Origin of the sequence: Adonisia turfae CCMR0081 (assembly GCF_011009555.1) — a bacterium.
GTDB classification, from domain to species: domain Bacteria; phylum Cyanobacteriota; class Cyanobacteriia; order Phormidesmidales; family Phormidesmidaceae; genus Leptothoe; species Leptothoe turfae.
Map to the genome: position 1 here is coordinate 2,585,661 of NZ_QXHD01000004.1, position 57,671 is coordinate 2,643,331.

General features: G+C 47.3%; 50 protein-coding genes and 3 pseudogenes (1 of these 53 only partly in view). 31 read left to right on the forward strand and 22 right to left on the reverse strand.

Annotated features, from left to right (window positions below; translation table 11 throughout):
* Window positions 1-75 precede the first annotated feature (75 nt).
* The 3 genes and pseudogenes from DXZ20_RS37490 to DXZ20_RS15435 all read left to right on the forward strand — a co-directional run bounded on the left by DXZ20_RS37490 (window position 76) and on the right by DXZ20_RS15435 (window position 4,495).
* Window positions 76-669: a winged helix-turn-helix domain-containing protein gene (locus DXZ20_RS37490; RefSeq protein WP_250565773.1), complete on the forward strand. Its 594-nt coding sequence runs from the start codon at window positions 76-78 to the stop codon at window positions 667-669.
* Window positions 660-1,111 (forward strand): annotated as a pseudogene (locus DXZ20_RS37495) (IS630 family transposase); the annotation flags it as partial. The gene DXZ20_RS37490 and the pseudogene DXZ20_RS37495, both read left to right, overlap by 10 nt.
* 279 nt (window positions 1,112-1,390) lie before the next feature.
* Entirely contained in the window at window positions 1,391-4,495 is a 3,105-nt protein-coding gene (locus tag DXZ20_RS15435; protein WP_163699081.1) for an NACHT domain-containing protein, read from the forward strand.
* 409 nt (window positions 4,496-4,904) lie between these two features.
* On the opposite strand, the pseudogene DXZ20_RS15440 reads toward DXZ20_RS15435, so the two are convergent.
* Window positions 4,905-5,294: pseudogene (locus DXZ20_RS15440) on the reverse strand (M23 family metallopeptidase); the annotation flags it as partial.
* 204 nt (window positions 5,295-5,498) lie between these two features.
* Here DXZ20_RS15440 and DXZ20_RS15445 point away from each other — a divergent pair.
* Together DXZ20_RS15445 and vapC are read left to right on the forward strand one after the other, a co-directional pair.
* Window positions 5,499-5,690 (forward strand): type II toxin-antitoxin system VapB family antitoxin, encoded by a 192-nt coding sequence (locus DXZ20_RS15445; RefSeq protein ID WP_163699083.1) that lies wholly within the window; start codon window positions 5,499-5,501, stop codon window positions 5,688-5,690.
* A pseudogene (gene vapC / locus DXZ20_RS15450) lies at window positions 5,686-5,940 on the forward strand (type II toxin-antitoxin system VapC family toxin); the annotation flags it as partial. The gene DXZ20_RS15445 and the pseudogene vapC, both read left to right, overlap by 5 nt.
* Window positions 5,941-5,952: 12 nt before the next feature.
* On the opposite strand, the gene DXZ20_RS15455 reads toward vapC, so the two are convergent.
* The 3 genes from DXZ20_RS15455 to hisI form a co-directional block, all read right to left on the reverse strand.
* Window positions 5,953-6,861, reverse strand: coding sequence for a M23 family metallopeptidase (locus tag DXZ20_RS15455; RefSeq protein ID WP_163699085.1), 909 nt, complete (start codon window positions 6,859-6,861; stop codon window positions 5,953-5,955).
* A gap of 351 nt (window positions 6,862-7,212) precedes the next feature.
* On the reverse strand, window positions 7,213-8,145 hold the full coding sequence (locus DXZ20_RS15460; protein ID WP_163699087.1) for a RuBisCO small subunit-like domain-containing protein: 933 nt from the start codon (window positions 8,143-8,145) through the stop codon (window positions 7,213-7,215).
* Between the two features lie 30 nt (window positions 8,146-8,175).
* Window positions 8,176-8,655: a phosphoribosyl-AMP cyclohydrolase gene (gene hisI, locus DXZ20_RS15465; protein WP_163659557.1), complete on the reverse strand. Its 480-nt coding sequence runs from the start codon at window positions 8,653-8,655 to the stop codon at window positions 8,176-8,178.
* Between the two features lie 210 nt (window positions 8,656-8,865).
* Between hisI and DXZ20_RS15470 the strand changes: the two genes are divergently transcribed.
* The gene (locus DXZ20_RS15470) at window positions 8,866-9,573 is read left to right on the forward strand and encodes a PEP-CTERM sorting domain-containing protein (protein ID WP_250565774.1); all 708 of its coding nucleotides are present in this window, start codon (window positions 8,866-8,868) and stop codon (window positions 9,571-9,573) included.
* A 203-nt stretch (window positions 9,574-9,776) separates the two neighbouring features.
* On the opposite strand, the gene DXZ20_RS15475 is transcribed toward DXZ20_RS15470, so the two are convergent.
* The 5 genes from DXZ20_RS15475 to DXZ20_RS15495 form a co-directional block, all read right to left on the reverse strand.
* Window positions 9,777-10,340 (reverse strand): Uma2 family endonuclease, encoded by a 564-nt coding sequence (locus tag DXZ20_RS15475; RefSeq protein ID WP_163699090.1) that lies wholly within the window; start codon window positions 10,338-10,340, stop codon window positions 9,777-9,779.
* Window positions 10,341-10,449: 109 nt separating this feature from the next.
* Window positions 10,450-12,087 carry a nucleoside recognition domain-containing protein gene (locus DXZ20_RS15480; protein ID WP_163699092.1) on the reverse strand — a complete coding sequence of 546 codons (1,638 nt, stop codon included), beginning with the start codon at window positions 12,085-12,087 and terminating at the stop codon, window positions 10,450-10,452.
* A gap of 194 nt (window positions 12,088-12,281) precedes the next feature.
* A complete protein-coding gene (locus DXZ20_RS15485) occupies window positions 12,282-13,406 on the reverse strand; it encodes an NAD(P)-binding domain-containing protein (RefSeq protein WP_163699093.1) in 1,125 nt (374 codons plus the stop codon).
* A 150-nt stretch (window positions 13,407-13,556) separates the two neighbouring features.
* Complete coding sequence (locus DXZ20_RS15490) at window positions 13,557-15,170, reverse strand: FAD/NAD(P)-binding protein (protein ID WP_163699094.1); 1,614 nt, start codon at window positions 15,168-15,170, stop codon at window positions 13,557-13,559.
* A gap of 277 nt (window positions 15,171-15,447) precedes the next feature.
* Complete coding sequence (locus tag DXZ20_RS15495) at window positions 15,448-16,239, reverse strand: hypothetical protein (RefSeq protein ID WP_163699097.1); 792 nt, start codon at window positions 16,237-16,239, stop codon at window positions 15,448-15,450.
* Window positions 16,240-16,603: 364 nt separating this feature from the next.
* On the opposite strand from DXZ20_RS15495, the gene DXZ20_RS15500 reads away from it, so the two are divergent.
* Window positions 16,604-16,996 (forward strand): GFA family protein, encoded by a 393-nt coding sequence (locus DXZ20_RS15500; protein WP_163699099.1) that lies wholly within the window; start codon window positions 16,604-16,606, stop codon window positions 16,994-16,996.
* A gap of 54 nt (window positions 16,997-17,050) precedes the next feature.
* Here the strand turns inward: DXZ20_RS15500 and DXZ20_RS15505 are convergent, their stop codons facing one another.
* The 3 genes from DXZ20_RS15505 to thrS all read right to left on the reverse strand — a co-directional run bounded on the left by DXZ20_RS15505 (window position 17,051) and on the right by thrS (window position 19,441).
* Window positions 17,051-17,308: a hypothetical protein gene (locus DXZ20_RS15505; protein WP_163699101.1), complete on the reverse strand. Its 258-nt coding sequence runs from the start codon at window positions 17,306-17,308 to the stop codon at window positions 17,051-17,053.
* Window positions 17,305-17,496: a hypothetical protein gene (locus DXZ20_RS15510; protein ID WP_163699103.1), complete on the reverse strand. Its 192-nt coding sequence runs from the start codon at window positions 17,494-17,496 to the stop codon at window positions 17,305-17,307. The genes DXZ20_RS15505 and DXZ20_RS15510 overlap by 4 nt, the downstream gene beginning before the upstream one ends.
* Window positions 17,497-17,575: 79 nt before the next feature.
* Window positions 17,576-19,441, reverse strand: a complete 1,866-nt coding sequence (gene thrS / locus DXZ20_RS15515) for a threonine--tRNA ligase (RefSeq protein ID WP_163699106.1) — start codon at window positions 19,439-19,441, stop codon at window positions 17,576-17,578.
* 929 nt (window positions 19,442-20,370) lie between these two features.
* Between thrS and DXZ20_RS15520 the strand changes: the two genes are divergently transcribed.
* Window positions 20,371-21,033, forward strand: coding sequence for a hypothetical protein (locus DXZ20_RS15520; protein WP_163699107.1), 663 nt, complete (start codon window positions 20,371-20,373; stop codon window positions 21,031-21,033).
* Window positions 21,034-21,220: 187 nt separating this feature from the next.
* Here DXZ20_RS15520 and DXZ20_RS15525 read toward each other — a convergent pair whose 3' ends face one another.
* On the reverse strand, window positions 21,221-21,814 hold the full coding sequence (locus DXZ20_RS15525; protein ID WP_163699109.1) for a TetR/AcrR family transcriptional regulator: 594 nt from the start codon (window positions 21,812-21,814) through the stop codon (window positions 21,221-21,223).
* A 99-nt stretch (window positions 21,815-21,913) separates the two neighbouring features.
* On the opposite strand from DXZ20_RS15525, the gene DXZ20_RS15530 reads away from it, so the two are divergent.
* The 4 genes from DXZ20_RS15530 to DXZ20_RS15545 all read left to right on the forward strand — a co-directional run bounded on the left by DXZ20_RS15530 (window position 21,914) and on the right by DXZ20_RS15545 (window position 24,279).
* On the forward strand, window positions 21,914-22,600 hold the full coding sequence (locus DXZ20_RS15530; protein WP_163659531.1) for a DJ-1/PfpI family protein: 687 nt from the start codon (window positions 21,914-21,916) through the stop codon (window positions 22,598-22,600).
* Window positions 22,597-22,983, forward strand: coding sequence for a YybH family protein (locus DXZ20_RS15535; protein ID WP_163699112.1), 387 nt, complete (start codon window positions 22,597-22,599; stop codon window positions 22,981-22,983). Before DXZ20_RS15530 ends, DXZ20_RS15535 begins: the two co-directional genes overlap by 4 nt.
* A 320-nt stretch (window positions 22,984-23,303) precedes the next feature.
* Window positions 23,304-23,714 (forward strand): hypothetical protein, encoded by a 411-nt coding sequence (locus DXZ20_RS15540; RefSeq protein WP_163699114.1) that lies wholly within the window; start codon window positions 23,304-23,306, stop codon window positions 23,712-23,714.
* A gap of 109 nt (window positions 23,715-23,823) precedes the next feature.
* Window positions 23,824-24,279 carry a hypothetical protein gene (locus tag DXZ20_RS15545; protein ID WP_163699116.1) on the forward strand — a complete coding sequence of 152 codons (456 nt, stop codon included), beginning with the start codon at window positions 23,824-23,826 and terminating at the stop codon, window positions 24,277-24,279.
* A 465-nt stretch (window positions 24,280-24,744) separates the two neighbouring features.
* Here DXZ20_RS15545 and DXZ20_RS15550 read toward each other — a convergent pair whose 3' ends face one another.
* Together DXZ20_RS15550 and DXZ20_RS15555 are read right to left on the reverse strand one after the other, a co-directional pair.
* Entirely contained in the window at window positions 24,745-25,386 is a 642-nt protein-coding gene (locus DXZ20_RS15550) for a Uma2 family endonuclease (protein WP_163699118.1), read from the reverse strand.
* 159 nt (window positions 25,387-25,545) lie between these two features.
* Window positions 25,546-25,935: a Fur family transcriptional regulator gene (locus DXZ20_RS15555; RefSeq protein WP_163699120.1), complete on the reverse strand. Its 390-nt coding sequence runs from the start codon at window positions 25,933-25,935 to the stop codon at window positions 25,546-25,548.
* A 107-nt stretch (window positions 25,936-26,042) separates the two neighbouring features.
* Here DXZ20_RS15555 and hemB point away from each other — a divergent pair, with 107 nt between their 5' ends.
* From hemB to DXZ20_RS15590, 7 genes are all read left to right on the forward strand, one after another.
* Entirely contained in the window at window positions 26,043-27,110 is a 1,068-nt protein-coding gene (hemB, locus tag DXZ20_RS15560; protein WP_250565776.1) for a porphobilinogen synthase, read from the forward strand.
* 48 nt (window positions 27,111-27,158) lie between these two features.
* A complete protein-coding gene (locus tag DXZ20_RS15565; RefSeq protein ID WP_163699122.1) occupies window positions 27,159-28,343 on the forward strand; it encodes a metal ABC transporter solute-binding protein, Zn/Mn family in 1,185 nt (394 codons plus the stop codon).
* A 36-nt stretch (window positions 28,344-28,379) separates the two neighbouring features.
* The gene (locus DXZ20_RS15570; RefSeq protein WP_163659521.1) at window positions 28,380-29,144 is read left to right on the forward strand and encodes a metal ABC transporter ATP-binding protein; all 765 of its coding nucleotides are present in this window, start codon (window positions 28,380-28,382) and stop codon (window positions 29,142-29,144) included.
* 19 nt (window positions 29,145-29,163) lie between these two features.
* The gene (locus DXZ20_RS15575) at window positions 29,164-30,003 is read left to right on the forward strand and encodes a metal ABC transporter permease (protein WP_163661633.1); all 840 of its coding nucleotides are present in this window, start codon (window positions 29,164-29,166) and stop codon (window positions 30,001-30,003) included.
* Window positions 30,004-30,082: 79 nt separating this feature from the next.
* Window positions 30,083-31,165: a CobW family GTP-binding protein gene (locus DXZ20_RS15580; RefSeq protein ID WP_163699124.1), complete on the forward strand. Its 1,083-nt coding sequence runs from the start codon at window positions 30,083-30,085 to the stop codon at window positions 31,163-31,165.
* 161 nt (window positions 31,166-31,326) lie between these two features.
* Window positions 31,327-31,965: a GTP cyclohydrolase I FolE gene (gene folE, locus DXZ20_RS15585; protein ID WP_163699126.1), complete on the forward strand. Its 639-nt coding sequence runs from the start codon at window positions 31,327-31,329 to the stop codon at window positions 31,963-31,965.
* Between the two features lie 287 nt (window positions 31,966-32,252).
* Window positions 32,253-33,185 (forward strand): hypothetical protein, encoded by a 933-nt coding sequence (locus DXZ20_RS15590; RefSeq protein ID WP_163699129.1) that lies wholly within the window; start codon window positions 32,253-32,255, stop codon window positions 33,183-33,185.
* A gap of 129 nt (window positions 33,186-33,314) precedes the next feature.
* On the opposite strand, the gene DXZ20_RS15595 is transcribed toward DXZ20_RS15590, so the two are convergent.
* Window positions 33,315-34,700, reverse strand: a complete 1,386-nt coding sequence (locus tag DXZ20_RS15595) for a glycoside hydrolase family 6 protein (RefSeq protein ID WP_163699131.1) — start codon at window positions 34,698-34,700, stop codon at window positions 33,315-33,317.
* A gap of 429 nt (window positions 34,701-35,129) precedes the next feature.
* On the reverse strand, window positions 35,130-35,822 hold the full coding sequence (locus DXZ20_RS15600) for a hypothetical protein (protein WP_163699133.1): 693 nt from the start codon (window positions 35,820-35,822) through the stop codon (window positions 35,130-35,132).
* A gap of 279 nt (window positions 35,823-36,101) precedes the next feature.
* Between DXZ20_RS15600 and DXZ20_RS15605 the strand changes: the two genes are divergently transcribed.
* Window positions 36,102-36,419: a hypothetical protein gene (locus tag DXZ20_RS15605; protein ID WP_348918668.1), complete on the forward strand. Its 318-nt coding sequence runs from the start codon at window positions 36,102-36,104 to the stop codon at window positions 36,417-36,419.
* Window positions 36,420-37,533: 1,114 nt separating this feature from the next.
* Window positions 37,534-38,040: a hypothetical protein gene (locus DXZ20_RS15610; RefSeq protein WP_163659509.1), complete on the forward strand. Its 507-nt coding sequence runs from the start codon at window positions 37,534-37,536 to the stop codon at window positions 38,038-38,040.
* A gap of 181 nt (window positions 38,041-38,221) precedes the next feature.
* Here DXZ20_RS15610 and DXZ20_RS15615 read toward each other — a convergent pair whose 3' ends face one another.
* On the reverse strand, window positions 38,222-39,004 hold the full coding sequence (locus DXZ20_RS15615; RefSeq protein ID WP_163659507.1) for a 6-phosphogluconolactonase: 783 nt from the start codon (window positions 39,002-39,004) through the stop codon (window positions 38,222-38,224).
* Window positions 39,005-39,226: 222 nt separating this feature from the next.
* Here DXZ20_RS15615 and DXZ20_RS15620 point away from each other — a divergent pair, with 222 nt between their 5' ends.
* From DXZ20_RS15620 to DXZ20_RS15635, 4 genes are all read left to right on the forward strand, one after another.
* A complete protein-coding gene (locus DXZ20_RS15620) occupies window positions 39,227-42,016 on the forward strand; it encodes a UPF0182 family membrane protein (RefSeq protein ID WP_163699135.1) in 2,790 nt (929 codons plus the stop codon).
* 311 nt (window positions 42,017-42,327) lie between these two features.
* The gene (locus tag DXZ20_RS15625; RefSeq protein ID WP_348918670.1) at window positions 42,328-44,220 is read left to right on the forward strand and encodes a sensor histidine kinase; all 1,893 of its coding nucleotides are present in this window, start codon (window positions 42,328-42,330) and stop codon (window positions 44,218-44,220) included.
* Window positions 44,221-45,133: 913 nt separating this feature from the next.
* Window positions 45,134-46,510 (forward strand): ABC transporter substrate-binding protein, encoded by a 1,377-nt coding sequence (locus DXZ20_RS15630; RefSeq protein WP_163659503.1) that lies wholly within the window; start codon window positions 45,134-45,136, stop codon window positions 46,508-46,510.
* 57 nt (window positions 46,511-46,567) lie between these two features.
* Window positions 46,568-48,496, forward strand: coding sequence for an ATP-binding protein (locus DXZ20_RS15635; protein ID WP_163699139.1), 1,929 nt, complete (start codon window positions 46,568-46,570; stop codon window positions 48,494-48,496).
* Here the strand turns inward: DXZ20_RS15635 and DXZ20_RS15640 are convergent.
* The 3 genes from DXZ20_RS15640 to dusB form a co-directional block, all read right to left on the reverse strand.
* Complete coding sequence (locus tag DXZ20_RS15640; protein WP_163659501.1) at window positions 48,486-49,775, reverse strand: glycosyltransferase family 4 protein; 1,290 nt, start codon at window positions 49,773-49,775, stop codon at window positions 48,486-48,488. The genes DXZ20_RS15635 and DXZ20_RS15640 overlap by 11 nt on opposite strands.
* A 900-nt stretch (window positions 49,776-50,675) precedes the next feature.
* On the reverse strand, window positions 50,676-51,323 hold the full coding sequence (locus DXZ20_RS15645; protein WP_006518962.1) for a DUF3318 domain-containing protein: 648 nt from the start codon (window positions 51,321-51,323) through the stop codon (window positions 50,676-50,678).
* 34 nt (window positions 51,324-51,357) lie between these two features.
* Entirely contained in the window at window positions 51,358-52,458 is a 1,101-nt protein-coding gene (dusB, locus tag DXZ20_RS15650) for a tRNA dihydrouridine synthase DusB (RefSeq protein WP_163699140.1), read from the reverse strand.
* A gap of 155 nt (window positions 52,459-52,613) precedes the next feature.
* Between dusB and DXZ20_RS15655 the strand changes: the two genes are divergently transcribed.
* From DXZ20_RS15655 to DXZ20_RS15680, 6 genes are all read left to right on the forward strand, one after another.
* Window positions 52,614-53,498 carry a DMT family transporter gene (locus DXZ20_RS15655; RefSeq protein ID WP_163659499.1) on the forward strand — a complete coding sequence of 295 codons (885 nt, stop codon included), beginning with the start codon at window positions 52,614-52,616 and terminating at the stop codon, window positions 53,496-53,498.
* 161 nt (window positions 53,499-53,659) lie between these two features.
* Window positions 53,660-53,941 (forward strand): ArsR/SmtB family transcription factor, encoded by a 282-nt coding sequence (locus DXZ20_RS15660; protein WP_163659498.1) that lies wholly within the window; start codon window positions 53,660-53,662, stop codon window positions 53,939-53,941.
* A 78-nt stretch (window positions 53,942-54,019) separates the two neighbouring features.
* Window positions 54,020-54,871 carry a phosphate ABC transporter substrate-binding protein gene (locus DXZ20_RS15665; RefSeq protein ID WP_163699142.1) on the forward strand — a complete coding sequence of 284 codons (852 nt, stop codon included), beginning with the start codon at window positions 54,020-54,022 and terminating at the stop codon, window positions 54,869-54,871.
* Window positions 54,846-55,778: a phosphate ABC transporter permease subunit PstC gene (gene pstC / locus DXZ20_RS15670; protein ID WP_250565777.1), complete on the forward strand. Its 933-nt coding sequence runs from the start codon at window positions 54,846-54,848 to the stop codon at window positions 55,776-55,778. Before DXZ20_RS15665 ends, pstC begins: the two co-directional genes overlap by 26 nt.
* Window positions 55,768-56,625 (forward strand): phosphate ABC transporter permease PstA, encoded by an 858-nt coding sequence (gene pstA, locus DXZ20_RS15675; RefSeq protein WP_163699144.1) that lies wholly within the window; start codon window positions 55,768-55,770, stop codon window positions 56,623-56,625. The genes pstC and pstA overlap by 11 nt, the downstream gene beginning before the upstream one ends.
* Window positions 56,626-56,805: 180 nt before the next feature.
* Window positions 56,806-57,615 (forward strand): phosphate ABC transporter ATP-binding protein, encoded by an 810-nt coding sequence (locus DXZ20_RS15680; RefSeq protein ID WP_163699146.1) that lies wholly within the window; start codon window positions 56,806-56,808, stop codon window positions 57,613-57,615.
* A gap of 2 nt (window positions 57,616-57,617) precedes the next feature.
* On the opposite strand, the gene DXZ20_RS15685 is transcribed toward DXZ20_RS15680, so the two are convergent.
* Window positions 57,618-57,671: the final stretch of an aldo/keto reductase gene (locus DXZ20_RS15685; RefSeq protein WP_163659491.1), read on the reverse strand. It continues 1,056 nt past the right edge of the window; 54 of the gene's 1,110 nt are visible here — the last part of the coding sequence; its start codon lies beyond the right edge, outside the window — the gene reads right to left on this strand; its stop codon occupies window positions 57,618-57,620.

The following is a 57,671-nucleotide window of genomic DNA, read 5'->3' on the forward strand; positions in this document are numbered from 1 at the left end:
TGTGGTTATGCTTCTATTAACTCGGCGGCCAAAGAGAAGCGGTAAGATAGATGTAATCATCTACCATCCTATTGCATGAGTAAACAAGACGGCAGACATCTGAGTATCGAAACCCAGAACTATCTTCGCCAGCAGGCCATTCGCCTACGCCAGCAAGGTAGGCCTGTTGGTGACATTGCCGACTATCTTGGTGTGAATAAGAGTGTAATCGGCAAGTGGTGGCGTCAATACAACGCCCAGGGAGAGGCTGCGTTGGTGCAGCAAAAGCGAGGCCGTCAACCCGGATCGGGGCAGCATCTAAGTGACGTGCAGCAGGTACACCTCCGTACCTTGATCGAGACGGGATATCCGGAGGATTATGGGATTGAGAGTGCATTGTGGACCCGTCGAGCGGTTCAATCCTTGATTGCTGAGCAGTGCGAGCTTCACATGCCAGTACGCACAGTCGGTGACTATCTGAAGCGGTGGGGCTACAGTCCACAGCGGCCTCTCAAACGGGCTTACGAACAAGACCAGATGCGGTTGCCCAATGGCTTGATGAGGACTATCCAGCTATCAAAGCTAGAGCGAACGCAGAAGAGGCCGAGATCCACTGAGAGGATGAGGCGGGGGTACGCTCAACTGACCAACGTGGTCGAAGTTACAGTCCCAAAGGCAAGACGCCGGTAGCGCCGCATAGTGGTCGACAACGCAGCCGAGTGAACTACATCGCTAGCATCAGCAACGGTGGGATAGTCCGTTTCATGCTCTACACCCAAACCTTCGATGGTCCCCTTTACTTGCGGTTTCTACAGCAGCTTGTACGAACCAGGCAGGGCAAGTTATTTTTAATCGTAGACTGTCTCCCGTTCACACCAGACGGATAGTGCAGGCTTGGCTAGAGGCCCATAACGACGAGATAGAAGTCTTCTATCTACCGGCGTATTCGCCTGATTTGAATCCAGCAGAATACCTCAACAACGATGTCAAGCAGCAGGTGCATGACAAACCACCTACGATGAGTGTAAAACAACTGAAAAAGAGAACAGCTTCGGTGCTCATGCGATTGCAGAAACTACCCGCAAGAGTCAGTCGCTATTTTCGTCATCCAAAGATTGCTTATGCGGCGTAGCTACCACTCCTATTTTCATGCCAGGGTAATATAGGTGGTAGGCACAGAATAAATGTATTTATCTTGACCTGCAATTAGAAAAACTTACTGAGAAAACTCGACAGCTACACTGAAACTTGCAATGGATTCACCCAATATAAGCGTATTATATGAGAAAATTGCAATATATCGTCAGTTTTAGCAGATATACTGGGAAAATTAACATATCCACCCTATTTCAGGTAGATAGACTGACAGTGTCGATCTAATGAGATCTAGCTGCCGTTCACACAAGCTACATTGCTGGCCCAAGCGGACCAAAACGCAAACAATAGTGACAGGGCATTTGGCTTTTTGGAGATTAGAATATTAAAGTCTGAGATGAGAGTCTTGAGACCATTAGGCCTAGACAACATTAAAGTTTGCCTAACAGCAAGAATAGTTAAAAATCATAAACTCACTGAATCAAAGAATGATGGAAAAAAAATATTTTTTGACGAGATCCTAGAATTTGCAAAAAAAAATGGAAACGAAGGAGAAAAAATCGACTTTAAGGCTTATTGGTATAAAGACGATGTGAAACATAAGAATGAGCTGGTTAAGGATCTAATTTCTCTGGCTAATGGAAGTATCAATTCAATTGGCGAGATTGGGTTGCTGGTAGTTGGCTTGGATGAGAGCAAAAACGAAATCCGTCATATTCACATTACTGATTCGAAAGGCAATTCTAAGCCCCAAGGTAAGGTAAAAGATGAAATCACACAAAGACTGAAAAATTACACTAGCCAGCCTTTGAATTTTGACGTTGACTATCATACTGCCGACGGAAAAACAGTCGTTTTTATTACAATTCAGGCTCATAGTTACTTGATTTATCTTGAAAAGGACTTGGAAACCCCTTCGAGAACATACAGCAGAGGAACATTGTTGTATAGGGAAAATGCAATCATAGAGACTGCCTCGCACTCAATTTCTGAAGAGTTTCAAGAAACAATTTCTAGGCTTGATCTTAAAGATAAAAAGAAAAAAGTACTAAAGATACCATCCGTAAAGCCTGAAATAAAGATTGAAGCACGAGATATTCTTAGCTTAATTGTTTCACCTAGAGATATAAAATTTCTTTCTGAAAACAAAGGTATCAAACTTTCGCAAGCCCCCAAAATATATTATGAATACTATACTCTTGCGAGAAAAGGTTCCACAGAAGGGTTTCTCTTTCTAGGAAAATATACTCCAAACAAACATACCTTCCCTCACTTTTTTGAGAAATTTGAGAATAGTTTGCCAGAAAGCCTAGAAATTTTTCTTGTCAAAAAAAGGCAAGGGAATAGGGTTGTGGATAGGAAAAGTGACATATATAAATATTTTAACGAATACAATCTCAATGGAATTCTAGGACAGAATGTTCATTATCTTGATGATATAGTGTGGGACTACACGATAGATGATGAAGATATTGGGGAATCTAGCCAGAGAAGCGATTTTATAGACCAGAAAATCTACCAGCTAACTGATGACACTCTTAATCTTTTACATAAAAAAAGTATTGATTTCTTCTTGGAAATTCTAGATGATTATCGATATTCATCTATCTCGGTAGTTTATGGATCAGGTGGAGTTGGCAAAACAACTTTTTGCAATACGTTAGTCCATAAGATATCTCAAATTGAGAGTATAAGAAAGAAGGCGTTTTATGTAAAAGGTGAAAGAGTTGTTAAATACTTCTTGTCTGAAAAAACAGAAATTAGTTCCCTAAAGGATTTGTACAAGCTCTGCCAAGAAGATAGTCTAGAGTTTAGCCAAATATCGGAAGAGCACTTCAGGTTAAATTTCATTGCAGGTAATATTGTTGTCATTATTGATGCCATTGAAGAGCTTGAATCTGCTCTTAATGAAAAATTTGACTTAGAGCAGTTCTTTAAATCACTAAAAATCTTACATGAACGCTTTCAAAGTACTAAGATCATTGTGACTACTAGAGAACATTTTTTGCCTAAAATAAAAGAGTTAGAGTCTATTTCAAACATTGACTATTATCAGCTCCAAGGGTTTGAGGAATCTGATCTCTTAGAATTCTTAAATAAGCGGTATAGAAGCGAAGCTGTCGAGATTAAGAAGAGAAGAATTAAAGAAGTAAACGGCTTTATTGAGAACAATTCCCTAGTTCAGGATCAGTATATAATCCCATTATTTGTGGATTGGGTTTGTGAAATTGTAGATCGACCAGATCAATCAGCACCAGGTAGAACAGAGTATCTATTTAAGGATAATAAGCTTGACAAGCTTTTAATTAACTTATTGCAAAGAGAAATTGACAAGCAATCTTTAAATATTGACATTGACGGAATGTTTCTATTGCTAGAAGAAATTGTGATTGAGTATTCTGGAAAACTATCTAAGAAAGATTTTGATGAATATATCAAGCTTTCTACTGGGCAGGATAGTAAGAACTACATCAAAAATCCTTTACTGAAACTTTCTAACAATGATATTGAACTGAAATATGACGTTCTTCCTAATCTCATTAAGTCTCGTTTTGTGCATCATGCCCTAGTTCGTAAACAGGCTATGCGCAAAATAGCATTGATATTGAAAGAGTGCTATCAAGGCGAAGGCGATATTTTCCTAAAACTTGTTGAGACACTGTCTGAGGAGAATGTAAATCTAAAGGAGATTATAAAAGATTGTATAAAAGAATTTAAGAATATACTCTTCAATGAGCAACAGAAGGAGGCTGAGAGGGAAAGAATTCGGAAAAGTATTTCAGCACTGCTGTATATCCTTGTAGAGATTGAAAAAGCTGGCGATAAAGAGATTAGAACTCAGTTGATTAAGGATGTATATGAAACAAAAGATTTGATAATTGGGTTGTTTATATATGGAGATTTTGGTGCATTAGACTTTAGTCAAATCAACGTGCAAGATAGTCGCTTTGATGGATATTATTCATTTTTTAAATGTAATTTTCCCGATAAGGATGGAATAGTCTTCTATACGACAAAATTTAGCAATATACATATTCCAAAAACTAAGGGAATAAGAAAAACGTATTTTGACTCAACTTGCGAATATTTTAACTGCAATCTTGATGATGTTTTTACATTAAATGTTTCCAAGAAGACAAAAAAACTTGAAAATTTGAGGAGAGATATCTCGTCTATAATTGGTTATATTGATACCAGTCAAAGATCGCTCAATAAAATAAAGCAAAATTGTAAGGTGACATATCCTAAAGGTATTGAGAAACTACTAGATCTTTTATATAAGGGTGGTTTTCTTAAGACTGTTGAAAAGTCTGGTAGCAAGATGTATAAGCTTAAAAATGAGCTTCATGATGCAATACCCTCCATAAATTTAGGTATTTTCCCAGAAGATCTAGAATCGCTCATTGAAAGTATTTTATAGTTCAGTCCAGGTTAATAGTTTCCTCTAAGTTTGCTTTGAAGCTCTCTTCTATTCTTGTGTTTGAATAGGGCTAGCTAACATAAATAACGCAGGAGCAGACTGAATGAGTAATCTACGGATTGATCAAAAATATTGGCCGCCGCTCACGTGAAGCTGAGCGACAGCTGACTGCAGAAAATGTTAACAGAATTCGAAAATTTTACGAAGCACACCATAGCACAGAATTCTCTTTTTAAGACTCACTCCGGCTTCTGAATTATGCATTCTGGCTGACGCTGTTTTGCCCTAGGGTCGATGCTCAACAATCACACATAGTCGTCAGAGTAAGTTGATGCAAACGTTAAATAACTGTATGACTCGATGACTGTCATCAATCAAGATTTTCTTTTTAGTTTAAGACAACAAAAGACTATTCAACACCCTCAAATCGCCAGGGAACCGGATCAACGGCCACACCATGCACGTAAAGCCTCCAGTGCAAATGCGGGCCAGTTGATGCCCCTGTTGATCCGACTCCGCCAATCACCTGTCTGGCAGTGACAAAGTCTCCTTCAGCAACGTCTATACGACTCAGGTGAATCATAATGCTCAATACGCCCTGACCATGGTCGATACCGATGGTATTCCCGTGGAGTTCGAAGCCATCAACCACTCTCCCTACCAGCCGAATGTAACCCGCCGCTGGAGAGACAACCGGCGACCCGGTGGCGGCCGCGTAGTCCACACCTCGGTGGTAATAGTTTCCAGCAAACTCGCCGTTGTAATATCGCTGAACGCCAAATACGGTACTGACGTAGCCCATTCACTCAGTTGATGTGTCTAACCTGACGTTTCATAGGTTTTAATCCAGATTAAGAAATCACTAGAGAATAGTATGCTAAGGCACTCAGAATAGTTACTTGGGTATAATGCAGATGAACTATCACTGTAGTTGATAGCTATTTGTAGCCATGATTTACAGCCTAATACTCAAATAACCTGAAGCTAATCTATTAAGAAAATCATGAAAACCAGCGTTGAAATAGATGATGCCTTAATCGCCGATGCCTTACAAACTACTGGTCTAACCGCTACCGATCAAGTCATCGAATTAGCCCTAAAAATGCTAATACAACTCAAACGACAAGAAAAAATCAAAGCTTTTCGAGGCAAGCTACTTTGGGAAGGTGACCTCAATCAGATGAGAACAGGATAAAGACTATGCAACAGCTAAAGACCTCCTCTTATCATTGACCGTATTTCAACTCACGAATACCCATTTAGCAATAAGAAGTGCCGATAATTTTCGCACCCTAAGAAAGCAAGGCATCACCATTCGAAAAACAATCGACGTGATTATTGCCACGTTCTGTATTGAAGAGAAACACTCTTTATTATTCTCAGATCGAGACTTTCTCCCCTTTGTGAAGCATCTTGGTCTCGATACTATTCTTACGCCAGAGTAAAGCTCATAAAGACTACTCAACACCCTCAAAGCGCCAGGGAACCGGATCAACGGCCACCCCATTCACATAAAGGCCCCAATGCAGGTGCGGGCCAGTTGATGCCCCCGTTGACCCCACACCGCCAATCACCTGTCCAGCGGTAACAAAGTCTCCTTCAGCAACGTCTATGCGGCTCAGGTGAATCATAATGCTCAACACACCCTGACCGTGGTCAATACCGATGGTGTTGCCGTGCAGTTCAAAACCATCAACCACTCGCCCCACTAGCCGGATGGTGCCCGCCGCTGGAGAAACAACCGGCGACCCGGTAGCAGCAGCATAGTCCACACCTCGGTGGTAATAGTTCTCGGCGAACTCGCCGTTGTAATATCGCCGGACTCCAAATACAGTACTGACGTAGCCCTGGCTAGGACGGGTCAGAGCCCCTTGCCAGTGACGTTCTGGTGTGACGATGCGCTTAAATTCAGCAACGCGGTCAAATTCGTGATCGGTCCCCAGGTCGGTGCTACCCGCCGGAAGCCAAATGCGCTGGGTGGCAAAGGAGCGACCCGCCAGGTTTACCGTTAGGCGGCGCGATGAGCCTGCCGCAGAAACATCCAACGTCAGACGTCCGGGAGTATCGAGCGGACTGGTGGGAATAAAGGCTCGGTAGCGATTGCCGGATACCAGAAAGCTGGGATAATCAGTGCCATTGACCGAAACAACCGGGGCAGTACTAGCCGCTGAAGCGCCGGAGATCACTACCGAGATAGTATCGCCCAGCCTTGGGTTCGTTGGCGAGAGGGTGACATCGTAAGCATGGGCCGCAGGACTCCAAAGGCTACTGCTGGCGACTGTGCCGATCATAACCCCTGTCATCGCGAGAAAAGCGCGACGCCCCAGGCGGGAGGTAATGACAGGACTAATTTTGGGCGGCTTCATAGCTGTTGTGATTGGGATGGATAACAAATTTACCAGTTTCTTGATCCGAGTATGAGAAAATCTGTAAGGCTTATTACTTCGTTCATACTTAATCGAGATATGATCGGAGGGACCCAAAACCGGTTGCTTGGGGTCCCTCCGAGTTCCCCAAACCCCCATGGCTAGGGCCGGGAGGCCGCCCTAGGACCCAACCTACTGGGTTGTCCTCAATTGCATTAAAGTAGGGGTTACGGCGGGGTCGATTAATCAGGTTATCGCATTGTTGTTTGGCACGACATTGTTGGAATATCCGTATCCATCGGGATTTCAAAATTCGCATCCCTTACTGGCCAATGATTTAACCTTTGATGCTTACTCTGGCTTTTGAATTACTTTCTCTAGCTGACGCTGTTTTGCCCTAGGGTCAATGCTCAACAATCTTACATAGTCACCAGGATGACTGGCCAAAAACTGTTCCACCTGGGTTCGCACCTGAGCCTCATGGGCACTGGTAATCGTCGGGCCACTCTGCCAAGAACCCACGTTGAATCGTCTTGCATCGGCAAATTCCAGGCCAATGCGGTGGCCTTGGTGGAGTTGTTGCCGGATGATGTCTATGATGTCTGTCTGTAACGGAGCCGCCTTGCCATTTTGCGGCATCGATCGAGAGCCATTACCGGAGACCGCATTCTGAAAAGGGGTGACGCAGGCGATATCGTTTGCACAGCGATATCCGGCCCGTAAGGCTTGATTGATTTCGACCACATGGTGAGAGAAGCTGCGATCGCTATCGTTAGCATCCGGCAACCGGTCAGCAGCTTGCTGTGTGGTAATCACCGCTCCTGACGGCACATACTTACCGGCGGGAATCTCCACATCCTGGATCAGGGCGTGCATCATCACAATGCAGCCGTGGCCCACCTGGGCATTAAACACCGTCGAGCGAAAGCCAATAAAACACTCATTGCCAACGTAAGCGGGACCATGGATCAACGCCATGTGGGTGATGCAGGTATCATGGCCAATCCATACCGAGTAGGCTTGCTGGTCATCCCCTAAAATGCGTCCCTGCTCTAACCCATGGATAACCACCCCATCCTGAATATTGGTATTCGCACCAATGTAAAAGGGAGCCCCTTCATCCGCACGAATAGAGGTATTGGGGGCGACCATTACATTTTCACCCAGTTGCACATCTCCAATCAGACTGCACTGAGGATGGACATAGGCAGATGCAGCAATATCAGGTTGATCCAGATCGCTATCCCAGGGAGTGGGTGGAGCGGGTTGGTGACGCAGCGGCATGGTACTGTCCTCAGTTTACTGTCCTTCAGTTTAAAGTTGAGTGGGATTAGACGCATCCCCATAGACGGCGACGGGGTTAAACGTTTTGGAGGTTTCTGTAAAGGTGAGAGTAACGGGACCCGCCAGATCGCCCTCGCCAAGAGAAATTTCGCGGTAAAAGCAAGAGCGATAGCCCACATGGCAACTGGCCCCTGAACCGGCCACTTTGACCTTCATCCATAGGCAATCTTGATCATCGTCAATCAACAATTGCTGCACATTTTGCACCAAACCACTGGTGGCTCCCTTGTGCCAGAGCCGCTGACGGCTGCGGCTGTAGTAGTGAGCTTCACCTGTTTCCAGGGTTTTTAGCAATGCGGCTTCGTTCATGTAGGCGTGCATCAAAACCTCGCCGGTGTCAGCATCTGTGGTGACAACGGGGATAAGCCCATGGGCGTCAAACTTAGGGGCCAGGAGCATCCCTTCTTCGACAGCTTCAACCGAGGTACGGGCAACAAATGGAGATGACATAGGACAGAGAGTAACAATAGTTGGGCCTGAGAGCGTTGATTGGCCGTTGATTTGGGAACTGCGGAAGCCTCTTTCTCGGTCTGCTTTACATTCGTAGACACCAACTTTACAAAGAGTTCACATCCACCTCTGTATATTCGCATATTGTGAGAATGATAATCATTCTAATTAAAGATTGAGGTTTTCTCGATGTCCAGTTTTGGCAAGTCAATGGTTTCTCTTACCGGCAAGCTAGGTGGTGCGATTGCAATCGGCACGGCCCTGAGTCTATGCACCCTGACTCCAGCCCAGGCGGCCAGCTTTCGCCTTTCATGGACAGGGCAAATTCTGGGTTATAGCGCTGAGGGGCAATTTAGCTACGACGATGCCCAAACCTATGAAGATGGGATTGTTCGAGGTGACGATTTAGAGGCATTTGACATCGCCTTTTACGATCCGCAAGGCAACCTGATTCAAGAGTTTGAGGATAATCACCTCACCTATTCGGGGTTCAACTTTAATTTCGATACTCAGACGGGTGAGATTTTGCAAGATGGCTCTTTTGATGAGCCGAATGGCATTGATCTTGGAGAATACACGGTTCTATTTGATGAAGCAGGGGAGCCCGTTGGGGCAACGGGGCTAAATTTCTGGTCGGCAGCTCCAGTTGTGGATGGAGAGCCGATTCCCCACGTTCACCTGACTGATTTTGGCGATGAGTTTCCTGACCTGTCGGTGGGCTTTGGTACCCATCTCGATGTGGCTTTCTTTACCCGTACGCGGGCACAGCTTCTGGATGATCCGGGAGCAGGCGAACAACTCGGTCAACGGATGATTGCCACCCAGGTGCCTGAACCAGGTGCATTAGTCGGAATGGGTGCGATCGCACTGTTGGCTCGCCGTTTGCAGCGCTCTAAGGGACAAGCCAAGTCTGTTTGAACCCGCTGAATTATAAATAAATGGTTGACGGCGCTGAGAGGGTTAAAACGTAGAGCTAATGGCTAGCTGGCATTAGCTCTTATCTGGCTAGCCAGCCGCCTATCCAAGCTAGCAGCATTGAAAACGCGATCGCGGAATCACGACTGATGATAGCGAGCAGGCATTTTGTTGAGATGATCGGCAGACAGATAGTGTTCTCGGTTTTACTCCATTAACCAGTTAAACAGCTCTTTTACTGTGAGGTTAAAGTTTTTAGCAAATTCCGGTACTGGCAACTGCATTTCTGGTTCGTCATAAACCACAGTCGGCTGATCCGGTCGATGAACCAAAACGGATTGTTCATCTGAATCAATCAACCACCCCATCTGAGTGCCATGGTTCAGGCAGTGCAGAATATTTTTAGTGACTTTAGTTTGGCTCTGATTCGGTGAAAGAATTTCGATTGTCCAATCTGGAGCAATTGCAAAAACGTTGGCCACCCCGCCATTTTCCTTGCGTGGAATTCTAGCCCATAGGAATACAGTAATATCGGGTACAGTGGAGCTTCCACCAAAAGTACAGCGTAATTCTGTGAAAGCGCGGGCAATTTGCTGGGGTTTGACGGCCAAATTAATGGCGGGCGCTAATTCAGTTTGAATGACGCTATGCTCTCCTTGTGGCATTGGTTTTTGGATAATCAGTCCATCAATGTACTCGCTAGCCGGTTCTGTTTCTGGTAACTGTAGAAATTCTTCGAGCGTCAGCGTTTTAGAAGGAGTTTGTACCATTTTCAGATTCCCATAAGAGGAGTACGAGGACTACGCTACCGTTCCTCTACTTGCCATTTTACTAATACATTAAGCTGTTGTCGCAGTCTAAACACTGCATTGGTTTTGGTCACCCCCAGCGGCCTACCCAGGCCAGCAACATTGAAAACGAGATCGCGGCGATCGCCTGCCGAGCCATCAGCCTTACCGCAAACTGTACTGACTGTTCGCGGGCGATGGTGAGTGCGGTGACCAGGCAGGGCAGCAACACTCCAGCCAGGTACACGCCCGTCAAGATTTGCAGGGGTGTGAATACGGCCAAGGTGCCCGGTTCGGCAAAAAGTAACAATCCGTCTTTGCGAATTGAGGCCAAAATAATGGGTACAGCCGCCTCTGGGGGCAGATTAAACAACCCCATTAGGGGATTAATCCAGTCAGCCAGAAGGGTGATCAGACCCAGACTGTCCAGCACCGAAGCGATCACTGTAATCACCAAAAAGATGGGAATCGCATTGGTGAAAAACTGTTTGAGGGTGCCCTGGGTTTCACGCCAGATGGCAGACCAACGGGGCATTTCTAAAAAGGTGCGCTGTTCGATCATCAATGTATTGTGGACCGAGCGGGCGGCTTTGGGCGCAATCAGACGGGTATAGATCAGGGTGGTCAGGGTTAAATAGCCCAGATAGGGCACCACTAAACCGGGCAAATTGGCTGCGCTGAACACACCCAGGGTGGCTCCAAACTGGTAGGAACAGGCCGCGCCAAATGCGATCGCACTCACACAGGTCTGCCGAGAACAGCTGGAACAGGCACGAGTACTGATCACGGCGGGCACATTGCAGCCAAATCCCATAATCACCCGTACCAAATCTCGCCCGGATAGGCCAAACGGTCGCAGGAGTGGGTGCAGCGCTACGGTAATGCGTTCCACTAACCCACTTGCTTTATACGCGCCTAAAAACAGAGCGTACAGAATCACCGTAGGCACCGCCCAGACAAATAACAGCGGCCCCATGGTGACCAGGCCATAGCGGCCAATCAAAATCTCTTGTAGCAGTGATGGTGTTTGAGACAGAACCGTAATCAGAGGATCTAATCCAGCTTGTACAAGGGAGTCCAGCACCCCTGCCACCCCATTAGCCACACCAACGGCAAGGACGGCAGGCAACAACAATAAAAGTACTGCCAACAACCAGCCCCAGCGCCGATGTTCTAGCCAGGTAGGATGGGGTTCAATGTACCAACCCGCTGGGATCGGGTGCCACTGTTGGGGAAAAACGGTCGGTGTCTGGAGTGCCCCTAGAATCTGTTGACGCTGATCCGAACTTAAATGGCGAGCATCCACAGGAATAAATCTCACCTGGGCAGCTTGTTCCCAACGTTTCACCACCTGCTGGGTAAACTCAGAGGCCATGACCTTATCCCAGAAGGTGACCACTACCAACCCTTGCTTCCCGGCAACTAACGGTAGCAGGTCCGCCAGGTCATCATCGATATGTGTGGCTTTGACCAACAACACAATGGTGTCATGGGCCTGGAGTTGGGCCAGGGCCGCTCGGGTGGTGGCGGTGTCGGCACGAAAGAGAATGCCGGGGGTGTCGATCAAGAGAGTATCGCCTAACCGATAGCGATCGCAGGCAATGGTTGAACCCTGAATATTGGTACTGGTGGGGCATTGGCCGGTGAGGGCCGCCGCTAGGGCAGATTTGCCAGTACTTTCTTTGCCGATGAGGACAATTGTTTGCTGGGCAGGCAAGGTATTGGGCATGGGGATGGGGAGTGGGAAAGGGGGAGGAGATGAGTAGACGGGTGGATGGGGTACTTCCTGACACCTGACTTGGGCATGGAGAGAAGAGGAGAAGGGAGAGGAGAAAGGTGCAAGTTCTTAGTTCTTAGTTCTTAGTTCTTAGCTCTTAGTTTTGAGTTGGTAGCTGAGGAGAAGAATTCAAAATTCAAAACTTGCTAACAAATGCAGTCGTTGTCGCAGCAGGAGAGATCGTCGAGAAAGAGTCCGGCCTGGCGGTAGGCATCAAGGGGGGTGGGGTCAATGCTGAGACGCTGGGCGATCGCATTGGCGATGACGGCAAACCGCTGACGAAATTTATAAATAAAGCAAAAAATCAGGTCGCCATGGCGGACGGAGGGACCACTCACAAACAGACCTGGGGTAAGGGTAGATTCGTCATTTTCCGTGAGGGCTGCATAACCTTTGGACCAGTCGAACAGTGGGGAAATCTGTTTCAAACTGGTGTCGAAACCGGTGCAAAGAATCGGGGGATGGGCCGTCACCCACTTCTGGTATTCGCTGTAGACCGCATAACCACCGGAAATGGGTTTGACCTCTTCAATGGGGGCGTTACCCACTAGGTCCAGGCGACCGGTGTTATAGACAAATTCCAGACGCTGCAGGGTGTAAGGCGATAGGGATACGCTGGGGTCGGTGTCGGGATTTGCCCAGGCTCCGGTGCGATCAAGCACGCCGACTTTCTTTCCTATGGCCACTAAATTGGCCGCGGCATCCATACCGCTTTCATAGCCGCCGATGATGATGAATTCATCCCCTTCTAAATCGGTCCACGACTGAATTTGACTATTGTGGACACAGTGCTCTGCCCCTGGGAAGGTATTGAGACGGGGATATTGATATTCTCCGGCGGCCCAAATCACAAACTGTGTGGATATTTCGCCGCTGCTGGTGCGCAGGGTAAAACCTCCCTGGGGCAAATGTGTAACGCTCTGCACATCTATCTCAGTCTGAATCGGCAGCTCAAAGTGATCGGCAACGGTCTGCAAGTACAGTGCATACTGTTTGCCGCTAATGTGTTCGCGGCGAAATGCGATCGCAGGCGAAGTCTTCAATGTGACTGCATTCAGGTCGAGCAGCCCAAAGCCATGGCTGGGAAATGACGGGGTGATGAAGTTCATCTCCTCAGGCCAGCGGCTAAAGGAAGCGCCCACCTGGTGTCGGTCTAAAATTGTGAAGTGCTCTAGACCCAGCTCTTTGAGCACAACGCCACAACCAATACCGGCGGCTCCCGCGCCGACAATCACAACGTCATAGGACTGATCCGTTTGGGGATGGCTCACACTGGGTTACCCGAATTACTGAAGATACGAGAATGATAATCATTATCAAATTCTTTGTCTAGGGGCTGTCAGGTTACGGTTACACGGGCAGACCAATAACGTCTCAATGGGTATGGATCGAAACGACCAAAGGGAAAGGCTTCGAGGAGGTCAGACTGATGTTTCTTGCGACAGAGCCATCTGCTGAACCAGAGCCTTGGCAGTCTGAGCGGCTTGTCGATCAACTGAACTCAGCGATGTTCCTACGATTTGGTAACAGTTTGTAGTCGTCCCATACGCGTCGATCAGTGCCCCCGTGGTCGAGTTGACCGCTAGCTTACCACTGTCGTCGACTACCGCTGCACCCTGGGCAACAGCCAGACTATAAATCGGTGCGATCTGGCTATCGAAGCCGGTAGCTAAAATCACGGATTTTGGCTGCCACTGCTTGCTGTCAGGCCATACAATCGTTGGCGTTTCGCAATGGTTCAAGAATGTGCCAGCTTGCAAAGACAAACGCCCAGCCCGCATCGCCGCTAGCATCAGCTCAGCACAAGCCCACGACTGGGTTGCAAACAGATGTTTCACACTGCTTAACAGTTGCCGCAATTTTACCCGCTCGTCGCTTGGCAGCAGGTCCTTCGTCTGACCGTAGAAAGACATTACTGGACGAGCTAAACGGGCTAGGGGGTGGGCTGGGGTTGCCTGTTGCAGGTAGTCAGCGAGAAAACAGCCATAATTCTCGATGTGTAGCATTGCCTCCCATCCCGGATAAGCGATATCACTCACTCGGTAGGCCGTGAGAAGTGACTGTCTCAGCAAGTATTGCGCCCACCGAGCTGTAGGATTGCGCTGCATCTGCTGCCGCGTCAGCCAGGGGCAAGTGTACGATACAGCAGGTTCTATCTGAGGCAGTCGGGCATAGCCTCGGTGGCTCACCAGACTGACTCGCTCTACTCCCAGGTTGTGCAGTGCATGCAAGGCCACCTCTATACCCGATGGTCCTGCACCTACTATCGTCAGATGGGCAGGTAATTCCGCCCCGTAGCGATCGCACGGATACGCCGCAAATACCTGTCCCTGCCACTCAGGGCGAATGGGTGCAAACCGATGGCCGATGGTACACACGAGCTGATTGACCTGATAAGACGCGGTTGCCGTCTGCACGTGAACCCTCTGTTCGGAGGGGACAAAGCTTTGTACCGCTTGAGGAATCGTCTGCACCATGATGTGGCTAGGCAGGTGGGCCAGCAGCCTCCGAAACTGCTCGTCTAGATAGAGGCCATAGGCTCCTCGGGGACTGGTTCCGTGAAGATCGTCCAGGTTATGGTCAGGATGACGCTGTTGTCCCTGCTCTGGAGCAAAATCAGGGTATAGCACCGCTAGCAGGTCACGATTGGCCTGCATCCAGTTGAAGTAGTTCGCTGTGTCGAAGCGCTGTTGGGCAAAGTCAAACCCGCGGACAGCACTGCCGCCGTTAAAGGTGAACAAGGCGGGCTGCATCGGGTCGTAAACCTGTCCGCCACCGATGAATGTTTGCTTATTTAGTGCCTTGAAATGAGCCAGCCGAGTTTTCTGAGCCTTGGTCAGATTAGCCTCTTGGTAGGTACGCTCTGGCTGAAAGAGAGATATCTGTATAGGCCTCTCTGTTTGGTCACGTAGTTGAGTGACTAAGTGACCGAGAATGGCAAACCCACTGATACCAGCACCTGCGATCGCAATTCGCCAAGGCTCAACCCAGCCAGTAATGCAATTGTCTTGATTGGTGGAAATTGTTAAAAACAACAGCCCCCCTACGGCTACTGCCTATACACATCTACGAGACTATTGAATTAAACCGAGAGTTATGGTCCTAAATAGCTTGATACCTCCTAAAGCTTTCTCAATAGAATTCATGATTGAGACTCAATTAGTAGCTTTAGTAAATATTTAAAACCCTTTAGAATCAATGGTTCTAGCGATATTCTCTGACTTATGTATACACGGTAGCCCAAACAGGTCGGGGGGGTAGAAACTAAGTTTTCGTAAACCTTTGCCGTAGCCACCTTGACGGCAAACGTGTTTACAAGGCCAAACTTTTAGCGTGAACCCCTAGCGGAAACAGCAAATATTCATTCCAACAGCGCCAGAGATAAGCCGTTATTGCCTTGCGACGCCCCAGCTCGCTTTCAAAAGCAAACGTAACTTCTGCTGAGCCTGGAATTAGCTGAGCCAGCGAATGGTCGCAGCCACAGCCGTGTTGAATCAACAGCCCCTGACGACTAGCACACGATTGCACTAGCATTTGCACTGCCGTTACATTCAGACTATGCAGGCAGGCGTCATAGGCCCGCTTCACTCCTTGCATATGAGGGTCGAAAAACATGGGACGAGCCTCGTGGATTGACGCTCGCTCAATTGGACACAGCAGCATCCAGTAGAAACAAGCTGGTAAAGCATAGCCTAACCGAGAGAAAACTTCCCGCACAAAAGCTACGACTCTTTCGGCCCCGTCAGTTGCTCTGGCTGTTTGCATTACCTGATTGAAGTCAGGGTAAGCCGTAGTCCTGAAGTCCTGACCGAAAAACTCTAAGGTTGACATAGCCCCTTGCCGGTAGAAGGCTTGGAAGTCAAACCCCTCCCGAAAGACCTCGGGACTGCGGTCCGTTGCCTTGGTTAGAAACAACCGCGCTAGCACTACTAGAAAATCCGGCTCAGGGTGACCCACCGCTACCTCGCGGTTGGCGATGCGCTGCCAGATTGGCGGTAGTTCTTCCAGGGAAACAACATCAGCGTCCGTTAAGAGAGCGCTGATTGAAAGCGGCTCTGAAACAGTGCCTGCTGAAGAAACGGTGGAATTTAGGATTGAAACCATGTCAATGACTGACTCCTCTATAGGTGCAAGGAAAAAAATCCTAGACCTAAACAACTTTTCAGAGTTTACACGGCAATGATAATGATAATCATTTTTCCTGGGCGCTATATTTAGATGACCTTATGGAACTGCAATCGCAGCACCTAAACAATTCTTTGCAATTGCGGCTCTGTCACAACGATTACAGCAAGGTATCAAAACTTGCTTCTCGATCTGAGACTAATGACCGAACAGGTACGCCGTTCAATCACATCGAAGTGTTCACCGATTGGGTGAATCTGTTCAGCATGGAATTTCCAAGAGCAACGTATTAGTGCTACTCGTTGTAACCATTCCGACTGCTTGATTTTAGAGGAGATGCAGCATGGATCGATTCACCGGCGGTTGCTTGTGCGGCAATGTCCGAATTGTGGCGACGGGACTCCCATACCGGGTTGGCCTTTGTCACTGCCTCGACTGCCGCAAGCATCATGGTGCCCTTTTTCACGCTTCTGCGGTGTTCCCGCAGAATGCGGTGACGATCACGGGCGAAACCTGCGACTACGTCGGGCGGTTCTTCTGCCCCCGCTGCGGATCGTCTGTTTACTCACGCACCGCAGACGAAGTCGAAGTGAACTTAGGCTCCCTGGACGCACCTGATCAACTTAGGCCCACTTACGAACTTTGGACAATCCGACGCGAATCTTGGTTACCCCCTTTTTCGTTCACCAGACAATACGAGCGTGACCGTGAGTCCACGGGGCGCTCAGAGAAGTAGATGAGTGCTCCCGTTGCACACTGACCGTAGCTACGGTCAGAAACTACGGACGGGCTACTCAGTTTGAAATAGACGAATTAAATCATCCAGCTCAATATCATCTAACGCTTTGTGGATCTTGTACTGCTGGGCAGGCTGGCTCAAAATAGCAATGACAGTTTCAATTGGCGGGCAGCAGGGTTCTTTGCACTGAAGTTGACTCACCGAGATGCCAATATCCGGGTCGAGCTTCAGAAGGTCGTAAACCCAGGTCTTGATCTGTTGCAAAGCGGCTAGATTAGGTTTTGGGCGAGACTGAGAAAACAGGTTCATGATTCCACCTCAATAACAACGTTGCTGATGTGGGTAATCAAGGTGCGGCCATCAGTGGGCATGACTTTGACATATCCACTGGCGATGCAATATTCCACCGCAGATGACTCTAGCGTTTGGCTCGGAGCAATGAGCATTACCTTGACGTTCTCAAGATAATTAGTGGCATAGTGTTGGACGGCAGTCATAGACATTTACCTGATTGCTTGGACAACGTTGTGAAATCCAACAAGTTCACTTTAAACCGGTTGAAACCGAGGATGACAACTAGCAGACAGACTTTTGTGCGATCGCATCTTGTAATTTCTCGATCACGTCTGGCACTGTCAGGGCTCCCAAATCACCACTCTGACGGGTGCGAACACCCAATGTCTGAGAATCCACTTCTCGCTGACCGATCACAGAAATAACCGGAATCTTCTCTAATTCTGCGGTGCGAATTTGTTTACCCAGACGCTCGCCGCTGCTATCTACCTCCACTCGGAAACCTTGTTGTTGCAATGTCTGGGCCACCTGATTGGCGTAGTCTCGCTGAGCATCGCTGACAGGCAACAGTCGTACTTGCACCGGAGCCAGCCACAGGGGAAACATCCCCGCATAGTTCTCCACCAAAATGCCGAAGAATCGTTCCAGGGAGCCAAAAATGGCCCGGTGAATCATAATCGGACGCTGTCGAGAGCCATCCGCCGCGACGTACTGTAAGTCAAATCGCTCCGGCAGGTTAAAGTCTACTTGGATTGTGGAGCACTGCCATAGCCGACCAATAGCATCCTTGATCTTAATATCGATTTTGGGACCGTAGAAGGCACCCCCCCCCTCATCAATCACGTAGGCCCACTCTTTGATATCCAGTGCTTTTTTCAATGCTGAAGTGGCCAGTTCCCAAATGTCGTCGCTGCCCACAGACTTGGCCGGACGGGTGGAGAGATTCACCTCATAGTCGGTAAAGCCAAAGTCCGACAGAATTTGTTCTGTTAGGTTTAGCACCCCTAAAATCTCCTCTGTTACCTGCTCTGGCAAACAAAAAATGTGCGCATCATCCTGAGTAAAGCCGCGAACGCGCATCAGACCATGGAGCACCCCAGAGCGCTCATAGCGGTATACCGTACCCAGTTCGGCCCAGCGAATCGGCAACTCCCGGTAAGAATGGAGCTGATGCTGATAGGTGAGCACATGGAAGGGACAGTTCATGGGTTTGAGCTGATACTGTTGCGCTTCTACAGCCATCTGCTCAAACATATTCTCCTGGTAAAAGTCCAGGTGCCCGGAGGTTTGCCAGAGGTCGCGATTGGCAATGTGGGGGGTATAGAGCAATTCATATCCCCCCTGCAGGTGAGCCTGACGCCAGTAGTCTTCGATCAACAGGCGCATGCGGGCTCCTTTGGGATGCCAAAATACCAGTCCGCCCCCAGCCGCCTCTTGAATACTAAACAGATTTAATGTCTGTCCCAGTTTGCGATGGTCGCGGCGTTTGGCTTCCTCTTTCTGCGTCAGGTAGGCCTTTAATTGTTCTGGCGTTTCCCAGGCGGTGCCGTAAATGCGTTGGAGCTGCGGTTGAGTTTCGTCGCCCCGCCAGTAGGCTCCGGCTACACTTTCTAGGGCAAAGGCTTTAGGGTGTAGTTCGCCAGTGCGGCTCAGGTGAGGGCCTGCGCACAAATCCCACCAACAAGTCGCAGTATTAGCATCAGAGGTTTTCGTCGATGGTGAATCGAACAAGGACGGTTCTGCATTGGCTGGCAGCGGGTCAGGACAACCGATGTAGTATCGGGTGATCGGTTCATCGGCGGGAATGCCATCCAGAATCTCTAGCTTATAGGGTTCGTTTAGTTGCTCAATCTCAGTGCGGATGTCATCCCGTTCTACCGTTTCACGAATGATCGGTAGATTTTGCCCAATGATGCGCCGCATTTTTTTTGTGATCTGCTTTAAATCCTCAGGCGTAAATGGGTCAGCCCGGTCAAAGTCGTAGTAAAACCCCGTATCTGTGCAGGGGCCAATGGTGACTTTTGTCTCTGGAAACAGGGTTTGCACCGCCATGGCTAATACATGGGCACAGGTGTGGCGCAGCCGCGCTAGCTGCTCTACATCACCGGGGCTGGTTGCGGACTGTGGACGGGAGACTTGACTGACCATGGAAAGTCAAAATTGGAATGATTATCATTCTCAATTTATCACAGCGATCAAGAATTGAGTGCTTTGGCAATGGGTGGGGTTTCTTACTTCTTATCCTTGGTTAGGAGCAGGAATTTAATAATGTGAATGTGTCGATTTCTCCCCTCCCAGGAGGCAGGGTCTTTCGTGTTTACCAGAGAAAATCTGTAAGACTTATAACTTCATTCATACTGAATCGAGATATGATCGGAGGGAACCAAAATCGGTTGCTTGGGGTCCCTCCGAGTTCCCCTTCCCGGAAGTAATACAGCTATCCTAGTTAGGCAAACTGGGGTTTCCATGGCTAGGGCCGGGAGGCCGCCCTAGAACCCAGCCTACTGGGTTGTCCTCAATGGCATAAATAGGGGTTACGGTGGGGACTATTAATCAAATTATCGCATTGTTGTTTGGCACGATTTTGTTGGAAGCTCTTTTTCATCGTAATTCCAAACGTTGGATACGGATATTCCGAAGGGTGGGCATGGCCCGCCTCCAAGTAGAGCATAGAGCATGTCTCTGATGAGATTGTTGCTGTACCATCGTTTGCTAGTGAGTTACAGCTGACGATTAAAGAGTCGTTGGGTTGGTTACTGGTATAAGACATGTGTAGTTGCCAGTAAGCTACATAACTTTTGGACCGAGCGATCGCACCCTCCTCAGACAGTGCGATCGCATCGCCTTAGCTAATCTTCACCTTTTTGGTCACAATCGCCTCTCGCAGGAGGATTCTGACAGGAGAGCTGCCCTAGCTAATCCAAATTATTTGGGTACATCAGGAAATAGGTAACTGCGGTCTGGATCTCTAGCAAGTAGGCCGACAACAGCAGTTAAGCAAATTTCTCAACTGCTGTTGTCGTCGTGTCCAATCGCTCGTCAATAAGAGCAACGACAGACAGTTAGAGGCTAAAACGATGCAAATGACCTATCTAAGACGTTGGATTCTGAGCAATGTTCTAGGGTTTGTGCTGTCGTTGCTGTCAATCTTTACAATAAAGCTATTAGGCCCCACAGGAAACGGACTGTCCGCAGCTGGATGGGGATTGGGGTTATTTTTAGGGGGGATACAAGCATCTGTCCTTAGGCAGCGTTTACCCCAGTTAAAAATCTGGCACTGGATAGTCGCCACAGGTTTAGGGACCTATGTCGGCTCGGCCCTTGCAGCCTTTAGTAATCTCTTGCAGGCTATGACTGGTCAGGGAATTCTCTTTATTGCATTGAAGTTTTTTCCCTCCTCTGTAGATTCAATGCCATCTTCACTGATGTGGGGGATCTTGCTTATCGGCCATGGAATTTCTGTAGGTATATCCGTTGGGATTGCTCAAGTTTTAGTTTTACGTCAGCATACCCCGAACTGGCGGCTGTGGTGGACTATGGGGGTAATTGGTTACACTCTAGGTGGAGCAATTGCCTTTTATGGTGTCTGGTCTATCGCAGGATCGTTTTTGGATATTTCTTGGGCTTCAATGGTCTTAGTTATTAGGGGACTCTGTCTTGGCGCAGTGGGTGGCGTGCTTTATGGCAGCATCACAGCCATGGCCCTTAAGAGCATCAGACCTCGACAACACAATCTTTAACGAGTCATCTCAGTTTGAAGCGGCGGCATTTTCTCCTAATAGTTGTTGGATAGCTTAGGTGCAAAGGGTAAGTTTTTTCTAAGCAATGCAGTCTGAGGAGATCACAAAGATTATCCGCCACATCGGCTATATCAATCTGTTCTCAAGGCACTGAGAGGATACTTCTGACCTGAAAATGCTCATTTCACTAGATAAATTCTGCAAGCTCAAGTGCTATTTGGTTTAATTTTTTCCGTGATAGCCCCATTCTTGCACGGACAGCCAAGGCGAACAACAAACTGCTAATGTGCCTGGCGATATTCTTGGGGTGTTGATCGAGAGCTGCTGCATCTTTGCTATATTCTGCGTTAATGATTTTTTCTATGGATGTCTCCATGCGTTTGGTGAAATCTCTCAACGTATCGCGAATCTCATCATATTGAGAACTTGCAGGTAGGGCAGTGCCAACAAGAAGGCAACCTACAGACGGACCGTCTGGAGTTGAATAAAACTTAGCCGCGGCAAGCAACATTTTCTGACAGGCTGCTTGAAGGGTTCCCGCACCTGAAAATTCCTTGACGATGTACTCATGAGCCTGAAGGGAATACTCCGCAACAACGCGAGTGAACAAGGCTTGTTTATCTCCGAACGCATTGTACAGACTCGGCTTTGACAGTCCCATAGCTTCTGAGATCGATTCATAGCTTGACGCCTCAAATCCTTCATTCAGAAACACTTTGGCGGCACGCTGTAGCACCTCCTCCTCGTTAAATTTTCTGGGTCGACCGGGTGACTTTTTCATGATTTTATTCTGTATCGTACAAAATTTTGACAACCTCGATTTAATTATGTACGATACCGTATATATTAGCTCTTAGCAAAAACATTGGAGCAAAAGATTATGGTTGAGAAAAAGAAGGTCGGGATTTATATCTTCCCGCACGTGACGATGATGGATGCTTATGGACCCTTGCAGTTTTTCGCAATGGTTGATGAGTTTGAGACGTTTACGTTTTCCAAGACATCCGAACCCGTGATGTCGGATGCCGGTGCACTCTTGACCCCTCACTATGGGTTTGAGGATTGTCCCAAAATAGATGTTCTGGTTGTTGCCGGTGGTGGTAATGTATTGCCTCAGTTGAAAGACCAAGCGGTAATCGATTTCCTTCGGGAAGTAGGAGAACAGGCAGAATATGTCACCTCTGTCTGTACCGGAGGGTTAATCTTGGCAGAAGCTGGGCTCCTTGATGGACACCGAGCAGTAACCCATTGGACCTATGCAGAGCTGCTTGACAGCTACCCTAACGTCACACGAGTGGATGAACGGGTATGCATCTCCGGTAACCGGATTACTGGAGGCGGCATTACAGCGGGAATCGATTTCGCTATTTCAGTGATTGCCAATGTCGTTGGCGAGCCTGCTGCCCATGTCATTCAGTTACTGTTCGAGTACCGTCCAGCTCCACCTTTCAATTCTGGTGGACCAGAGACGGCACCTCAATTCGCCGTAGATACCGTTCGCGGCAAAGTGGCAGAAATTGCTTCTGATCTTTGGGAGCACGTCAATAGCAAGGAAAGGGTGGCATGATGAGTGGTTGCGTTAAAACCGTTATCGAGCAGCGCAATGCTGAAATGATGGAAGCGTTTGCTCGGCAAGATATCTCAGTATTAAAGGCGATGTATGCATCGGACGCCGTGTTGGTCTTTTCGAATGTTCCTAAGTTAACTGGACAGGCTGCGATCGGTAAGACATTCAACAGGATGTTTGAGGATGGTCTGAAAAAGTTGACTCTATCGACAGAATCTTTCCATGACTTTGGAGATTATGCGTTGGAATTTGGAGCATATTCTCTCGAAATTGATAACAGTGTCGTAACGGATACCGGTAATTATCAAGTCCTTTGGCAAAAGGTCATAGGGACATGGTTGATGGTCCAGGATATGGTGAGCAGTTCTCAACCAAGCTTATAGTTACAGGCTGATTTCCGACAACAACCTGTTCGATGCTATATCCCATCACCTTCAAAGAGTGTCGATTGCTGTGCTATGGATAGCATCGTCAAATTAGTTGTCCGTCAAACAAAGTTAGCACCAAATGCTCTCTAACTACTCGACCACCTGGTTTAAGCGGTGATGAACATCTCGCCGCTTAAACCAGTCTAATGCTGCGAGCTAGCAATCCTTTGATCTTGATCTGCGTTTCTAGGAGTTCAAAAGCCTGCTAATCAAGGCTTTAATCCTGTCATATTCGAATACCCAGTAAAAAGTCATCAAATTTTTCTCATTAGCTTATGAATCTGTTGAAAGATCTCATTCAGTTTTGGAAAGCGATGGGCACGTTGCCTTGGACAATCCGAATATGGGCAATCCTCTATCCATTGCCACAAGTTCTCGGCGGCTTGTATTTCATTCGCGAAACACCTGGACTGGTGATTCTGCTCGGTCGGGTGTTGTCCTTTATTATTGGGAGTCAAGTTCATCGTCGCCGACCGTTCTCAAAACTCATCGGTCCCATCGGGCATGCGCATTGGCTGCTAATACTCCCTTACTTATTTCATCTACTCACGACACAAATGTTGGATAGAGGTTTGTACTGGTTTATCATGTATGTGTGTGTACTCACTATGGTGAGTGCGGCCATTGATATCCCTATTGCTGTGAGGTATTTTCAACGCGGTGACTCGTTCTACAAACGAGACTAGAAAAATAGCCGTTCCAGACTGCACCTAACAAGCCTGTTGGAGCGGATTATTGAAAGATTACTGCGTTGTCAAATACTGACAACCGCTCAACAGAAACGTTAGCTATCCTTTGCATATGCTTACAGTTCTAGACGAAGCAGAAATGTGGCAACTCCACGCCGTGGTTTACCAGGATGACCTTCGTCTGATTCTCACAGAGATGTTCGTTGGCGAACCTGATGATGAACAAACCGATCCCAATCCGACAGTGCAGAAGCTTCTCCAAGGTAGTCGCCCGGTAGAAGTCAAAGATGAGAGCAGGATGATGTTGGTGAGATTTCCGCAGTCAATAGCATGGCAAGTTGTTGATGAATCCTATACCTCCTGGGACGACTACGAAGAGCGTGATGATACAGGAGTGATTCAGGCTCTTTCCCGATCCAAGTATTTAGACTACGTCAATGCTAATCATGGTTGGTACAAAGACATTATCGGTTCTGCAAAGCATTATCGAGTTTGGACGGGAGATGAAGTGATCGATGTGGTATCTTGCGAAAAGCCTGTTGTGGAACTGTGGGAGCCGTAATCCTAAGAAACGGACGCAAATAATCGGTGTCGCCAGCAAGTAAAATGGTACAATAGGTTCGTAATTATGTAGGGGTCTGCTTTCTAACTACCCTGTGGAGAGGGACGCTCGACTCACGCTCACGGGTTGAGCTTTAAACAAATCTCTCACACCCCTGACCGTTCACCGTTAGCCGCACAGTTCCTGCACCTAGATCTACATCTCAACTGCGTTTCTAAGCTTTTGGCTGCTCCGCTTTTCAGTCTTGCGTTTCTATCGTTGAATTATTCGGTATAGCCACGATAAATCTTTAGGTTTCTATTGTTATGTGATTAGTGCTTGCTTTTAGTCAGTCTGCTATACTTCATAAGTGTCGGTTTAGTTCTGTGTTTTTACCACATATTGCACCTGACGCGTTGCATCCCCGACGGCGATGATCTTTTTTGCCTCTGCCGCGCAGATGAATGCAATAGTTATCAATATTCTCTAATCTTCTTTCCATAAAGCCTTGGCCGTTACTACAAGTTCAGGGACAACAGTAGACCTAATTTTGTTATCCCCGCGAAACTGTTGTGGCATACCAAATTCACCTGTCTCAGGGTCCATCGTGTAAACAGACACTGTAGATTGCTTCGGATGACCGATATACCGCATCCCCCCTAACGCGGCATAGTCAACGATCCAATACTCCTCAACACCAATAGATTCATACTCAGCCAGCTTAGTCAAATAGTCATCTCGCCAGTTTGTTGACACCACCTCAATCACTAATGGTGGAGCAATATAAGCCATCGCTGAGCTGGACAGCCCCTTCATCCGTTCCCATTCAGCCTTGGCAAAAACAACAATATCACCACGTCTGGCAGTGTCTCGTCCATTCCGAGAACCAATAGAGATTAACTTGGAACGCTTAGGTATGAGGGGCAAATTTTTCTCTAAACAATGCAGCCTAAGCAAATCACAAAGATTATCCGCCACATCCTCATGATTAGCAGTGGGATCGCTCATCGGCATCGGCTCACCCTCAATTAATTCATATAGACGATCATCACTGCTATCCAACACAAGAAAATCTTGCAATGACAATGGTGATGGCGGCGAGGATATTAAATCAATTGCTTGGGTCATACTGCATCACCAAATGCTGTCCAAATTCAAGACAAAGACTCTCAAGTCTACCGTTCTTATCGGCTTTCCACTTAGAGCCTTTAGGGTGTGCACCTATCTTAGACTATTAACATGATTGTGATGCTTATCCCCTTTTTCTAGCTCGCTAAATCCAAAACCTCACCCACCTTGCACCGCACAGGGCTCACAAAGGCCAAAGAATTCCAGGGTGTGATAGTAGATTGTGAATGAGCTGGAATGCTGAAGAGAAAACTCCAGACCCTTCAAAGGGCACGTATTCAGAGGAAACGACTGTCCACAGTGCAAACAGGTCATGTAGTGATGATCCTGCTCCACCGCGTTGTAGAGTGTTTCCCCTGTCAGCGTTACCCGATGCTGCACCCTGCCCATGCGCTTTAGCGCATCAAGGGCTCGATATACCGTTGCCAAACCAATCCGCTGATGTTGCTTGATCAGCGTATATAGCGCCTGAGCCGAGATCGGTTCAGACTGTTGCCGCATTAACTGGAGTACCGCTGTTTGAGCCCGAGTACAGTGAACCTGAGTCATGGAATTTTTAAGGATTATGATCGCGTCAATTTCGAAAAACTGATGTAATATACCTAGGAATGATAATCATTATCATAACGGGTTTCCATCTTATGTCATCCACATCTATGTCACCCACGTCAGCGCCCCTCCCCACCGCCACAGATGCTGTTAAAGCGATAGAGGAAGCTGCACCCGCTGATAATAATAGTGGCAGTACTGGCCAAGTGCATCGTCCCCGGCGTCTGCGTCGTACCGGAGCGCTGCGCCGTATGGTACGAGAAACGGTGCTAACCGCCGCTGATCTAATTTATCCTCTGTTTGTCATGGAAGGTGAGGGGCAGCAGGAGGCGGTACCGTCGATGCCCAACTGTTTTCGCTACTCCCTAGATCTATTGCTAGAGGAAGCAAAAACTGTTTGGGGGTTAGGCATTGGAGCCATTGCCCTGTTCCCGCTCATTCCCCATCATCAAAAAGATAACGCGGGTACCGAAAGCTATAACCCGGATGGTTTGATCCCTCGCGCCGTACGTGCCCTTAAGCAAGCGCTGCCGGAGCTGCTGGTGATTACCGATGTAGCCCTTGACCCCTACAGTAGCGAGGGCCATGACGGCATTGTGCAAAATGGTCAAATTCTTAACGATGAAACCGTGGCAGTTCTCGTCAAACAGGCCCTGGTACAGGCTGAGGCGGGGGCTGATTTTGTGGCCCCATCCGACATGATGGACGGTCGTGTGCGCGAAATTCGTCAGGCACTGGATGCTGCCGGTTGGATTAATGTTGGCATTCTTGCCTATTCCGCTAAATATGCATCGGCCTATTACGGTCCATTTCGCGATGCCCTGGATTCTACCCCTAAGTTTGGCGACAAAAAGACCTATCAGATGGATGCCGCCAATGCGCGGGAAGCTCTGAAAGAGGTAGAGCTTGATATTAAGGAAGGGGCGGACATCGTCATGGTGAAACCGGCTCTGGCCTATTTGGATGTGATTTGCCGCATTAAACAAAACACAAATTTACCCATTGCTGCCTACAACGTCAGTGGTGAATACGCCATGGTCAAAGCGGCGGCGCAGCAAGGCTGGATTGATGAAAAAGCTGTCATGCTAGAAACCTTAACCAGTATGAAACGGGCGGGAGCCGACTTGATTTTGACCTATTTCGCCAAAGATGCTGCCCTAGCTTTACGTCCATAGCAAGATAAAGCTTAAAGAATTAATGTTGTTTTTGAAGAGAGAATAGTAATGTCTAGACTGAGTTTTCAACGGCAGGTACAACAGTTATCGATTATGGCGCTGGGGGCAATCGTTACCCTAGGTGGCTGCACGACTGCTCCTACGGACTCTACCAGCGAAGCAGACTCTTCGGCAGCGGCACCCGAAGATTCATTGCAGGTGGTTACAACATTTTTGCCCATAACCCAATTCACTAAAGCGGTAGCGGGCGATCGCGCCGAGGTGGTACAGTTGCTACCCACCAATGTGGGTCCCCATGATTTTCAGGCCAAACCCAGTGATATTCAGGCGGTTGCCAGTGCGGACGTGTTGGTGAAAAACGGTTTGGAAATGGAGTTCTTTTTAGATGACATGATCGAGAATGCGGAAAATTCCGATCTGGTCACCATCGACTCTAGCGAAGAGATTGCTGCGTTTGCTAGTAGCGAAGAAGGCCATGACGACCATGGCCATGAAGGCCACGACGATCACGATCATGGTGAGGAAAAGGCCCATGATGATCATGACCATGGTGAAGAAGGGCACGACGACCACGATCACGGTGAAGAGAAGGCCCATGATGATCATGCCGAAGCGAGCCATGACGACCATGGCCATGCTCACGCCCACGGTGAATTTGACCCCCACGTCTGGCTGGATCCCAAGCGAGCCATTGAACAGGTCGAAAATATTCGCGATGGTTTGATTGCCGCCGATCCAGAAGGGGAGGCTGAATACACGGCTAACGCGGCGGCATTTATTACTGAGCTGCAGGCATTGGATGCTGACATTACGGAAATGTTGTCCCCCTTTGCTGGACAAACATTTGTGGTATTTCATGATTTCGCCGCTTACTTTGCTAGCAGCTATGGACTGGAAGCTGAAGTTCTGGTAGGTCTTCCCGAAGAAAATCCATCTCCAGACGATGTCAAGCGTGTTGTGGATACAGTGCAGGCGGAAGGGTTAAAAACCATTATGACCGAGCCCCAGGCTGGAGAATCTTCCTTTAAGGCGATCGCACAGGATCTCTCCATTGGTGTAAGTGAGTTTGACCCTCTGGAAGTAGGTCCGACCGAGGCGATACAGCCAGACTACTATCTGACAATCATGCGTCAGAATGCTGAGAATCTGGCAGATAGCTTTGGGGCATCCACACAATCCTGGTATCCTTTCTGGACGCCTCAACCGGTAGCCGCAATCGGTTGGTGGCTTTAGTATGGAGAATGATTTTATGGGGCCAGGAGAGAACAGTTGAGCGATCCAGTCTTAGTCGTCAACGAGTTGACGGTTTACCGAGAGACCTATGCAGCGGTTCAGAATGTATCGTTTACAGTGCCAGCTGGCATGGATACCGCAATTGTGGGTCCCAACGGAGCCGGAAAGAGCACCCTAATTCAGGCCATACTGGGAATCTTGCCACGTCGGTCTGGAGAGGTGTTTGTCCTGGGGCAGCCGCTCTCTCCTAAAGGCAAATTGCCAGCTGAGGTGAGACAACAGGTTGCCTATCTGCCTCAAAACTTTCTGTTTGATCGCCGCATTCCCATTACAGTCAAAGAACTGATCGGTCTCGGCTGGGATCGTCTGGGCTTACAGCTGCCTTGGGCTGGTGGACGGGCGCGCCGTCATGCAGTGCAGCAGGCATTGACCCAGGTGGACGCCTGGCATTTGCGTTACAAGCTTGTGAGTGCGTTGTCGGGGGGAGAGCTAAAGCGGGTACTGCTGGCCTACTGTTTAGTGCGTCCCCGCCGTCTGCTGATTCTCGATGAGGCTCCCGCTGGTTTAGATGTGCGTAACGAATCGGAATTTTATCGGTTGCTGCACCAGCTTAAACAAGACCAGGGCTGGGCCATTTTGCAGATCTCCCATGATCTCGATATGGTACGTCGCAGTTGCGATCGCGTCCTCTGTCTAAATCGCACCCTGCTCTGCCAGGGAAAACCCGATCATTCTCTTACCCCAGAGAATCTCTCCCTGGCCTATGGCTCTGAGTTTGTTCGCTATCACCATTCTTGTTAATCTTGCTAGTTTTTCTGCCATGTCGATCCAGGCTGAATTTACCCGTGTGATAGAACTGTTTCAACTGCCCTTTATGCAACGGGCACTGATGGGCAGTGTTCTCACTGGTTTTATGGGCGGCTTAATGGGTAGCTTTACCGTTCTCCGACAGCTTTCTTTTTTTAGTGATACCCTGGGGCACTCAGCCCTGTTGGGTATTAGCATTGGGTTTTTGCTGGGTCTGGATCCTGGTTGGGTGTTGTTACCCTTTGCTGTTCTTTTTGCGTTGGGTGTGACCTATTTCCTGGAACGCACGCGTCTCTGGACCGATGCGCTGCTAAATATTGTTTACTCATCATCCTTGGCCATTGGCATTATCTTGCTGAGTTTTCGTGAGGACTACAAAGGCGGTATCACCCACCTGTTGTTTGGTGATATCCTGGCAATGCAAACCACTGACTTAATCTTTAGCGGCGTGCTGTTGGTGGTATGTGTCATATTTATGGGGCTAACGTTGCGATCGCAAATTCTCCTAACACTCCATGAATCCATGGCCATTGCTCGGGGCGTATCTGTGTCTGCCCAACGTACAGCGTTCATTGTGTTGTTATCTCTGGTGGTGGGTATTTCCATTAAGGCCATCGGTGTTTTGTTGATTAGTGCATTTGTCGTGATACCCGCTTGTGCGGCCCGTCTCCTTAGCCGCAACTTTGTTCAGTACATCCTGACCTCAGCAGGCTTAGGTGCTTTAGGGGCCGCTATTGGTATGATGGTTTCTGCCTTTTTCGACTTACCCTCGGGTCCCAGTATTGTCACCGTTCAACTCGCTATTTTTCTGTTGGCGATGCTCGCACCCAACACCCGCAAGTTGGCCTTGTAAACATAATTAGCCCAGAGATATCGTTGGCTAACTCCAAAGGAGTTAGGGAATCCATCTTGTTGCTTCCGGAGTTTATTCCATGACAGTCTCCACAGCCCCTTTAACCACTAAAAGAGGAATGCCCGTCACCATCATTACCGGATTTCTTGGCAGTGGTAAAACAACGCTTTTGAACCATATTCTAAGCAATAATAAAGACTTAAAAGTTGCCGTCCTCGTTAATGAATTTGGCGATATCAACATCGATAGTCAGCTGTTAGTGACAATGGATGAAGATATGGTTGAACTTAGCAATGGCTGCATTTGTTGCACCATTAACGATGACCTGGTAGACGCTGTCTATCGAGTCATGGAGCGGGATGACCGTGTTGACTATATGGTGATTGAGACCACAGGTGTGGCTGATCCGCTGCCTATTATTCTTACATTTCTGGGTACTGAACTACGCGACCTCACCCGTTTGGATTCCATCATCGCCATGGTAGATGCCGAAACCTTCACGCCCGATCATTTTGAGAGTGAAGCCGCCTTGAAACAAATCACCTACGCTGATGTTACAATTATTAATAAAGTTGACCTGGCTTCATCGGACCAGGTAAAGACGTTAGAAGAGTACCTTAGTAGCGTTAAAGCGGGGGCAAGGATTTTGCACAGTCAGCAGGGCCAAGTGCCGCTACAGCTAGTTTTAGATGTAGGGTATAACAACCCCGAAGCTTATGCTGCGCTGGTGCAGGAAGAAATTGAGCAGACGGCCCATGAGCACCATCACGGGCACGGGCACGGGCACCATGGGCACGGGCACGAGCATCACGGGCACGAGCACCATCACCATGGGCATGAACATCATGAACACCATCATCACCACTCTGCCCATCTTGAGAATGATGGATTTGTGTCCATCGCGTTTGAGAGCGATCGGCCCTTCCATGTCAAAAAATTTGAACACTTTTTGCAAAACAAACTTTCAAAGAATGTTTTTCGGGCAAAAGGAATTCTCTGGTTTGAGGAAAGTGACCTGCGCAATATTTTTCAGCTAAGTGGTCCTCGCTTCTCTATTGACGGTGAAGAATGGTCCACCCCACCTCGAAACCAGCTTGTTTTTATCGGGCGGCATCTCAATGGTGATGATATCCAGCAGCAGCTGACGGCTTGCCTCGCCTGATACATCATTTGTCAGGGTAGTACACCGCTAACCTGACGTGTAGTTGCCTATTCGGCAATTGCTACATCCAGTCTTTCAGTCGTTTTCTGAAGGGGGCTGATCGGTTCGCGATCGCTCGACATTTTGATAAATCCATCCAACAATTCACCCACTCGTTATTTATGACCTTATCCATTTCACCCGACGATATTCGTAGCCAGTTAATCAACACCGAAGCTAAAGCTCCTGTTTCAGACGAAGACATGCGACAAGCCGTAAGAACATTGCTTCTAGGCTTAGGAGAAGACCCCGACCGTGAAGGATTGCGAGACACACCAAAACGTGTGGTCAAAGCCCTCAAATTTTTAACCTCGGGTTATCATCAGTCCCTGGATGAACTGCTCAATGGAGCCGTTTTCCATGAAGACACCAATGAAATGGTACTGATACGCGATATTGATCTGTTCAGTTCTTGTGAGCACCATATCTTACCGATCTTAGGCCGTGCCCATGTTGCCTATATTCCCAATGGCAAGGTAATTGGCCTATCGAAAATTGCCCGCATTTGTGAAATGTATGCACGACGGTTGCAGGTGCAAGAACGGCTGACCCAGCAAATTGCCAATGCTCTCCAGGGGCTTTTACAACCCCAGGGTGTGGCAGTTGTTGTCGAGGCGTCTCACATGTGTATGGTGATGCGCGGTGTGCAAAAGCCAGGTTCCTGGACCGTCACCAGTTCGATGCAAGGGGTGTTTGCGGATGATGCTCGCACACGTCAGGAGTTTATGGATCTGATTCGCCATAGCCCATCGTTCCATTAAAAATTTCCAACCAAAAGTCTACTCACTCACCGGGAGATAAGCGTCACGCTTATCTCCTTTTCTGTCATTTATCTATCTAACACAAGTTTAGAAAACACAGGTGTTATTCAGCCATTACCCGAGAGCCTAACCGATGGCCCTGCATTAAACCCTAATGCCTATTTTTGCGATCGCTTCCGCCTGAATCTATCCCCCGATATCTGCGACGACTGATACGATCTTTTAACCAATATTACTGAAAGCTTCTAGAATAGTACAAATAAACTATTCACTAAGAGGGCTGACTAATGATCCAACCAATTCTGACCAGGACAGCCTTAGAGGCCTCACAACAGTTTATTGAACAAAAAGGACGGCCATTAGAAATTGCCAGATTCCACCATGCCTTTAACGGAGCATCAGCAGACTCAGTAGTTGCTGCACTGAAGGAATTCCAGAATCCAGATGGCGGTTTTGGTCATGGACTAGAACCTGACTTGCGCACAAATGATAGCTCGGCACTTTGCACATCCATTGCCTTTCAAGTATTTCGCTCAATTAACGGTACCTCAGATCATGAGGTCGTCTCAGTTGCGATCGCCTATCTGCTAAAGACCTTAGACCAAAAAGAATGGCACTGGCCGATTATCCCTAAATCCGCTCAGCAGAGTCCCCATGCTCCTTGGTGGGAACAGTCAGACGATGAAGAAACATCGGAGTTATTCTCTCTTAACCCGACCGCTGAGATACTGGGATATCTGTATGACTATCAACATCTTGTCCCAGAGACTATTATCTCTCAGGTGTCGGAGCGGGTCATGGGTGCATTATCAAATACAGAGCAGATGGGCATGCATGACCTGTTGTGTTGTCTACGTTTGATGAAGACAAAAACACTACCCGATGAATTCCGGGAACAGATTCGTCAAGCTGTGGCCCAGCAGATTGATGGGACCATTGAAAAGAATTCAGCGGCTTGGGAAGGCTATTGTCTACGGCCATTGCAAGTGATAGATGCGCCTGATTCTCCTTTTATGGCTGGAATGGAAGAAGCCGTAACGGCAAATTTAGCCTACGAGATTTCTACTCAAAGTGAAGAGGGTGCTTGGTCACCCACCTGGTCTTGGGGAGATATGTTCCCTGATGCATGGCAACAGGCGCATCAGGATTGGAGCGGTGTGATTACGGTTGAAACACTGCTAGTCTTGAAACGATTTGGATGTCTTGAAGGTGTTTCATGACCAGACTAACGATATAGCAATCGAAGAGAATGTTAGGACAATTTTCTGATGGTGATCTTTACACCATGTTTTGCCTATCCCCTCAATTGCAATATTTGTCTAAGTTTGTCCTGAGTCTACTATTGGAAGTCATGGGAGTGGGGGATAAGCATTTTCGACCAACATTTCAAACTGTTCCGCGAACCACCATCCCGCATGGGGGGCTCCAGCCATGGCATTAGTCGAGTATTGTGATTTGTCTCTATTGGTCGCGTTCGGATCGCACATCCCATCAAATCCTTTGGCCGGATCATTGGGATCAATAATGCCAGCTTCGCTAACACCATCAGATTCTCCCGGAGGTTTCACCCATACAAAGGCATCAAAATGTTCATAAGGTTCTACGACCGGGCGTTCACCGATACCCATGCCGATCTGGTTACACCAGCCACCGCGATGAGGTCGTCTATCAATGCGAGACTCATCTACAAAGGTATTCACATCTGTAGCGGTGCTGGCAACAGTCGGACGATTTGGGCCGCCCCATCCGTTACGGCTGGTATCCACTAACATACCAATCGTCGTCGGTAGACCTTCAGCCACAAAAGCATCGTACATCGCGCCCATATAGCTGATTTCGTCAATATAGGGGTTCCAGTCATAGAAATCAGAGGAGCGGCTCGGCTGGCCACCAGTATATTCTTTAATAAACGGCTCAATTATCGGGGTGCTGCCGGAGGTATTTGAAATAAAACCATCCACTGCGTTTACGCCAGCTTGTGTGCCCTTAATCGTATCAGCGATCAACGTCACCGTCGGACCAAACGCACTATCCCAGCCTAACCAACCAGAATGACCAAGATCAACATAGGTATAGACGTTAGGGATTGGATACAGCTTATTTAAAGCATATTTCACACCTTCGACATATTCGCCACTCGATTTTGCCTTTGCACAGGCAGGCGTTGAAAGGTTGGTGACAAGGTTAGGCAATGAATCCGGTTCGATCGTGGCGACAATCCGGATATGGGCATATTTCGGATCGCTAACAATCTCTGCGATCGGATCGATGTAGTCAGTTTTATAGCGCTCAATACCGCCATGGGGAATTTCGCCATTTGAAGCCAACGCATGACAATCCCGGTTCGGTAGATTGTAGACCACCATCAAAAAGGTGATCGGTTTACCGGGGAGCTTTTGCGCTAGCGCGGTATCCAAATGCTCACGTAAGCTCATGGCAATTTTGCTGCCATCGGCCGCTGTTCCTGTAATTGCGCCAATGCGATCCATCCAGACTGCGGTCGGGTAGGTAGCGACCTGGGCCATTTTTTCGCCTAATCTGCCAGCGGTTTGGGTGGCCTGTTTTTTCACGTTTTCCCCATAGTCCAGGTTCAGGTAGGCAGTTGCCCCAACAAACGGATTGTCAACATGGAGTTTTGCATATGCAGTTTCATGCACAGTTGTCGTTAGTGTGGTTACAGCCAGCATTCCAACAGTCAGTAACCATACAAAAGATTTTAGTTTTGTAGACTTCATAAAGTCCTTCATTTTTTTAAATAAAAATAACTTAAGGGCGGGGGGACACCATTTAACCTGTATTGGTTCAGTGTGCAATGAAATTTTCACACCTAAAAATAAGCTATATCATGCCTGGCATGGGTGATGTATGGGGATGCTCCTTATTACGAAAAAACTATATAAAAAGAGTATTGAGGGAAGATACTTATAATAAATACTTCGTCGAATAGATAGCTCCAGGAGATACTGATGGAAAATAGCTTCGAGCTATCAGATGAATTGAACAGGTAAGAGGTTCCGCTACTATCAGGAAAATTTAATAATGGTGTCGTCACTGGACAACAATTTGGTTTGACACAGCTAAAATAGTGATTAGAGTTTTGCTGAAAATTTTGCCCCATAAGCAATCCCACAGTTACTATTAACCTATCAGACGACTTGATCACACTAATCAGTAGTCGATGCCATTACTACTACAAGCGTTGAGTCTGGTCGGCAAAAGTAAGTGCAAAACAACGTACCCCACCATTCTTTTCCTGCGTCAAAGTAATTGGAACAATCGTCGCTCCAGCTATAGATCTGCCCTGCATCAGTGAATGATGCAAAGAAGTGTTCTGCGATCTCTAAAAATAGCGTGTTGAGTTCTAAGGACGATCCAGTAATACCGTATGGAGGAGACAGAAACGCATCAGCAAGCCCAAAACTGTCAGGTTCATAAAAACCGCACTCTCCAACGATATTCTCTGGAATTTCCGCGTCGCCAACCCAAAATAAGTCATTGACGTGGCGCTTGCTTTGACCCCTGACTAACAGTTTCCGAGACGACACGTTAAAGGACGAACCTAGGAATTGCTCCAAGCTGATGATATTCCCAACAAATTTGCTGACATCATATGTCAACTGAAAAAAATCATCTCGATTGTGATGCTGATTTTCAGGGCTTTCGAGAATAGTTTGAAAGTCCTCATCAATATCTTGCGCTATTGCGTCTAAGGCTAATATTGCGGCTTGCCAATGAGTATCATAATCATCGTAGGGTTGCTCCTCCAACTCCATCGCTACCAAATCGATGACTCCGCCTCGTTCTTTATACTGCTGCAATAACTGTTTTTGCTGCTGACTTAATTCCGCTAATTTCATGGAGCCTTTGCTCTCTCATTATTTGATAAATATAGGCACATCTTCAGACTAGTATTGGGATGAAATTGAGCTAATGATGTCTGTCGTCCGCCGCTAGTAACCTTTCAAGCTTAACCAGAAACCTCTAAACGGTCGTGGCCATGGACGTTGTTACCCTGCTTACTGAGTCAACATAAATAGGGATGGGTTTTCGTCTAATCTTGGCAGTTAATCCCATTGTCAGGGCATAACAACATTCAACTTAAAAAGTAATCTAGTTAACAGTAAATCTGTAAAAATGTGAATAGTGCTTCTCCCCACGATTGTCGTGACACCTGTTCAATGTTAGTGACGGCGGAAGATGGAAAGGCTACTAAAGTAGCGGATAATCCCGATTACCCATTCACCCAGGGAACCCCATGCAGCAACGTTAGCGACTATATTCGTTTTGTGCCAGTTGTCTCGGGCACGGTGACTGTCGAGGGTCGCCTGAGGCTATGTCTATTACGGGAAGGAGAATGGGATGCTTTAATGCTGGTGCGGGCGGGGCTTGCGATCGCAAAAGGTCAGAAATTGTTTGCTAAACCTAGCCTACAAACAATCAAGCCATGTACTTGATCGATGGACTTTAAACAAATTTAAACAAACCTGAATTTTTTAAGAGTCTTGCGATCAAAGATTTTTATGTCACTAAGATTATCTGTGACGGCAAAGATACTCATCTATGAATTTTGCATCTCAAATCAACACTAATCCATGGCTTCATTTTTCAATGATCAGTTTGCTATGGCTTTTTAATGGTCTTTGCCTTCTATATTGCATGGCCACTCTAGCTGTCTTTATGAAAATTCTGTTGACTTAGATGGTTTAGTTTAGACTCAAGCGAAGTGATTAAGATCAAGCAGACTATACATTGATTCTGATAAATGTCTTGTGTCAGATTATGGTGTGCTCACTGAAATAATCTTCCGAAACGCAAACTTTTACAGTCTCATACCCAAAACAACAAAATAGCTGTTCTTTTCCTGGCCACAAGACTGAAGTCATAAAGTTGAGGCCATAAGGTCGAGAAATCAGCCACAATGTGAGAACGATCTTCGGCCTCATATTGTGGCTGACCCTATTTTTAGGTAAACCACACAACAATCTCTCAATTCATCAGATAGACCACATCAAACCTTTTGTATTTTTCAAGCTATGCTACATCTCAATATCAAATAACATACGCTTATTTTGAGTGCCGTTCAGCATCCTTGATCCTGAGCTTTTGGCGCAGCGGCACTCAGTATTGGGACCCAGGATGATGTAGCCAGGTTTCAGCATGCAGTTTCAACTGGGCTATCAAATACAGCCTTACTCTCAACGTAGTCAGGAATCGCATCGCCAATTAAGTTGGACGTTCGGTTGTAAAATTGTGACCTACGAGGCTGCCATGACATGACAACATTCAGGGCATAAGGGGCACATAAAGATCGTCTATGAAAGACAGACACCCTTAGAAATAAAGGTTTCAAGGATTTATGAGAGAACTTTAATTAAACAAAGAATAGGAGTTAAGGTAGGTACCGCCCATGGATGTCTGACCATTGGAATCCGTAGAAATACGGAATTAGCTATGTATTTCTGTATTTTTTTCCTGTCCATAGATCCTTTGGCAGAATGCTGAACTATGTCAAGGTCAATAGGCCATAGGAGTTCCAAGTTGTACCCCGTTAAAAAATGGTTCAATCCGATGTTTTTAATTAACAACCCCATTCCCTGCGATGGGGTTTGGTCATCCCAACCCCATCGTCAGCCAAAGCTATGGGAACGACTGATTCAGTTAATATATAACGCTTTAAATATAATCTTTGGAGTAAGTTGGGGGCAGCAGTTTGCCATGGTTGGGCAATCCCCTACACACGATTACATGCCCCTAGAAGTGCTGCCTGATTACTATCTCAACAGTGATAGTGCTAAACGGCTGTGGCAAGATTGGCGGGTATTACGACGATTATTCATTCGTCGCGATCACAGTCGTGATTTGCTTTTGCAAGGTCAGTCTGGTTGGTTACCTATCCACGGTATGACCATTCACCAACAGCTAGTGACTATCACCACCGATGAAGGTGAGACAGTATTGGATTTAGATGAGCCTGTTGTCTGGCTCAGTCGTGCTAACCCAGCTAATACAAAAATCTCACAAGAACCTATTTGGACCGTTGGGTTACAGAATAATAGTTTGTGGTGCCCTGCCTAATGAGGACGATCAGTTCTCAGTGTTGAGTGCTGATTCATAAATTTCTGATACAGGAAATCTAACAAAAGAAACAGTGACAGGCGTTGCGCTACCGGCAAATCTGTAGGAATTGTGAGAGCGATATGGGGTACAAGCGTTAGCATGGTAGGCGTTTATTTCGCCTCTGTTGACTCTTGTACCTTTATGTCATATTTGAGAAGAGTCGGCAGGCTGGTTCATCTATAAAGAGAGTGTTTTTTCCTTTGCCATCAAGTCTTAGAATAGAAGCAGGACAAGCTTCAGATGGAGAGACTGTTAGTACCGTTTTAAGAACATCAGCTTTATAATCTCCAAAGACACAGCAGAGATTATATCGAGCACTGCGGATGGCACTCAGGCTGAGGGTAATCGCATAGGCAGGAACAGCTGAAAGCTGTGGGAAATATCCAGAGGTCAATTGTTGTTGGCGGTTGATATTGTCCAAGCGTACAAGTTTTACCCATCGAGAATCATGGAAATCTGCTACGGCTGGATCATTAAAGGCTAGGTGGCCGTTATCGCCAATACCCAGTAAACAGATATCAATTGGTTTTTGGGTGAGCAACTGGGTGTAGCGATCGCACTCTTCAATCGGCTCTAATGCATCACCATTGAGATAATTAAATACTTGAAACGGTAACCATCGGACAATGTGATGGTGCAAGTAAGCGCCAAAGCTAGCCGGATGCTCGCGACTCAGACCTAAAAACTCATCCAGGTGAAAGCCGATCACCCGTGACCAATCTACAGTGGTATCACGGCGAAGGTACCCTAATAGACCCAGTTGCGATCGCCCGGTAGCAAACACGATGGTGGCCTGTGGCTGATGCTGAAGTGTCTGCTGTAGCTGGATAATAACTTGCTGTGCCGCCGCCTGAGCTAACGAGTCTGGATCTGGATAGACTCGCACATTAAGCGCATCGACCTTAAACCTGCGGTTAGACATCGCCACTTAGCCTAAATTCTCAGATTTACATAACACTAGAGCAACGCCATAAAAGTTAAAACTTGCTCGGTGATCATGGCCTACTATGCACTAGTTTCTTTTGACTACTTAAAAAAAACTCTGGGATTCATAAGCTTGCGCTAAGCTTTGTAGGTTCGAGGAACAAATGGTGTAAACCATCTTTAATCCCCGATACTTGGGCGTTATCTGACAGGTTAGAGCATGAGTGCAAAGTGGTTGTGGCTAATTCTCGGAGGGTTTCTTGCGCTTACCTTCTCTGGATCCTTCGTGCACTTGATCACAGAAGTGTGGTGGTTCGACTCGGTTGGGTTTGCAGATATTCTATGGACTCGATTGCGCTGGCAGGGGGCGATCGCAATCCTAGCCTTTGCCAGCTGGTGGTTAATTTTATTCATAAACTATGCAATTGCTCAACGCATTACTCGCGAACGTCCCCTACGGGTTGTGCAAAATCCCCAGTGGGATCCCTATTTACCAAGCTTAATCCGCTACGTTAGTTTCGGTCTGATTACGTTGCTAGCTTTAACCGCTGCCATCAATGGTATTGAAGCCTGGCAGGATGTCCTCAAGTTTCTTCACCCGGTAGACTTTGGTGCCCAAGACCCTCTGTATGGGCGCGAAATGAGCTTTTATATTTTCCAACTCCCCCTCTTCGAGAGTTTACATAGGGCTATCATCGAAATATTGGTATGGAGTCTAGCACTTGCAGCCAGCATTTATGGGGTTAAAGGAGAAATTCGCCCAGAACGCGGTTGGAAATACTTTCTCACCGGAGAAGTCAAAACCCACTTCTGTGTATTGTTAGCTGGATTAGCTGCTGTCGTTGCCTTAGGATTTTGGCTCGCTCGCTACGAACTCCTCTATTCTTCAACAGGCGTTGTCTTTGGTGCCGGCTATACCGATGTCAATGCTCGTATGCAAGCCTACGGCATCATGGGATTCATCACCATTGCCGTCGGTATTTTATTCTTACTTTCCCTGTGGCGTAGCGGTTTTCTGCTACCGCTTACAGCCATTAGTCTCTATGTAGCCGTTTTTGTTCTGGTGACTGGGGTATATCCCTGGGGACAACAAAAGTTTGTTGTAGAACCTAACGAACTGCAAAAAGAAGCTCCCTACATCGCCGACAACATTGAACTTACCCGCCTAGCCTACGGTCTAGATGATGTTCAGCAAGAATCTTTTGAGGTTAAAAATCAGCTAGATGCCACTACTCTAGAAAATAATAGTGGCACTATCGACAACATTCGCCTATGGGACTATCGCCCTCTGCAAAGTACCTACGGTAGTTTGCAAACCCTACGTCCCTATTACAAATTTCAAGACGTTGACATTGATCGCTACACCTTAGATAACGACTATCGTCAGGTAATGTTATCGCCTCGGGAGCTAGTGGATGATGCCCTACCCGACCAAGCTCAAACATGGGTCAACCAACACATAATTTATACCCATGGCTATGGTCTGGCCATGAGCCCAGTGAATAAGGTTACCGAAGATGGTCTACCGGAATTATTTATCAAGGACTTACCCCCAACAAGCACTGTCGATCTCACCATCGAGCAACCTCGAATTTATTATGGGGAAGCAACAGATCGCTACATCTTAACTGGCACTGACCAGGCTGAATTTGACTATCCTCTAGGCAATGATAACGCCCAATATAACTACACAGGTCCTGGTGGTGTTCCCATTGGTTCCATGCTACGAAGACTAGCCTATGCTTACAACCTAGGCGACTGGCAACTGCTACTGTCCAACTCTCTCGGAGAGAATTCTCGGATTCACTACCATCGATTAATTCAGCAGCGCATTCAACAGTTAGCTCCCTTTCTTTCCCTCGATAGCGATCCCTATTTAGCCATCATTGACGGGCGACTCCAATGGATTGTTGATGCCTATACCCTCAGCGATCGCTATCCCTATTCTGAACCTCTATGGCGCAGTGAGGGCATTGAAGACGTATTACAGGGGCGCGCTATGCAGCGTATTGTCAGCAGTGGCACTAACTACATCCGTAATCCTGTTAAAGCTGTGGTCGACGCCTATGACGGCACCATCAAGCTTTACATTGTTGACACAGAGGACCCGATTCTGGCTTCTTTTCAACAGAGCTTTCCCACATTATTTGACAATTTAGAAAACGCACCACCTACACTCCAGCAGCATTTTCGCTATCCTCAAATGCTGTTTAAGATTCAGGCTCAAGTCTATCGAGCCTATCATATGGATCGTCCAGATGTGTTTTACAACCAGGAAGACCTCTGGGATTTCCCAACTCAGATCACACGAGAAGAAAGCTCAGAAACCCTGGAACCGTACTACGTCATCATGAAACTGCCCGAGGGTGAAGCAGAAGAATTTATGTTGATCGTGCCTTTTACCCCGGTACAGAAAAATAATATGGTGGCGTGGATGACAGCACGCTGTGATGGGAATAACTATGGCAAACTGTTAACCTATGAATTCTCTAGACAGGCCTTAATCTATGGCCCGCGCCAAATTGATTCCCGTATCGATCAAGATACTGACATTTCTCAACAATTAACGCTTTGGAATCAAGAAGGCTCAGAAGTCTTTCGTGGGGATTTACTGGTTATCCCTATTGAGGAGTCACTGCTGTATGTAGAACCTGTCTATCTACAAGCGCGGGGACAAAATAACAATAGCAACGCTATTCCAGAACTCAAACGGGTGATTGTGGCCTACAAAGACACAATTGTAATGGAACAAACATTGGAAGACAGTTTAACTAGACTGTTTGGGCAGCTTCGTCCTACACCTTCAGTGGCAGAAACCACCCCAGAAACATCGACGCCACCACCTACACCAGCATCTCCCACAGCCGATCAACAGGCCCTGATTCAATCTGCTCTAGAAGCTTACACCCAAGGTCAGCAAGCACTACAACGGGGAGACTGGCCAGCCTATGGGGCTGCTCAAACACGCTTAGGAAAACTACTTGAGCAATTAACTAAAGCAGAAGAATAAAGCCATGGTATCCATGACCTATCGGTATCAGTCATCACATAGCTGTGTTTAGAAACACCTGATTTTTTAGACGGTTTCTGAGTATGGGCTCCTGACGACCCCTGATCGCGTCTGGAAGTGTAGGGGGGAACAACTGACAGTCATAGCGATCCGGAAGTGCTTTGCTCGTCTGGATACTATGGGTTCCCAGCCTACGACATCCATCCAGCCTGTAAGGGAAGCTCAGCGTGAAAATCAAATCTAAAAGCCTACTGCTTCGGCTCATTACTCCCCTGTCGTTATTGTCTGTCGCTACCATATTGACAATTTCAGTGAGCACATATTTCTCAGCACGGGAAACCCTGAAAAGATCGCTATACGACCGCTTGAGCGTAGCAGCCACCCTCAAGGAAGAAGAACTCACTCAGTGGTTTCAAACCCATCGTAACGATATTCTGCTGCTGGCCCGTTTGCCAGAAATTCAGACACAGACTGAGCGCCTGGTATCTGACACTGTTCCACCTCCGGAAGATACCCCCCAAGCTGAACCGTCATCTGCTCCAGAAATCAAAAAAAATGCCCGCATAAAACTCGCATCTTATCTGCGAAACATCATCACGCTTAAGCCCGACTTCGCAGAGGTGTCAATTGTGGCAGACGATGGCATGGTTGTATTTTCAACCAATAAAAAACTAGAAAATACGTCTCAATCCCTAGAAGCCAATACAACCTACTTTGCTGATGGCTCAGGCGATATTACCCCCATTCCCTACAGTTCTCCCACCACCGGTACAACAGCTATTACCTTAGCAACACCGATCCTAGATGCAGCTAAAAATCGGATTGGGGTGCTGAAGGTCACTCTAGATTTAAGAGAAGTGGATGCCTTAATTCAGGAACGAACCGGACTAGGTAAAACGGGAACCACATACCTGGTTGGCCAGATCGAGGAACAAAATACATTTATTGTCTCTGACAAGGATGAAGAATCAGCAGGTAATATCAGCAGCTTTGCCATTGATGCCGCCACCTCAGGCGAAAGTGGGGCTGGCCTTTATCAAAACTATGCAGGCAAACCGGTCATTGGTGTCTACCGTTGGTTAGATAGCCAAAATCTAGCTCTCCTAGCGGAAATTAACCAACGGGAAGCGTTTGCTCCAGCCCGTGCCCTCGCCAGGAATATCTTATTAATCGGTTTTGTGGCAACGGGGTTATTGTTATCAGGTATTTATTTATTATCTCGTCGTATTACTCGACCCATTACAGAAATTACTAAAGCTGCGATTCAGCTCCAAAGCGGTCAACTCGAGCAGTCACTGTCAGTCAATAGTAAAGATGAAATCGGTGTCCTGGCTCAGGCATTCAATCATATGAGTCAGCAGCTCAAACAGTCTTTTGATACCCTAGAAAGTACTAACCAAGAGCTGGAAATACGGGTTAAGGAGCGAACAGTTGAGTTAGAAGCAGCAAAGGAAGTTGCAGAAGCTGCCACTCGTGCCAAGAGTGCTTTTTTGGCTAATATGAGCCACGAACTTCGAACACCGCTCAATAGTATCATTGGCTATAGCGAAATGATCGAAGAAGATGTGGAAATTATTGGTGAGCCCAGTCTCATTCCGGACTTACGTAAAATTCAGGGCTCTAGTAAACATTTACTCAATTTAATTAACAGTGTACTTGAGCTGTCCAAAATTGAGGCGGGTCGCATGGAGCTACAGCTACAATCCGTAAATGTCATGGCTCTTGTAGAAGATGTCCTGGAAACTATCCGACCAAACGCAGAAAGGAAACTCAATCACATCACTCTCAATACGGCTAATAACATGGGTTCGATTGAAACCGACTTTGGTAAACTACGCCAGTGCCTTTTACATTTACTCAGTAATGCCAATAAGTTTACTGAGCGCGGTCAGATTATTCTCACTGTGCAAACATCACAGCATCAAGATGAAAGCTACCTTGAATTTACAGTTGAAGATACGGGTATTGGCATAGCTCCAGACCAGCTAGAACATGTTTTTGAAGCATTTACTCAAGCTGATGATTCATCAACTCGCCCATTTGATGGTACTGGCTTAGGGCTAACCATCACTCGCGAATTTGTGTATATGCTTGGAGGTGTTGTCACAGCCCAAAACAGACCGAATAAGGGGGCTATGTTCAAAATTCGGATTCCTCAGATAATTCCCCGCGTTAAGCACCAGTTAGCCACTGCTGAGGTTTAAAGTACCCGTGCTAAAGAGCAAGCCATAACTAACTTCCAACAGTGAATGTTGAAGAGACGTTCCATGGAACGTCTGTACATCCAAAATTTGGACGTTAATGGATTTTATTTCCTAAGGCTGAGTAGCTGACGTTCGAAAAATTGGTATAAAAAGGCCTTTTATATAAACCGTAGTCTTAATAAAGACAGCTTACCCATCGAGTAAATGCTCATTCGATGGGTAGTTTCTATTAAAAATACAAGGTGATTCTTCGTCTTATTTTTAAGATAAAGCTTGTATCTAACACGATTTCTTTACCTTACTTTCCTGAGCACATCTAATGGACTTGAACATTTAGATAAACCCGGTGAATTTACACAAACTCATGTGTTGATTATCACTCCATTGATGGTAACAAAAGTAGCTGTGTTGTGTTTAGAATAAATTATTTAAAAAATCATTGTTTTCATTAGAAAGACCTCATGAAAAACATTAAGATATGGGCAGTAAGTATCATTTTTCCTATTTTATTGATTAGACTTGCAGTAATATCCCATAGACTATATATGTGATACAGAGTGATATTCTTATTTCAAGCTTCAGTAATAAAACGATGAGAATTGTTTCAGGCTTGATGTGATGTTAACGAGTCTAGGCAGAGGCAAAAAGCAATCTGTTTAGCAAGTTAATACCTTTTATTAAAAGTATCTGGGTGCATATCGAAAAATCAGGATGAAGGGTGTTTGTATATCGATAGCAATCGTTCAAGCAATTTTTTGGGCCAATTATTAGATGCTCCCGTAGGTCGCTCTATCGTCAGAATACGTGGAATTTTTAAGGCTGATCTCTCCATTTCTGAATACAGATTTTTCATGATTGTTTGAATAGTTTTACCTCTGAGGTAGTAGCTATTTTTATTGGAGATATTGTATTTATGCAACGGCGCAAATTTGCACAGTTATCACTGTTTGGGTTAGGTGGTTTGATTGCGAGCTGTACCCGCGGACAACAAGTCTCCACCCCTAATGACATACCATCTGAGAACAAACTTAAGATATGGTGGCAAGAGGGGTTTTATCCAGAGGAAATTGATGCACTTAAACAGATTATTGAAGTTTGGAAAACCCAAAGCCAGATAGAGGTTGAACTCAACGTTATTCCCCAGAAAGACATTCTGGCAGCACTTGATCGGGCATTGAGCACCGGTACCGACGATATTCCTGATATTTTCTATTCTGGCTCAGCTGACTTAACGAGTATTCCTCGTTTAGCGTGGAATGGAGAACTTGCCGATGTCTCTGATGTAATTCAACCGATTAAACAGTACTACACAGATAATGTGCTGGACGGCGTTAACTATCAGAATAAGACTGGAGGCAGCCGTAGCTACTATGCTGTGCCACTGATGCAGTCAGCCATTCATATTCACTATTGGGAAGATTTATTAATCAATGCCGTCGGGGAACGTCGGGTAACTATTCCTAAAGACTGGCAAAGTTTCTGGGATTTTTGGCAGAATATTCATTCCACACTTCAGGCGAATCAAGGCAGTGACATTTACAGTGTGGGTATGCCAATGTCCCTTAGCCTCGATACCTACAATAACTTTGAACAATTTTTAGAAGCCCATAATGTTCAAGTTCTAAATGAATCGGGTAGTTTTGCCATAACACCAGAAAATCGAGAAGCCTTTGTGACTGCGATCGCAGACTATGCCCGATTTTTCGAGAATAATACGGTTCCCCCAGATGCCGTTGATTGGGATAACACAGGCAATAATGTCTCGCTTCTAAGTCGAAAAAGCCTGATGACCGTCAATCATACCCTTTCGGCTCCAGGTTCCCAGCGCAGTGATGATGAGACTTACTACAAAAATCTGGCGACGGTCGAATGGCCCAGCAAGCCAGATGGTAGTCCCATGCGCTATGTCATTGAAATTAAACAGGCCGTTATCTTAGCTAACTCCAAGCAACAGACAGCGGCCAAAGACTTTCTGGCTTTTCTAGCCCAGCCTAATAATCTATCGGCCTATACCAAAGGTGCCCAGGGGCGGTATTTACCCGTTATGCCCGAACTCTTTAAAGACCCATTCTGGCAAGAGCAGCGAGATACTCACATTTCTGTCGCTGTTCAACAGCTACAAAATACACGGCCTGCATACCAAGTATTAAACCCCGCTTATGGTGAGGTCGCTGAGCAAAATATTTGGGGGCAGATTATGAATAAAATTGCCCTCGGTGAACTCGATAATGAATCAGCTGCAGATGAGGCCATTCAACTGATTCAACAAATATTTGACGATTGGCAATAGCTATTGCCAGGGTGCTCTCTCTCTGCGATCAAACTCTACCAAACATAAAGGGCAAACGTGAACAATAAAAAGAAACGCCTGCTGTTAAAGTTAATTACACCATTATCATTATTGTCAGCAGCCACTGTACTGATAATTTCAGTTAGCACATACTTTTCAGCACGAGAGACTATTAAACAGTCATTGTTTGATCGGCTCAGCGTCGCTGCCACCCTTAAAGAAGAAGAAATCGTGCAGTGGTTTAAAGTTCAGCGTAGCGATATCTTACTCTTAGCCCGTTTGCCAGAGGTCAAGACACAGACCAAAGCGCTTGCTAATGATGATTCTAGGCAGGACGCTTATGACAAACTTTCCTTATATTTAAAGGATATTATTTCAGCCAAGACCAATCTAGCTGAAGTTTCCATTCTCACCGAGGGTGGAATTGTTTTATTTTCAACTAATAAAGCATTAGAGAAAACATATCAGCCCTTGGGGGCCACCACCACCTACTTTTCCAATGCTACAGACAAGATTGTCCCAACGTTGTACATATCCCCCGTTACCGGGGCAACGGCTATTACCTTTGCCACACCTATTTTAGACAGTAGTAAAAATCGCGTTGGTGTGCTTTCGGTCACCTTAGATTTGCAGGATGTTGATTCACTGATTCGAGATCGCACAGGACTAGGGGAAAGCGGAACCACTTATCTTGTCGGACAATTAGAACGCAGAAACACATTCATCGCATCAGGCAAAGACAATGGGGCACCGGACAATTTAACCAGCTTTGCGATCGATGCAGCCACTGCTGGTCAGCGTGGTTCGGGTCTTTATCAAAACTACGCGGGCCAACCCGTCATCGGCGTCTATCGTTGGCTAGATGGTCAAAGTTTGGCGCTGATTGCTGAAATCAATCAGACAGAGGCCTTTGCCCCTGCCCGTGGCCTGGCCAGAAATATTCTGCTGATCGGATCTGTGGCAACGGGCTTACTGTTGTCGGGTATTTATTTACTATCGCGTCGTATTACTAAGCCGATTGCGGCTATTACAGCAGCGGCCACTCAGCTGGAAAAGGGAGAGCTAGAGCAGTCGATTCCCATTGTTAGCGATGATGAAATCGGCTTTCTTGCCCATACATTTAATCGGATGGCGTCGCAACTGCAGGAGTCGATAGCGGCCCTAGAAACTAATAATCAAGCACTAGAATCTCGGGTCAAAGAGCGTACGGCTGAATTAGTCGAAGCCAAGGAAGCGGCTGAATCAGCAACCAGGACAAAAAGTACGTTTTTAGCCAATATGAGCCATGAGCTGCGCACACCGCTCAATAGCATCATTGGTTACAGTGAGATTCTGCAAGAAGAAGCTGAGATCAATGGTGATGAGAGTATGGTCCCTGACCTTCGCAAAATTCAGGGTTCTAGTAAGCATCTATTAAATCTGATCAACAGCATTTTGGATTTATCCAAAATTGAAGCTGGCCGCATGGAACTTCATTTAGAACCTGTCCATATTGCTGAGCTGATACGGGATGTCATGGACACAATTCATCCAGTCGCTGATGCTAAACGCAACAAGGTCGTGATCGAGAATCTAAGTGAAGTCGAGTCCGTGGAAAGCGATGCTGACAAGCTACGTCAGTGTTTGCTCAACCTCCTTAGCAACGCTAATAAGTTTACTGAAAACGGTCAGCTGACTCTAACGGTTAAGACCATCCATTATCAAACAGAAGACTATCTTGAATTGACCGTTGCCGATACGGGGATTGGCATGGAAAAAGATCAGCTGGACAAAATCTTTGAGGCGTTTACCCAAGCAGATCTGTCCTCTACTCGACGGTATGGTGGCACCGGCTTAGGCCTCACCATCACCCGCGAATTTGTGCGCATGTTAAACGGTACAATTTCAGCTCAAAGTGAAGTGGACAAAGGCTCCACCTTTATTATTCTGTTACCCCAGGTTGTCTCCAGTGTTCAGACTGAGTTGGCAGCTGTGACTACGGCTTAAGGGTAATCTTCTTGGGCCGCAGTGTCGAGGACATGGATGTAGTAGCCGTCATTTTATCAACGACGCTATCGAGTAAGGTCTCATACCCCTCAAGGGATTGTTCAAAGGAGTAGTTTGCGATCGCATACCCCCGTCCTCGTTTACCCAACTGTTCGATCCGCTCAGGGTCATGGTATAGATCTTGAATCGCCTTAGCTAAGGCTTTTGGCTTCTCAGGCTCTACGACCAAACCACCACCGCTATCTCTCACAGCTTGGGCAGCGGCCCCGCCATCAGGCACAGACGCCACAATGGGTCGACCACTGGCCAACAGCACCATCGTTTTGGATGGCATATTAAACCCGACCACGCTGGCTTTCTGCATAATTAGCGACACATCTGCCGCTGCCAACATTGTTGGTAGTTCAGCCCGAGGCGCGAAGGGTAGCAACGTCACATTGTTAACCCCCAGCTCTTTACGCAGGTTTCTCAAATCACCAAGCTGACGCTCTTCGCCCACAATGACAAATTCAATATTTTGAAAATGCTGTAGTGCTTCTGCTGCATGAATAATCGTTCTAACCCCCTGGGTACGAGCAATATTACCGGAGTAGAGAACAATAAACTTATCTTGTAATCCATACTTTTGCCGAAACTGATTATCATATTTCGGTAAAGGACGAATAAAGTTAGTATCAACCCAGTTGCAGATGCGCTTAATCTTACTGACAGGTACACCTTTACTGACCAAATTTTTCGAGAAACTATCAGTAATTACAGCAACGCGAGTCGCACTGGCGTAGGCAAACTTCTCTAATACTTCAAAAATCCGGATAGCCAGTTGATTACTAATCAGCCCTGTCCTAACAGCCGCCTCTGGCAAAATATCCTGGAGGCTAAGCACTGTCGGACACCCATAGATAAGTTTTAATACCGCTACGGGGATACAGGCTGGCAACGACGGACTAGTCGACAAAATAACGTCTGGCCGCCACCCTTTGAGGGCCTGTAAAAAACTTAATAGCGAAAAACTGCCGTCTAGCAGTACACGAGTGACAACACCGGGGTTGGGATGAATAGCAACATAGCAACGCTGAATCTTAACACCGTTGCGCTCCTCTTCACAGAAAAGTTGACCACGATACTGGGGATAAATCTTACGCTGGGGGTAGTTAGGCATAGCCGTAACCACCCGCACCTCATGCCCTTTGGTAACTAATCCTTCTGCCAACTCGGTCATTAAGGGGGCAATACCGATGGGCTCGGGGTGATAATTGTAAGAATATATGAGTATACGCATGGAAATCGCTCTGACTACTGATGTCGTGGTCAACAGATAAGCAACAAGCGCAAGCAGGGCTAGAAAGCTAAGAAGACCAACTTTTGAGGCTATAGAAATACGTCTAGGCTTCAATAATACGGTCCTACATTATGCCCAGTATGTCTTTCGCAAATGTGCCAAGTTACATGGCACTTTTCTGAAGATATGAACAAGTAACCAAAGGGTTCCCTTAACAGCTTTCAGAAAGGATAAACACACTACCTGGGGCAACACCTGTCATTGAGGACATTAAGTTTTGGCCGCGATCTGTTTAAAGAAAAACATCCTTAAACAAAGGCTAACTTGGTCTTAAAACAAATGTAGTAACCAGGCTGCAATGCACTAGAGTTTTTGAAGTTTATGTAAAAAGAGCAGCTTTAAAGTTCGCAATTGAAGGATCAATCACCTAAAAGAAACTGACTACTTTACTACTACATTCATCAAACTCACTCAAAACAACTTATACAGATCAAAAACACTGACCAAAAAGTGAAACTGTTAATTTGGACAAGCGACTCAACTACCCCGTAGCGGTCAGTATGGTGTCCTAACCGTTACCTCTTTATTCTTCAGGAAACTCTTCTGGCTAGATAGCTCATCCTCAGACTTTCTCATGTGGCACAGCTACGCCAGAGCAACGACCACCATTATGGTAGGACCTTCAAGGTCTTAGATAAAAGGTTTGACGTAATCTTTATAGTATCCAAGTGAAAGTCCATAGCCAAAGTGGCAATTCTTTACATGATTATACGGATACTACAGGATCAATCAACCCAGCTGAATGATATAACAACTTTCCTTGATTGAAACATGTAAGCAAGGAGATTACGTCTGTAAAAATACAGACAACTTTTCAATTTTTTCTAAAATTTTAATGAACTAGTAGGCTCGAGAAGCATCACGATCAGCTCGAATTCGATCCTTAGCTCGATTAGCACTGCGCTTTAATGCTTCTAACCGCTTCACATAGCGATCGCGCTGCTTTTTCTTGGGTGTCTGCTCAATTAGAGTTTTCAAAGCACTGCCCAAACTCTTGTAGGCATTGGGTAGGGAATAGCCAAAACGAGTGGCTAAAGCAATGGCTTTTTCGTCCGCGTCCATGGCTTCTTTAAGGGTCTTTTCTGCGTTATTGCGCTTGTATAAACGCCAGCCAGAAATACCACACAGCCCTAAAGCCAACATCAGCAAGAGGCCATCTTGAACCCACAGCTCCCCGACAGCACCCCCAAGACCAATAGCTAAAGCAGCCATCTCCCAACCGTCACGGGGAATTGTATCGTTCTGAACGCGGGCAACTTCGTGCCAAAACAGTAAATTACGCTGGTCAATGGCCAGCTGTTCCCACTTAGGCAAGTCAATTTGAACTTCGACCTGATCTTTGCCTAGCTCTTCAGAGGTAATCAGCGGTGGGCCTACATCCATAGCGGGCTCAACCGTAACCCAGCTTTGCAGTTCTGGGGGTAGCAGACTACGTAAACGGCGAAGTTCGCCCATATCTGCTCTGGAACTGTAGGTGGCGTAAGACATGCTGATACTGGCCCGAAAACGCTTCTAAAAATGCTTATACTATAGCGGGCTTTAGGAGGCTATGGCGGTAAAGTTCTGGGGAGATTACCGTAATCGCCTCGTCTAATAAGCCACACCCTTCTTCCACAGACTCGATGCGGCATAGTTGATCCCGCAGTTCAGCGGCCCCATCAAAGCCCTTAGCGTACCAGGCCATATGTTTACGAGCCTGGCGAATACCGCTTTTACCCTTGTAATCCGCCAGCATCCTCAAGTGTTCCTGGGCGCAACGTAGACGCTCGATGACTGTGGGCGGCAGGCGACGCTCGCCAGTCTTGAGGAAGTGATCAATTTCCCCGACTAAAAAGGGATAACCTAGGGTGCCACGGGAGCACATAACGCCATCGGCCTGGGTTTGCTCTAAACAATCAATTGCCGCATCCACTGAAAAAATATCCCCATTGGCAATCACGGGGATCGCCAAAGCCTGTTTCACTTTGGCAATCCAACTCCAGTCGGCAGTGCCGTTATAGCCTTGGGAGCGGGTACGACCGTGAAGTGTCAACATTTGCGCCCCAGCTACTTCAAGACGACGGGCAAAATCCACAGCATTGATGTCGTCTTCAGACCAGCCAATGCGCGTCTTAGCCGTCACCGGTATCGATACGGCAGCGCTAACGGTTTCAATGATGCGGGCGGCTGTATCAGGGTCCCGCAACAGTGATGAACCACCGCCATTCTTCGTGATTTTGTTAACGGGGCAGCCCATGTTGATATCAACGGTGTCCGCGCCCTGATCAGCGGCTTTCTTAGCTGCTTCTGCTAGAAAATCGGGTCTACGGTCAAATAGCTGAATGCTGATGGGCCGTTCACCAGGATCCACCTCCATCACCTTGGGTAGCTTGCGCATGTGGTGCAGTTCGGCAGCGCTCACCATTTCGGTATACATCATCGACTGTGGAGCGTAGCGGCGCACGAGTCGGCGGAAGACAAGATCGGTTACCCCAGACAGCGGCGACTGTAAAACCCGACTGTGAACTTCAACAGTGCCAATGTTTAGGGGAGTGGCGAGGCGGGATTTAAGAGCGGGGGACAGGGAATGGGGAATGGGGTGTGGGGTGTGGGGTGTTTGATGGAGGTTGAGAGCAACTGACATGGGAGGTTGGCTAAACGCCGCAAGGGGTTGAGACTTTCTTACACAGCTTACGCTTCTCTAGGATGCCATTAACTAACCGACCACCCACAATTTAGAACTCCTGTACGATGCCTTTAACTCATAATTCACAACTCACAATTGAGAACTAACTAAGGATGTTTCAAGGGGAAATTGCGGCGCTGAGTGCGGCGGGGCTGTGGGCATTTGCGACGCTGATGTTCGGCCGATTGGGGAAGCAGCTATCGCCCCTGGTGTTGAACCTGATTAAGGGATCAATGGCGATTGGGTTTATCGTGCTCACCCTGGCGGTACGGCAGCAGTTGCTGGCATCGTTGCCGATGGGGTCAGTGGTACTGCTGTTAATTAGTGGTGTGGTGGGCATTGGACTGGGGGATACGGCTTACTTTGCCACGGTGAATACCTTGGGAGCGCGGCAGGCTTTATTACTGGAAATGCTGGCTCCGCCTATGGCTGCTTTGATGTCACTGGTGTTTTTGCAGGAGCAGCTGTCGGCTTTGGCCTGCCTGGGCATGGGGCTGACGTTGGCAGGCATCATCTGGGTGGTGAGTGAGCGGAGTCCTCAGGTTCAAAGCACCCGCTCAAAAGCGGCCATTACTCGGGGGATCTTGTTGGGGATCATGGCCGCGCTTGGGCAGTCGATTGGTAGTGTGCTGTCACGGGCGGCGTTGGCCGACACGGCTGTCGATCCGCTATGGAGTAGCTTACTCAGGCTGTCGGCAGGGTTGGTGTGTATTGGTGGATTATTGCTGTGGCGTCGGCAAGAGCAGGTATTTATGCGTCCATCTGGCCGGTTGTTGGGGGGTGTGGCGATCGCAGCCTTTTTTGGCACCTATTTAGCCATCTGGCTACAGCAAGTGGCCTTGAAATATTCCCCGGCTGGCATCGCCCAGTCACTGCTGGCAACGAGTCCGATCATGGTGATCCCCATGGCTCTGGTCATTGGCGAGCGGGTTACGGTGCGAGCTGTCTGCGGGGCGATCGTGGCGTTGGTTGGTGTGTGGCTATTGTTTAGTCGTTGAGGGGAGCGTTACCTAGAGGGACTCTGTTACCGGCAGAGGCGTTACCCCAAGGGCTCCCACAAGGGGAGCCCCTACCGCCCATAACTCTTTGTTAACCTATATGAATCATATTTCATATGAATCTCAGTTCATTCTAAGCTGCCCCTGTCAATCTCAAGGTTATGGATCAGGTCACGTGCGTCGACAAGCTCAAGATTTTGGCGGATACCACGCGGTTAGGCGTATTACAGAAATTGCAGTTTGGGCCTCAATCAGTGGGCGCTCTAATGACTGCTTTGGATGTAGAGCAAACGCTTTTATCCCATCATTTACGTGTATTACGACAGGCTAAGTTTGTAATCGCAGAAAGGAATGGTAAGCAGGTACTCTATCGGCTGTCTCCCGACGTATTGATTGAGCGAAATAGCCTAAACCTGGACTGTTGCGTCCTATCGTTTCGGTAAGGTCTTTGGGGATCATCCTCTAGCAATCATGTTCGACCACAGTGCCCTGAACGTTGTCTCTTTAAAGGACGTCGGTCTATGGTACAAACGCTTGACTTGAAAAGATTAGGGTTAATTGCCTTAACCTTGGCTGGTTTATCAGCCTGTTCACCACCAACGGAATCAGCGGATGGTGAACTACAGGGAAAAGTTATTTTGACGGGCTCTAGTACAGTGGCACCCCTCGCCTCAGAGCTAGGCAAACGCTTTGAGCAAGAACATCCCGAAGTACGGGTGGATGTGCAGACAGGGGGTTCCTCACGGGGATTAGCTGATGCCCGCAGCGGTCAGGCGGATATTGGCATGATGTCGCGGGATTTAGCCGCAGATGAAACGGATGTCACGGCCTATGCGGTGGCCCGCGATGGTGTGGCGATGATTATCCACGCTGATAATCCGGTGACGGAGTTGAGCCCTGAGCAAGTTATAGATATCTACACCGGTGGCATTACTCAGTGGTCAGCGGTGGACGGGGATGATACACCTGTCAGTGTAGTGAATAAGGCGGAAGGGCGTTCCACGTTAGAGGTGTTTCTCAAACACTTTAAGTTAGAAAATAGTGATATCGCCGCCCAGGTCATCATTGGTGACAATGAGCAGGGAATTAAGACGATCACTGGCAATCCAGATGCCATTGGCTATGTGTCCATTGGCGCAGCGGAAAACAGTATTGCTCGGGGCGCGCCGCTAAAGCTGTTGCCGTTGGAGGGTATCAACCCGAGTACAGCGTCGGTGCAGGATGGTTCATTTCCCCTGTCGCGTACCCTGAACTTTGTGACCAAGGGTGAGCCAGAAACACTCACGAAAGCATTTATTGATTTTGCCCAGTCCCCTGAAGTCCACGACATTGTGGAGCAACAGAACTTTGTACCCATTGATTTCTCCCAGTAAAGGTAATTTATCGCATCAGGTGGACTCATCTGCGTCTCTTAGACGGGCTAAGCGCCATGATTGGCTGTTGCTAAATGGCCTCCGGTTATTGGCAGGGATCACCGCAGCCATCGGCGTATTGATTACGGTGTTTGTCCTCAAGGAATCGCTACCTGCTTTGCAGTCTATCGGCATACTGCGATTCTTCGGGGATGAGGCTTGGCATCCGTTGGAGGGACAGTTTAACCTGGTGCCAATTTTATTGGGAACGGTGTTAATAGCGTTGGGCGGGATTGCGATCGCAACTCCCCTCGGTTTGCTCTCAGCTCTGTTCTGTCAGTTTTATGCTCCCAAACTTCTGGCCTCTATCTATCAGCGACTTTTGGAATTGTTGGCCGGGATTCCCTCCGTGGTCTATGGCTTCTGGGGATTAGTCGTTCTAGTACCCAAGATTAATCAGATTCATCCACCGGGGCAAAGTTTGTTGGCCGGGATTTTGATCTTGAGTCTGATGATATTGCCGACGGTGGCACTCCTTTCAAAAACCAGTCTAGGAGATGTGCCTGGCGATTATTTAAAGGGTGCTGAGGCGCTTAGTTTGTCACGGTGGACGATACTCAGCCGGATTGTTTTACCGACTGCGCGTTCCGGTCTAATCACAGCAATTGTTCTAGCAACAGGCCGTGCTTTGGGAGAAACGATGGCGGTGCTTATGGTCTGCGGTAATGTGGTGCAGATTCCAAATTCTGTCTTTGCGCCGGTGCGTTCTTTGGCTGCCAACATTGCGTTGGAAATGGCCTATGCGACGATGGATCATCGCTCAGTGCTATTTGTCAGTGGGTTGGTGCTATTGGGTCTGGTGGGATTACTGGTGATGATTACATCTGCTCTAGGTGCAGAGGAGCAAGGCAGACGTTATGGTATCTAGAATAGTCTCTCAAGTTAACGCTACAAAATGGCTCGATTACTTGTTGACATTGGCGACTTGGGCCACAGCAGCCAGTATTACTGCCGTTTTTCTATGGATTGTGTTATCGATTGTTGGGCAGGGATTAGGGCAATTATCCCTAGATTTTCTCTTGTCTGAGCCGATGAATGCGGGGCGGGAAGGGGGAATTGCCCCTATCCTGGTGTCTACGCTGTTGATATTAGGCGTGTGCTTAGCGATTGCGCTGCCTTTAGGCTTAGCCACGGCACTGTTGCTTGCGGAGTTTACGGTGAGTGATAAGCGGTTGGGGATGTGGGTACGGCGTAGTCTGGATTTTTTGGCTGGGGTGCCGTCGATTGTATTTGGGTTATTTGGCAGTGTGTTTTTCTCTAAGGTGTTGGGGTTGGGGTTTTCGATTCTCTCTGGAGGGTTGACTCTGGCTTGTATGGTGTTACCGTTGCTGATTCGGGCGACGGAGGAGGGGTTGCGATCGCAACCTGCCAGTTACCGACAAGGGGCTGCTGCTCTGGGTCTTTCTAAAACCACTACATTATTCAAGATTCTCTTGCCTGCTGCGCTACCGGGGCTCATGGTGGGTCTGGTGTTATCGATGGGGCGGGCTTTGGCGGAAACAGCTGCTTTAATTTTCACAAGCGGTTATGTGGATCGGTTTCCAGAATCGCTGTTGGATTCGGGACGGGCGTTGTCAATTCATATTTTTGATTTGTCGATGAATGTGCCGGGTGGGGATGGGAATGCGGCAGCATCGGCGTTGGTGTTATTGGGGATGTTGTTGGGTTTGAATGGGTTGACGGCGTTGATTACGTGGCGTTGGTCGGTGAGGTAAGGTTATGGACTGCACAAAAATAAAGGCCCAGGTTGGGGCTGTAGATGGGCTCATAGGATGATTATTTAAGCACAAGCGCCTTATGGGAAAGGTTATCTAAATTCTCCAGGTTCTTTTTTATCGTCTTAATTCTTTAAGTCTCTTTTCAATTTGATTCCCACCTTAGTTATTTTCTCGACTATGCTTTCTTACCACTCACAGGCTGCTTCTCATGTTGCTGAGTCTGCGCCTTTAATAGAAGTTCAAGAGCTGAGTCTGCGCTATGGTCGTCACATCGCTTTTGAGGGGGTTTCTCTGCCGATTTATGTGGGGCAAATTACGGCGATTGTGGGTCCCTCGGGTTGTGGGAAGAGTAGTTTTTTGAGCTGCTTAAATCGGATGAGTGATTTGGTGCCTGATTGTCATGTGGAGGGGCGAATTCGGCTGGCTGGGATGGAGATTCTGAATCCGAATACGGATACCCTGTCGCTGCGTCGCCGGGTGGGGATGATTTTTCAGCGGCCTAATCCGTTTCCGTTGAGTATTTGGGAGAATCTTGCTCTGCCTTTGCGAGAACATGGGATGACCGAGCGCCATCGACTGGCAGAGACGATTGAAGTCGTGCTTAGGGATGTGGGGTTATGGTCAGAGGTAAAAGACCGTCTGCGTAAGTCGGCGCTAGCTCTATCGGGTGGGCAACAGCAGCGGTTGTGCATTGCCCGAGCCTTGGTGCTACAGCCAGAGGTTTTATTATTGGATGAACCCTGTAGTGCTCTGGACCCGATTGCCAGCGGCATTGTTGAGGACTTGATTACGCGATTACGGCCTCGTTATACCCAGGTGGTGATTACTCATAATTTGGCTCAGGCTAGTCGCATTGCTGATCAGGTGGGCATGTTTTGGGTGCAACACGGCGTAGGGCGATTGATTGAATTTGGCACCGCCCAGCAGATGTTTGAAGCACCAAACCATGAGCTAACCGCAGCCTACATCAGCGGTGGTAAAGGTTAACCCTATTCTGCAACGACTCCTGCTCCTGAGCCTTTGACTAAAACAGGCTGATTAAA

Bases quoted from the DNA above. Each gene is read 5' to 3' on its own strand.
- DXZ20_RS15460 (WP_163699087.1), bottom strand. From the start codon at position 8,145: ATGCCGCTGCGTCACCAACCCGCTCCACCCACTCCCTGGGATAGCGAT.
- DXZ20_RS15540 (WP_163699114.1), top strand. From the start codon at position 23,304: ATGAATCTGTTGAAAGATCTCATTCAGTTTTGGAAAGCGATGGGCACG.
- DXZ20_RS15500 (WP_163699099.1), top strand. From the start codon at position 16,604: ATGGATCGATTCACCGGCGGTTGCTTGTGCGGCAATGTCCGAATTGTG.
- DXZ20_RS15565 (WP_163699122.1), top strand. From the start codon at position 27,159: ATGTCTAGACTGAGTTTTCAACGGCAGGTACAACAGTTATCGATTATG.
- DXZ20_RS15555 (WP_163699120.1), bottom strand. From the start codon at position 25,935: ATGACTCAGGTTCACTGTACTCGGGCTCAAACAGCGGTACTCCAGTTA.
- DXZ20_RS15665 (WP_163699142.1), top strand. From the start codon at position 54,020: ATGGTACAAACGCTTGACTTGAAAAGATTAGGGTTAATTGCCTTAACC.
- DXZ20_RS15610 (WP_163659509.1), top strand. From the start codon at position 37,534: ATGTTTTTAATTAACAACCCCATTCCCTGCGATGGGGTTTGGTCATCC.
- hisI (WP_163659557.1), bottom strand. From the start codon at position 8,655: ATGTCATCTCCATTTGTTGCCCGTACCTCGGTTGAAGCTGTCGAAGAA.
- DXZ20_RS15645 (WP_006518962.1), bottom strand. From the start codon at position 51,323: ATGTCTTACGCCACCTACAGTTCCAGAGCAGATATGGGCGAACTTCGC.
- DXZ20_RS15505 (WP_163699101.1), bottom strand. From the start codon at position 17,308: ATGAACCTGTTTTCTCAGTCTCGCCCAAAACCTAATCTAGCCGCTTTG.
- DXZ20_RS15475 (WP_163699090.1), bottom strand. From the start codon at position 10,340: ATGGTACAAACTCCTTCTAAAACGCTGACGCTCGAAGAATTTCTACAG.
- DXZ20_RS15660 (WP_163659498.1), top strand. From the start codon at position 53,660: ATGGATCAGGTCACGTGCGTCGACAAGCTCAAGATTTTGGCGGATACC.
- DXZ20_RS15615 (WP_163659507.1), bottom strand. From the start codon at position 39,004: ATGTCTAACCGCAGGTTTAAGGTCGATGCGCTTAATGTGCGAGTCTAT.
- DXZ20_RS15620 (WP_163699135.1), top strand. From the start codon at position 39,227: ATGAGTGCAAAGTGGTTGTGGCTAATTCTCGGAGGGTTTCTTGCGCTT.
- hemB (WP_250565776.1), top strand. From the start codon at position 26,043: ATGTCACCCACGTCAGCGCCCCTCCCCACCGCCACAGATGCTGTTAAA.
- pstA (WP_163699144.1), top strand. From the start codon at position 55,768: ATGGTATCTAGAATAGTCTCTCAAGTTAACGCTACAAAATGGCTCGAT.
- DXZ20_RS15480 (WP_163699092.1), bottom strand. From the start codon at position 12,087: ATGCCCAATACCTTGCCTGCCCAGCAAACAATTGTCCTCATCGGCAAA.
- thrS (WP_163699106.1), bottom strand. From the start codon at position 19,441: ATGGTCAGTCAAGTCTCCCGTCCACAGTCCGCAACCAGCCCCGGTGAT.
- DXZ20_RS15630 (WP_163659503.1), top strand. From the start codon at position 45,134: ATGCAACGGCGCAAATTTGCACAGTTATCACTGTTTGGGTTAGGTGGT.
- DXZ20_RS37490 (WP_250565773.1), top strand. From the start codon at position 76: ATGAGTAAACAAGACGGCAGACATCTGAGTATCGAAACCCAGAACTAT.
- DXZ20_RS15525 (WP_163699109.1), bottom strand. From the start codon at position 21,814: ATGAAAAAGTCACCCGGTCGACCCAGAAAATTTAACGAGGAGGAGGTG.
- folE (WP_163699126.1), top strand. From the start codon at position 31,327: ATGACCTTATCCATTTCACCCGACGATATTCGTAGCCAGTTAATCAAC.
- DXZ20_RS15510 (WP_163699103.1), bottom strand. From the start codon at position 17,496: ATGACTGCCGTCCAACACTATGCCACTAATTATCTTGAGAACGTCAAG.
- DXZ20_RS15495 (WP_163699097.1), bottom strand. From the start codon at position 16,239: ATGGTTTCAATCCTAAATTCCACCGTTTCTTCAGCAGGCACTGTTTCA.
- DXZ20_RS15580 (WP_163699124.1), top strand. From the start codon at position 30,083: ATGACAGTCTCCACAGCCCCTTTAACCACTAAAAGAGGAATGCCCGTC.
- DXZ20_RS15590 (WP_163699129.1), top strand. From the start codon at position 32,253: ATGATCCAACCAATTCTGACCAGGACAGCCTTAGAGGCCTCACAACAG.
- DXZ20_RS15535 (WP_163699112.1), top strand. From the start codon at position 22,597: ATGATGAGTGGTTGCGTTAAAACCGTTATCGAGCAGCGCAATGCTGAA.
- DXZ20_RS15470 (WP_250565774.1), top strand. From the start codon at position 8,866: ATGGTTTCTCTTACCGGCAAGCTAGGTGGTGCGATTGCAATCGGCACG.
- DXZ20_RS15445 (WP_163699083.1), top strand. From the start codon at position 5,499: ATGAAAACCAGCGTTGAAATAGATGATGCCTTAATCGCCGATGCCTTA.
- DXZ20_RS15640 (WP_163659501.1), bottom strand. From the start codon at position 49,775: ATGCGTATACTCATATATTCTTACAATTATCACCCCGAGCCCATCGGT.
- dusB (WP_163699140.1), bottom strand. From the start codon at position 52,458: ATGTCAGTTGCTCTCAACCTCCATCAAACACCCCACACCCCACACCCC.
- DXZ20_RS15550 (WP_163699118.1), bottom strand. From the start codon at position 25,386: ATGACCCAAGCAATTGATTTAATATCCTCGCCGCCATCACCATTGTCA.
- DXZ20_RS15680 (WP_163699146.1), top strand. From the start codon at position 56,806: ATGCTTTCTTACCACTCACAGGCTGCTTCTCATGTTGCTGAGTCTGCG.
- DXZ20_RS15655 (WP_163659499.1), top strand. From the start codon at position 52,614: ATGTTTCAAGGGGAAATTGCGGCGCTGAGTGCGGCGGGGCTGTGGGCA.
- DXZ20_RS15575 (WP_163661633.1), top strand. From the start codon at position 29,164: ATGTCGATCCAGGCTGAATTTACCCGTGTGATAGAACTGTTTCAACTG.
- DXZ20_RS15455 (WP_163699085.1), bottom strand. From the start codon at position 6,861: ATGAAGCCGCCCAAAATTAGTCCTGTCATTACCTCCCGCCTGGGGCGT.
- DXZ20_RS15600 (WP_163699133.1), bottom strand. From the start codon at position 35,822: ATGAAATTAGCGGAATTAAGTCAGCAGCAAAAACAGTTATTGCAGCAG.
- DXZ20_RS15520 (WP_163699107.1), top strand. From the start codon at position 20,371: ATGCAAATGACCTATCTAAGACGTTGGATTCTGAGCAATGTTCTAGGG.
- DXZ20_RS15595 (WP_163699131.1), bottom strand. From the start codon at position 34,700: ATGAAGTCTACAAAACTAAAATCTTTTGTATGGTTACTGACTGTTGGA.
- DXZ20_RS15530 (WP_163659531.1), top strand. From the start codon at position 21,914: ATGGTTGAGAAAAAGAAGGTCGGGATTTATATCTTCCCGCACGTGACG.